At 67.0% G+C, this 47,696-nt stretch carries 44 protein-coding genes (1 of these 44 running past the window's edge); 24 read left to right on the top strand and 20 right to left on the bottom strand.

Annotated features, from left to right (window positions below; genetic code table 11):
• Positions 1 to 623: aldehyde dehydrogenase family protein (locus RTW82_RS14545; protein WP_316925498.1), on the bottom strand; the 623-nt coding region annotated here is incomplete at its 3' end.
• Positions 624 to 940: 317 nt separating this feature from the next.
• Between RTW82_RS14545 and RTW82_RS14540 the strand changes: the two genes are divergently transcribed.
• Positions 941 to 2,842 carry a sigma-54-dependent Fis family transcriptional regulator gene (locus RTW82_RS14540; protein ID WP_316925497.1) on the top strand — a complete coding sequence of 634 codons (1,902 nt, stop codon included), beginning with the start codon at positions 941 to 943 and terminating at the stop codon, positions 2,840 to 2,842.
• A 266-nt stretch (positions 2,843 to 3,108) separates the two neighbouring features.
• Here the strand turns inward: RTW82_RS14540 and phnX are convergent, their stop codons facing one another.
• The 3 genes from phnX to RTW82_RS14525 all read right to left on the bottom strand — a co-directional run bounded on the left by phnX (position 3,109) and on the right by RTW82_RS14525 (position 6,698).
• Positions 3,109 to 3,936, bottom strand: a complete 828-nt coding sequence (phnX, locus tag RTW82_RS14535; protein WP_316925496.1) for a phosphonoacetaldehyde hydrolase — start codon at positions 3,934 to 3,936, stop codon at positions 3,109 to 3,111.
• A 22-nt stretch (positions 3,937 to 3,958) separates the two neighbouring features.
• Entirely contained in the window at positions 3,959 to 5,305 is a 1,347-nt protein-coding gene (locus tag RTW82_RS14530; protein ID WP_316925495.1) for an MFS transporter, read from the bottom strand.
• 223 nt (positions 5,306 to 5,528) lie between these two features.
• On the bottom strand, positions 5,529 to 6,698 hold the full coding sequence (locus tag RTW82_RS14525) for a 2-aminoethylphosphonate--pyruvate transaminase (RefSeq protein ID WP_316925494.1): 1,170 nt from the start codon (positions 6,696 to 6,698) through the stop codon (positions 5,529 to 5,531).
• A 113-nt stretch (positions 6,699 to 6,811) separates the two neighbouring features.
• On the opposite strand from RTW82_RS14525, the gene RTW82_RS14520 reads away from it, so the two are divergent.
• From RTW82_RS14520 to RTW82_RS14495, 6 genes are all read left to right on the top strand, one after another.
• Positions 6,812 to 7,690: a LysR substrate-binding domain-containing protein gene (locus RTW82_RS14520; protein WP_316925493.1), complete on the top strand. Its 879-nt coding sequence runs from the start codon at positions 6,812 to 6,814 to the stop codon at positions 7,688 to 7,690.
• A 181-nt stretch (positions 7,691 to 7,871) separates the two neighbouring features.
• On the top strand, positions 7,872 to 9,089 hold the full coding sequence (locus RTW82_RS14515; RefSeq protein WP_316925492.1) for a glycosyltransferase family 4 protein: 1,218 nt from the start codon (positions 7,872 to 7,874) through the stop codon (positions 9,087 to 9,089).
• A gap of 108 nt (positions 9,090 to 9,197) precedes the next feature.
• Positions 9,198 to 14,792: a calcium-binding protein gene (locus RTW82_RS14510; RefSeq protein ID WP_316925491.1), complete on the top strand. Its 5,595-nt coding sequence runs from the start codon at positions 9,198 to 9,200 to the stop codon at positions 14,790 to 14,792.
• A gap of 181 nt (positions 14,793 to 14,973) precedes the next feature.
• Positions 14,974 to 16,326 carry a UDP-N-acetylmuramate:L-alanyl-gamma-D-glutamyl-meso-diaminopimelate ligase gene (mpl, locus tag RTW82_RS14505; RefSeq protein ID WP_316925490.1) on the top strand — a complete coding sequence of 451 codons (1,353 nt, stop codon included), beginning with the start codon at positions 14,974 to 14,976 and terminating at the stop codon, positions 16,324 to 16,326.
• Positions 16,327 to 16,336: 10 nt separating this feature from the next.
• Positions 16,337 to 16,969, top strand: a complete 633-nt coding sequence (gene ubiX / locus RTW82_RS14500) for a flavin prenyltransferase UbiX (RefSeq protein ID WP_043245935.1) — start codon at positions 16,337 to 16,339, stop codon at positions 16,967 to 16,969.
• Positions 16,962 to 17,264 carry a YceK/YidQ family lipoprotein gene (locus RTW82_RS14495; RefSeq protein ID WP_316925489.1) on the top strand — a complete coding sequence of 101 codons (303 nt, stop codon included), beginning with the start codon at positions 16,962 to 16,964 and terminating at the stop codon, positions 17,262 to 17,264. Before ubiX ends, RTW82_RS14495 begins: the two co-directional genes overlap by 8 nt.
• A 104-nt stretch (positions 17,265 to 17,368) precedes the next feature.
• On the opposite strand, the gene RTW82_RS14490 is transcribed toward RTW82_RS14495, so the two are convergent.
• The 7 genes from RTW82_RS14490 to RTW82_RS14460 form a co-directional block, all read right to left on the bottom strand.
• Positions 17,369 to 17,836 carry a YbaK/EbsC family protein gene (locus RTW82_RS14490; RefSeq protein WP_316925488.1) on the bottom strand — a complete coding sequence of 156 codons (468 nt, stop codon included), beginning with the start codon at positions 17,834 to 17,836 and terminating at the stop codon, positions 17,369 to 17,371.
• Positions 17,837 to 17,866: 30 nt separating this feature from the next.
• Positions 17,867 to 18,733 carry an MBL fold metallo-hydrolase gene (locus RTW82_RS14485; RefSeq protein WP_316925487.1) on the bottom strand — a complete coding sequence of 289 codons (867 nt, stop codon included), beginning with the start codon at positions 18,731 to 18,733 and terminating at the stop codon, positions 17,867 to 17,869.
• 59 nt (positions 18,734 to 18,792) lie between these two features.
• Positions 18,793 to 19,404 (bottom strand): class I SAM-dependent methyltransferase, encoded by a 612-nt coding sequence (locus tag RTW82_RS14480; RefSeq protein ID WP_316925486.1) that lies wholly within the window; start codon positions 19,402 to 19,404, stop codon positions 18,793 to 18,795.
• Between the two features lie 102 nt (positions 19,405 to 19,506).
• The gene (locus tag RTW82_RS14475) at positions 19,507 to 20,148 is read right to left on the bottom strand and encodes an oxidoreductase (protein WP_021221504.1); all 642 of its coding nucleotides are present in this window, start codon (positions 20,146 to 20,148) and stop codon (positions 19,507 to 19,509) included.
• Positions 20,149 to 20,176: 28 nt separating this feature from the next.
• Positions 20,177 to 21,904 carry a C13 family peptidase gene (locus RTW82_RS14470; protein WP_316925485.1) on the bottom strand — a complete coding sequence of 576 codons (1,728 nt, stop codon included), beginning with the start codon at positions 21,902 to 21,904 and terminating at the stop codon, positions 20,177 to 20,179.
• A gap of 90 nt (positions 21,905 to 21,994) precedes the next feature.
• Positions 21,995 to 22,207 carry a TM2 domain-containing protein gene (locus RTW82_RS14465; RefSeq protein ID WP_021221502.1) on the bottom strand — a complete coding sequence of 71 codons (213 nt, stop codon included), beginning with the start codon at positions 22,205 to 22,207 and terminating at the stop codon, positions 21,995 to 21,997.
• Between the two features lie 117 nt (positions 22,208 to 22,324).
• Positions 22,325 to 22,780 (bottom strand): MaoC family dehydratase, encoded by a 456-nt coding sequence (locus tag RTW82_RS14460; protein ID WP_021221501.1) that lies wholly within the window; start codon positions 22,778 to 22,780, stop codon positions 22,325 to 22,327.
• Between the two features lie 245 nt (positions 22,781 to 23,025).
• On the opposite strand from RTW82_RS14460, the gene RTW82_RS14455 reads away from it, so the two are divergent.
• The 3 genes from RTW82_RS14455 to RTW82_RS14445 are packed head-to-tail and all read left to right on the top strand — an operon-like array spanning position 23,026 to position 24,702.
• Complete coding sequence (locus RTW82_RS14455; RefSeq protein WP_021221500.1) at positions 23,026 to 23,388, top strand: CidA/LrgA family protein; 363 nt, start codon at positions 23,026 to 23,028, stop codon at positions 23,386 to 23,388.
• 2 nt (positions 23,389 to 23,390) lie between these two features.
• On the top strand, positions 23,391 to 24,101 hold the full coding sequence (locus tag RTW82_RS14450; protein WP_271661261.1) for an LrgB family protein: 711 nt from the start codon (positions 23,391 to 23,393) through the stop codon (positions 24,099 to 24,101).
• Positions 24,102 to 24,111: 10 nt separating this feature from the next.
• Positions 24,112 to 24,702, top strand: coding sequence for an LON peptidase substrate-binding domain-containing protein (locus RTW82_RS14445; protein ID WP_316925484.1), 591 nt, complete (start codon positions 24,112 to 24,114; stop codon positions 24,700 to 24,702).
• Between the two features lie 50 nt (positions 24,703 to 24,752).
• Here RTW82_RS14445 and RTW82_RS14440 read toward each other — a convergent pair whose 3' ends face one another.
• Both RTW82_RS14440 and RTW82_RS14435 read right to left on the bottom strand, forming a co-directional pair.
• Entirely contained in the window at positions 24,753 to 26,072 is a 1,320-nt protein-coding gene (locus tag RTW82_RS14440; RefSeq protein WP_316925483.1) for a bifunctional DedA family/phosphatase PAP2 family protein, read from the bottom strand.
• Positions 26,069 to 26,779: a DNA-3-methyladenine glycosylase gene (locus RTW82_RS14435; protein ID WP_316925482.1), complete on the bottom strand. Its 711-nt coding sequence runs from the start codon at positions 26,777 to 26,779 to the stop codon at positions 26,069 to 26,071. Before RTW82_RS14435 ends, RTW82_RS14440 begins: the two co-directional genes overlap by 4 nt.
• 114 nt (positions 26,780 to 26,893) lie before the next feature.
• Between RTW82_RS14435 and RTW82_RS14430 the strand changes: the two genes are divergently transcribed.
• Entirely contained in the window at positions 26,894 to 27,745 is an 852-nt protein-coding gene (locus RTW82_RS14430; RefSeq protein ID WP_043245940.1) for a class I SAM-dependent methyltransferase, read from the top strand.
• 224 nt (positions 27,746 to 27,969) lie between these two features.
• Here the strand turns inward: RTW82_RS14430 and RTW82_RS14425 are convergent, their stop codons facing one another.
• The gene (locus RTW82_RS14425) at positions 27,970 to 29,196 is read right to left on the bottom strand and encodes an alpha/beta hydrolase (protein WP_316925481.1); all 1,227 of its coding nucleotides are present in this window, start codon (positions 29,194 to 29,196) and stop codon (positions 27,970 to 27,972) included.
• A 298-nt stretch (positions 29,197 to 29,494) separates the two neighbouring features.
• On the opposite strand from RTW82_RS14425, the gene RTW82_RS14420 reads away from it, so the two are divergent.
• The 11 genes from RTW82_RS14420 to lipB all read left to right on the top strand — a co-directional run bounded on the left by RTW82_RS14420 (position 29,495) and on the right by lipB (position 39,558).
• The gene (locus RTW82_RS14420) at positions 29,495 to 30,760 is read left to right on the top strand and encodes a glutamate-5-semialdehyde dehydrogenase (RefSeq protein ID WP_263404274.1); all 1,266 of its coding nucleotides are present in this window, start codon (positions 29,495 to 29,497) and stop codon (positions 30,758 to 30,760) included.
• A complete protein-coding gene (gene nadD / locus RTW82_RS14415) occupies positions 30,760 to 31,404 on the top strand; it encodes a nicotinate-nucleotide adenylyltransferase (protein WP_184489631.1) in 645 nt (214 codons plus the stop codon). Before RTW82_RS14420 ends, nadD begins: the two co-directional genes overlap by 1 nt.
• Positions 31,405 to 31,425: 21 nt before the next feature.
• Positions 31,426 to 31,779 (top strand): ribosome silencing factor, encoded by a 354-nt coding sequence (rsfS, locus tag RTW82_RS14410; RefSeq protein ID WP_031288488.1) that lies wholly within the window; start codon positions 31,426 to 31,428, stop codon positions 31,777 to 31,779.
• Positions 31,780 to 31,791: 12 nt separating this feature from the next.
• Positions 31,792 to 32,259, top strand: a complete 468-nt coding sequence (gene rlmH / locus RTW82_RS14405; protein WP_021221490.1) for a 23S rRNA (pseudouridine(1915)-N(3))-methyltransferase RlmH — start codon at positions 31,792 to 31,794, stop codon at positions 32,257 to 32,259.
• Positions 32,260 to 32,268: 9 nt separating this feature from the next.
• A complete protein-coding gene (gene mrdA / locus RTW82_RS14400) occupies positions 32,269 to 34,170 on the top strand; it encodes a penicillin-binding protein 2 (RefSeq protein WP_021221489.1) in 1,902 nt (633 codons plus the stop codon).
• A 38-nt stretch (positions 34,171 to 34,208) separates the two neighbouring features.
• A complete protein-coding gene (rodA, locus tag RTW82_RS14395; protein ID WP_169708471.1) occupies positions 34,209 to 35,312 on the top strand; it encodes a rod shape-determining protein RodA in 1,104 nt (367 codons plus the stop codon).
• 14 nt (positions 35,313 to 35,326) lie between these two features.
• Positions 35,327 to 36,337, top strand: coding sequence for a lytic murein transglycosylase B (gene mltB, locus RTW82_RS14390; protein WP_031288487.1), 1,011 nt, complete (start codon positions 35,327 to 35,329; stop codon positions 36,335 to 36,337).
• Between the two features lie 3 nt (positions 36,338 to 36,340).
• Positions 36,341 to 37,345: a septal ring lytic transglycosylase RlpA family protein gene (locus RTW82_RS14385; RefSeq protein ID WP_184489633.1), complete on the top strand. Its 1,005-nt coding sequence runs from the start codon at positions 36,341 to 36,343 to the stop codon at positions 37,343 to 37,345.
• 58 nt (positions 37,346 to 37,403) lie between these two features.
• Entirely contained in the window at positions 37,404 to 38,567 is a 1,164-nt protein-coding gene (locus RTW82_RS14380; RefSeq protein WP_021221485.1) for a D-alanyl-D-alanine carboxypeptidase family protein, read from the top strand.
• Between the two features lie 89 nt (positions 38,568 to 38,656).
• Positions 38,657 to 38,938: a DUF493 domain-containing protein gene (locus RTW82_RS14375; RefSeq protein WP_111261509.1), complete on the top strand. Its 282-nt coding sequence runs from the start codon at positions 38,657 to 38,659 to the stop codon at positions 38,936 to 38,938.
• Positions 38,938 to 39,558: a lipoyl(octanoyl) transferase LipB gene (gene lipB, locus RTW82_RS14370; RefSeq protein WP_021221483.1), complete on the top strand. Its 621-nt coding sequence runs from the start codon at positions 38,938 to 38,940 to the stop codon at positions 39,556 to 39,558. The genes RTW82_RS14375 and lipB overlap by 1 nt, the downstream gene beginning before the upstream one ends.
• Positions 39,559 to 39,660: 102 nt before the next feature.
• On the opposite strand, the gene lipA is transcribed toward lipB, so the two are convergent.
• From lipA to leuS, 6 genes are all read right to left on the bottom strand, one after another.
• Positions 39,661 to 40,713, bottom strand: coding sequence for a lipoyl synthase (gene lipA, locus RTW82_RS14365; RefSeq protein ID WP_316925480.1), 1,053 nt, complete (start codon positions 40,711 to 40,713; stop codon positions 39,661 to 39,663).
• Between the two features lie 176 nt (positions 40,714 to 40,889).
• Entirely contained in the window at positions 40,890 to 42,194 is a 1,305-nt protein-coding gene (locus tag RTW82_RS14360) for a lytic murein transglycosylase (protein WP_316925479.1), read from the bottom strand.
• A gap of 56 nt (positions 42,195 to 42,250) precedes the next feature.
• Positions 42,251 to 42,403 (bottom strand): alternative ribosome rescue factor ArfA, encoded by a 153-nt coding sequence (gene arfA / locus RTW82_RS14355; protein ID WP_021221480.1) that lies wholly within the window; start codon positions 42,401 to 42,403, stop codon positions 42,251 to 42,253.
• A gap of 75 nt (positions 42,404 to 42,478) precedes the next feature.
• The gene (holA, locus tag RTW82_RS14350) at positions 42,479 to 43,516 is read right to left on the bottom strand and encodes a DNA polymerase III subunit delta (RefSeq protein ID WP_021221479.1); all 1,038 of its coding nucleotides are present in this window, start codon (positions 43,514 to 43,516) and stop codon (positions 42,479 to 42,481) included.
• Between the two features lie 42 nt (positions 43,517 to 43,558).
• On the bottom strand, positions 43,559 to 44,164 hold the full coding sequence (gene lptE / locus RTW82_RS14345) for an LPS assembly lipoprotein LptE (RefSeq protein WP_021221478.1): 606 nt from the start codon (positions 44,162 to 44,164) through the stop codon (positions 43,559 to 43,561).
• Positions 44,165 to 44,224: 60 nt separating this feature from the next.
• Positions 44,225 to 46,846, bottom strand: coding sequence for a leucine--tRNA ligase (leuS, locus tag RTW82_RS14340; protein ID WP_271659964.1), 2,622 nt, complete (start codon positions 46,844 to 46,846; stop codon positions 44,225 to 44,227).
• A 241-nt stretch (positions 46,847 to 47,087) separates the two neighbouring features.
• On the opposite strand from leuS, the gene RTW82_RS14335 reads away from it, so the two are divergent.
• Both RTW82_RS14335 and RTW82_RS14330 read left to right on the top strand, forming a co-directional pair.
• Entirely contained in the window at positions 47,088 to 47,531 is a 444-nt protein-coding gene (locus RTW82_RS14335) for a hypothetical protein (RefSeq protein ID WP_021222015.1), read from the top strand.
• A gap of 26 nt (positions 47,532 to 47,557) precedes the next feature.
• Positions 47,558 to 47,696, top strand: partial view of a YdcF family protein gene (locus tag RTW82_RS14330; protein ID WP_316925478.1) — the beginning only. It continues 623 nt past the right edge of the window; the window shows 139 of its 762 coding nt (coding positions 1-139); its start codon is at positions 47,558 to 47,560; the stop codon falls past the right edge of the window.

The raw sequence follows: 47,696 nt of genomic DNA, 5'->3' as shown, positions 1-47,696 counted from the left end.
AGCTTCCAGGCGGCCATCAGCAGCGGGAAGTTCCACGGGATGATCTGCCCGACCACGCCCAGGGGTTCGTGGATGTGGTAGGCGACGGTGTTCTCGTTGATCTCGGCGGCGCCGCCTTCCTGGGCGCGGATGCAACCGGCGAAGTAGCGGAAGTGGTCGGCGGCCAGGGGGATGTCGGCGTTGAGGGTTTCGCGCACGGCCTCGGCGGCGCCGCCTTCCTGGGCGCGGATGCAACCGGCGAAGTAGCGGAAGTGGTCGGCGGCCAGGGGGATGTCGGCGTTGAGGGTTTCGCGCACGGCCTTGCCGTTGTCCCAGGTTTCGGTGACGGCGAGCACTTCCAGGTTGGCTTCGATGCGGTCGGCGATCTTCAGCAGCACCAGGGAGCGGTCCTGCACCGAGGTCTTGCCCCAGGCGTCGGCGGCGGCATGGGCGGCGTCGAGGGCCTTGTCGATGTCGGCGGCGTCGGAGCGGGGGAATTCGGCGATGGGCTGGCCGTTCACCGGCGAGGTGTTGGTGAAGTACTGGCCATTGACCGGCGGGACGAACTCGCCACCGATGTAGTTGCCGTAGCGGGCCTTGAAGGAAACGATGGCGCCGGGGGTTCCGGGTTGGGCGTAACGCATGGTCTATCTCCTGGCTCTTGTGCTTATTGGGGAGTTGGCGCCGAAGCGCTTTGATCAGCATAGAGCAAGGGCCGGGCCAGACCGGTGGAAGCCGCGTGGGACAAGGCTCCAGGCGTTGTGGGGAACGGCCGGCGGGCGAGGGCTGTCGCATGCCTGGTACGTCCCGGGTGACAGACTGTCACGCATCCGGCACAGCGCTCGACCGGTGGGTCACCCGGCGATTGCAAAGCCGCTTGTGCTGGTGGATGCTGCGGCGATGCGGGTGCCCATCGGGGCACGGGCTGCCTCCCGCAAGCCCGCAATGGAGAACGACAAGAATGCACGACCACCTGAGCCGCCACGCTCGGCAAGTGCTGACCGTGGCGCAAGGCAAGGCCCAGTCCAGCGGGCCCGCCGCCGACCCTTCCATCGCCCGCTCCTGGCTGCGCTGCCTGGAGGATTACCACCTCGACCCGGCCCTGCCCATGGCGCCGACCGTGCTCGAACATGCGCGCATGCTCGAGTGCCGCGAAGGCATGCAGCAGGTGCTGGAGATTGCCAGCGGCGAGATGAGCAGCCTTTATCACCAGCTTTCCGGTGCCGGCCATGCGGTGCTGCTCACCGATGCCCGGGGGGTGATCCTCAATTGCGTGACCGCCGGAGCCGAGCGCCAGGCTTTCGAGCGTGCCGGCCTGTGGCTGGGCGCCGACTGGAGCGAGGCCCGCGAGGGCACCAACGGCATCGGCACCTGCGTGATCGAGCGCCAGGCACTGACCATCCACCAGGACGAGCACTTCCGCAGCCGCCACACCGGCCTCACCTGCTCCGCCAGTCCGGTGTTCGACCCCCAGGGCGACCTGCTGGCGGTGCTCGATGTGTCTTCCGCGCGCCACGACCTGTCGCGCCAGAGCCAGTTCCACACCATGGCGCTGGTCAACCTCTCGGCGAAGATGATCGAGAGCTGCTACTTCCTGCGCCGCTTCGAGGGCGAGTGGCTGCTGCGCTTTCACCTGCAGGCCGAGTACGTCGGCCTGTTCAGCGAGGGGCTGATGGCCTTCGACGGCGAAGGGCGCATCCGCGCGGTGAACCAGAGCGCTATCAACCTGCTGGACAGCGCCCGCGAGCGCCTGCTGGGGCAGAGCGTGGAAGCCTTCTTCGACTGCCGGCTGGACGACCTGCTCGGCCGCGCCCAACCACAACCCAATGCCAGCTGGCCGCTGCGTGCGCGCAATGGCCGTGCCCTCTATGCCGTGTTGCGAGGCCAGCCGCGTGCCGTCGCCCGTGCGTTACCGGTGGCACCGAAATCCGCCGTGCCCGGGCTGTGCCTGGGCGACCCGGCGCTGGCCGCCGACTTCCGCCGTGCGCTCAAGGTGTACGAGCGCGACGTGCCCGTGCTGGTCAATGGCGAAACCGGCTCCGGCAAGGAGGCCTTCGCCAAGGCCGTGCACCTGGCCAGTTCCCGCGCTGCGCGGCCCTTCGTGGCGCTCAACTGTGCGGCCATCCCTGAATCCCTGATCGAGAGCGAGCTGTTCGGCTATCGCGGCGGCAGTTTCACCGGTGCGCGCAAGGAAGGCATGCGCGGCAAGCTGCAACAGGCCGATGGCGGCACCTTGTTCCTCGACGAGATCGGCGACATGCCCCTGGCCCTGCAGACCCGTCTGCTGCGGGTGCTGGAGGAACGCCAGGTGGTGCCCATCGGCGGCGAGGCCCAGGCGGTGGACGTGCGCATCATCAGCGCCACCCACCGTGAGCTGGGCGAGCGGGTGAGCAATGGCAGCTTCCGCGAAGACCTTTACTACCGCCTCAATGGCCTGGTGATCGACCTGCCGCCTCTGCGCGAGCGTAGCGACCGCCCCGAGCTGCTCGACCACCTGCTGCACGAAGAAGCCCGTGGCCAGGCCATCCGCCTGGAGCAGGACGCCCGCCAGGCGCTGCTCGACTACGCCTGGCCCGGCAACGTGCGCCAGTTGCGCAACGTGCTGCGCACCCTGGCGGCGCTGTGCGAGGACGGCCGCATCCGCTACGCCGACCTGCCGGCGGACCTGCGCCGTGCACCTGCCCAGGCCCCCATCAACGACTGCGTGGTGCACCCGTTGGAAGACGCCGAACGCAGCGCCCTGCTCGCCGCCCTGGAAAGCCAGCGCTGGCACATGACCCGCACCGCCGAGCAGCTCGGCATCAGCCGCAACACCCTGTACCGCAAGCTGCGCAAGCATTCGATCGAGACGCGCAGTTTGTAGCCAGGCTCGGATGTAGCCCGGGCTTCAGCCCGGGAGTCTCCGTCGGGCTCAGGCCTGTTGATGATGGGTTTCGCTGCGCTCTACGCCATCCTACGGTTCGTGCCTTGCGCTTGGCGCAGGCACCGAGATGACCGGAGTGTAGGGTGGATGGCGCTCTTTCCATCCACCAGGCGATGCTGTATGTGGCACCGAGTCGGGGCAGCGCTGCGGTCTGCTTGGCGACTGAAGTCGCCCCTACAGCCCTACAGGGTGCCCCTCGGGTTTCGTCATGCGCCCTGCGGCATTTCTCCGCGTTTGAGGCGCGCGTTGATGGCGTCGATCACCTGCGGCAGGTCGGCGATGGTGTCGATCAGGTAGTGCGGACGGGCGCCTTCGAATTGCTGGGCGATGCGTGCGCGTTCCTGCTCCAGCTTGTCGGCGGGCAGGGCCTTGAACTGCTCCCAGGTCAGGCCCAGGGCGTTGCCGGAGCAGGTGAGGGCGACCGTCCACATGCCGGCGCTGCGGCCTTCGAGGATGCCTGGCCAGGTGTCGTCCACCTTCACGCAGGCGGCCACGTCGCTGATGCCCAGGGCGATGACGTTGGCCAGTGCCTGGGCCGGGTGCGGGCGACCGTTGGGGACTTCGTCCGTGGCGACCACATGGTCGGCGACGTAGCCGTTCTTCTCCGCCAGTTCCACCACCTTGGCCATCACCGCTGCCGGGTAGCCGGAGCAAGAGCCGATCTTCAGCCCTTTGCCGCGCAGGCTGGCGATGGCCTCCAGGGCGCCGGGGATCAGCGCCGAGTGCAGGGCGATCTTCTCGATCTGCAGGGGCATGAAGCGTTCATAGATCGCAGTGACGTCGTCGTCCGTGGGCAGGCGGCCGAAGGCGGTGCGGTAGCGCTCGGCGATGGCGGGGATGTCGCACAGGGTGCGGATGTGATCCCACTTGCCCATGCCCATCGGGCCGCGCGCTTCCTCCAGGCTCACGGCGACGCCGAACTCGGCGAAGGCCTCGACGAAGATCTGCGTCGGCGCGAAGGAGCCGAAGTCGACCACGGTGCCGGCCCAGTCGAGGACAGCGGCTTGCAGCTGGGTGGGTTGCTGGTAGTTCATGGGTGTCTCCTTGGGAGTGAAGTCAGGAACGGGCGCCGAGGGGTTGGCCGTCGTTGCCGGGTGGGGGGATGAGTCCGTCGAGGACCTTCAGGGTCTTGGGCCGGCTGTTCCAGAACGGCACCAGCATCAGGCTGGCGAGCAGGGCCGCGACGGTGAAACCGATGAATACGGTGGTGGTGTCGAAGTAGCCGGGCAGCAGGCCGCCGAGGATGGCGCCGACCGAGCCGCAGCCGTTGACGAAGCCGGCGGCGGTGCCGGCCGCTTCGGTGGTGCCGAAGTCGATGGCGGCGGAGCTGCTGATCATCGAGTCGGGGCCGTAGAGGGTCAGGCCCAGCATGAACAGCAGGCCGACCACCAGGTACAGGCTGCCGCTCTGCATGGCCGGCACGAACAGGCCCAGGCACAGGGTCAGCGCCACCAGGCTGATGACGCAGGCGGGCATGCGCCGCGCGCCGAACCAGCGGTCGGAGGCGATGCCGATGAGGATCGGCCCCACCAGCCCGGCCACTTCGAAGGCGGTGGGCACGATGGCCGAGGCGACCTTGCCCACGGCGGGCATGCGCTCGTAGACCATCATCGGGCCCCACAGCAGGATCGCGTAGCGCGCCGGCTTGAGCAGGAAGTAGGCGAGGCCGAGGACCAGCACCGTGCGGTTGCCCATGATCTTGCGCAGCGAGACCCAGTGGCTGTCGCGCTCGATCTTCAGCTCGCGGGAGGTCTTCACTTCCACCTCGACCGGCTCCAGCCCTACGTCCTCGGGGCGGTTGCGCTGCAGCAGCCAGAACAGCACCGCCACCACCAGCACCACCGCCGCGCTGGAGACGAAGGCCGCGCGCCAGTCGCCGAACACCTGGTACGCCCACCAGCCGGCGAAAGGCGTGGAGACCAGGCCGCCGAAGGCGTAGCAGGTGCTCCAGTAGCCCAGCACCCGGCCGCGCTCACGGGTGGCGAAGAAGCAGCCGATGTTCTTGCACAGCCCGCTCCAGCCGGTGGACTGCGCCAGGCCCTGGACCACCATGCAGGTGGCGAAGATCGGCAGGGTGGCGAAGGTGCCCATGGCCAGCGCGGCGAGCGCCGAGACCAGCAGCCCGCCGAAGACGATCACCCGCGGGCCGAAGCGGTCGGCGAAGATGCCCCAGGTGAACTGGCCGATGGCATAGGCGGCGAGGTACAGGGCGTCGAGGTTGGCCATGACCGACTTGTCGAGCTCGAAATCCGCGTCCTCGGCGATGCCGAGCTTGGCCACCGAGAAGGCCTTGCGGGTGAAGTAGAAGGCGGCGTAGGCCAGCCAGGTGATGAGGAAGATCTGTACACGCCAGCGCTGGATGGATTGCCATCCGCGCCCTTGGACACCGAGTTGGTTGTTCATGGTTCTGACCCCTATGGGTTTGCCGACAGTGCGAGAGGGAGGCTGTTGTTGTTCTTGGGTACTTCCTGGCTGTCTAAACGCCGGGCCTGGTCAGAAGGGCAGAGGCCGTGCGTCAGGCATGGTGCTGATCGTCTCGGGTGGGCGGGCTCCTCGCCGGCGCGGTCGCCGGCCGATGGGAAAAGGGGCCGCCCGTATCGGGGCACGGGCGGCCAAGGGGCGGATATCAGGCCGCCGTTTTCTCGAGGGTCACGCCCATCGCCTGCAGGGATTCGGCGATGGCGCGCAGCAGCTGGCGGACGATGGGCTCGTCGATCTGGCCGATGCAGCCGATGCGGAAGCTCTCGGCCTGGGTCAGCTTGCCGGGGTAGATGACGAACTGACGGGCCTTGAGCTCGTCGTAGAAGCGCTTGAACTCGAAGGCCGGGTGCTCAGGGCTGAAGAAGGTGGTGATGATCGGCGACAGCCAGCGGTCCTCCAGCAGCGTCTCGAACCCCAGCTCGCGCATGCCGGCCACCAGCACGTCGCGGTTGCGCGTGTAGCGCGCCAGGCGGCCCGGCACGCCACCTTCAGCGGCGTGCTGTTCCAGCGCCGCGTGGAAGGCCACCACGCTGTGGGTGGGCGGGGTGAAGCGCCACTGGCCGGTGCGCTCCATGTAGCGCCACTGCTCCAGCAGGTCGAGGCTCAGGGAGTGGGCGCGGCCGGCGGATTTCTCCAGCAGGTCCCGGCGGATGATCACGAAGCCGAAGCCGGGGATGCCCTCGATGCACTTGTTGGCCGAGGACACCAGGACATCGAAGGGCACCTCGTCCACCGTCAGCGGCACCGCGCCGAAGGAGCTCATGGCGTCGACGATCAGGCGCTTGCCATGGGCCTTCACCACGGCCGCCAGCTCGCGCAGGGGGTTGAGGATGCCGGAGCTGGTCTCGCAGTGGACCAGGAACACCGTGGTCACCTCGGGGTGGGCGCGGAGCAGGGCGTCCACTTCGTCCGGCTGCGGCGGCAGGTAGTCACCCTTGTCCAGCGCGATATGGGCGCGGCCCAGGTAATCGAGGGTCTTGGCGGCGCGCTGGCCGTAGGCGCCGTTCATCAGGATCAGCGCCTTGCCGTCGCGGGGGATGGCGGTGGCCAGGGCGGCTTCCACCGAGAAGGTGCCGCTGCCTTGCAAGGGCACGCAGGCGTAGCTGTCGTCGGTCACCCCGGCCATGGCCAGTAGCTGCTGGCGGATCTCGGCGGTGACGCGGTTGAAGTCGGCATCCCACGAGCCCCAGTCACGCAGCATGGCTTCCTTGGTGGCACGCGAGGTGGTCAGCGGGCCGGGGGTCAGCAGGTAAGGCTCGCCCTGGACCGGCGCGGCGAGGGGCGTATGGGATGCGGGGAATTCGGCGTGGCTCATGATCGTCTCCAGCGGTGGTGGGGGCTGGCGCTGATCAAAGCAATTGGCTAGAAATAAATGAAATCGATTTATGGTATTTCACAAACAAGCTGAGCTTATTAATAGGGGCGGTGATGTCGGTTTCCCAGGCGCAACTCAAGGCCTTCCACGCCGTGGCGGTGCACGGCAACTTCACCCGCGCGGCGGAGCAGCTGTGCCTCAGCCAGCCGGCAGTTTCCGACCAGGTGCGCAAGCTGGAGGAGCGCTTCGGCGTGCTGCTGTTCAACCGCAACAAGCGCTCGGTGCAGCTCACCGAACTGGGTGAACGCCTGCTGGCCATCACCCAGCGCCTGTTCGCCGCCGAAAACGAGGCCGAGGAACTGCTCACCCGCTCCCGCGCCCTGCAGAGCGGCAGCCTGACACTGGCGGTGGACGCGCCCATGCACCTGCTGCCCTACATCGCGCGCTTCTGCGAGCGCTATCCCGGCATCCGCGTGCGTCTGGTGACCGGCAACAGTGATGAATCCCTGCGCCGGCTGTTCGACTACCAGGCCGACTTCGCCGTGCTCGGCCGCCCGGTGGACGACGACCGCCTGATCGCCCATGTGCTCAGCAGCGGCCCGCTGGTGGCCTTCGTCGCCGAAGGCCATGCCTGGGCACGGCGCGACGCCATTCACCTCGCCGACCTGCATCGCACCCCGCTGGTGCTGCGCGAACAGGGCTCCATGACCCGGCAGATGCTGGAAGACGAAATGCGCCGCCTCGACCTCGACACCCACCCCGCCATCGAAGTGGAAGGTCGCGAAGCGGTGTTCGAGATGGTCGTCGCCGGCCTCGGCGTCGGCATCGTCTCCGCCGCCGAACTCGGCTCCAGCCGCGGCGTGCACGTACTGCCCATCCTCGACTTCGAACCGCGCATGACCGAGACGCTGGTGTGCCTGAAGGAGCAGGGGGCGAGGCGGGTGATCGGGGCGTTTTTGGAGGTGATTGGAATCCAGGACGCCAGGTCCTGATTCCTTGCTCAGGCTATTGATCCCCCATTCGTGAGCCGCATCACGCGGCCCGCTTTCCTTGCTCCCCCGTCCCGGTTCATCCTTCGCCTGTGGCGTAGTGCCATGATTTTCTGCCGCTTCTCGCCTGGGCAAACCCGAGGGGTGGCAGCCATGGAAGACCTGCAAAAGGAGTTGCGGCGGGATGCGTGTGCTGTTCATTCACCAGAATTTCCCTGGCCAGTTCCGTCATCTCGCCGCCCATCTGGCGAAGCGGGACGATGTCGAGGTCCTGGCCATCGGTCGCGAGCAGGCGCCTGGGCTGCCGGGTGTGCGGTTGTTGCGCTACAAGCCCCATCGCAAGGCGAGCGCGCAGACGCACCCTTATGTACGCACCTTCGAGGATGGCGTGCTCCATGGGCAGCAGGTGCTGCGCCTGCTGCTGGACCTGAAGGGCAAGGGTTACCGGCCGGATGTGGTGGTCGCCCATCCGGGCTGGGGTGAAAGCCTGTATGTGAAGGAGGCCTTCCCCTCGGCGCGGTTGATCCACTTCTGCGAGTACTACTACCAGGCCCGTGGCGCCGATGCCGGTTTCGACCCGGAATTCCCGCTTGATACCAACGGCGCTGCGAGCATCCGCAGCCGCAATGCGCTGCACCTGCTCAACCTGGAGAACTGCGACCTCGCCATCACACCGACCCAGTGGCAGCGCAGCGTGCACCCCGCGGCCTATCGCGACGCCATGCAGGTGATCCATGAAGGCATCGATATCGCCGGCCTGGGCCCTGATCCCGAGGCCAGCCTGGAGTTGCCCGATGGCCGGGTGCTGAAGGCCGGGCAGCCGATCCTCACCTACGTGGCACGTAACCTGGAGCCCTACCGGGGCTTCCACAGCTTCATGCGGGCCTTGCCGCGCATCCTTGAGGCGCACCCGACCTGCCAGGTGCTGGTGGTCGGTGGCGATGAGGTGAGTTATGGCAGCCGCCCCAAGGGCGCTGCCAACTGGCGCAGCAAGCTGCTGGCGGAGAACCCCATCGACCTGCAGCGCGTGCACTTCCTCGGCAAGGTGCCCTATGCCACCTACAAGCGGGTGCTGCAGGTTTCCGCCGCGCATATCTACCTCACCTATCCCTTCGTCCTGTCCTGGTCCCTGCTGGAGGCCATGGCCAGCGGTTGCCTGATCATCGGTTCGGATACCGCGCCGGTGCGCGAGGTGATCGAGGATGGCCGCAACGGGCTGCTGGTGGATTTCTTCGATGGCGAGCGGATCGCCGAGAAGGCCTTGCAGGCGCTGGCCGAGCCCGAGCGCTTCCAGGCCCTGAGGCGGCAGGCGGTGGTTACCGCACAGAGCTATTCGACGGACAGCGGCATCGCCCGCTACCTCCAGGTGCTGGGCCTCGACTCGGTGATGCAGCCCGCCTGATTGCGACAGCCCCCCGTTCATTTATCCACACCTGCGGATACCTCTTCGGACTACCGAAGGGGCGCGGGTGGTGGCGGTTCGATCGTGTGATCCATCAAAGGAGAGGGTATGGATTTTCAAGGCACAAACGGCAACGACACCCTGGTTGGCGGCGATACGGACGACCAGTTCTATGGCGCTGAGGGGGATGACCTGCTGGTCGGTGGCGCTGGCGTGGATACGCTAGCCGGCGGCCTGGGCAACGACACCCTGCGGGGCGGCTCGGGGGCCGACATCTACCGCTTCGGCCGAGGTAGCGGTCGCGATGTGATCGAGGACGGCGGTGGCGATGGCTTCGTCAATCGCCTCGAGTTCGAGGTGGGCATCCTGCCGGAGGATGTCAGCTGCCGGCGTATCGGCGTGGACCTGGTGCTGAGCCTCGTCGACTCGAATGATCAGGTCATCCTGCGCAACTACTTCTCCAGCGTCGGCCTGCCGGAGATCGCGGAAATCTTCTTTGCCAATGGTGCCCGCTGGTCGCCTTATGACGTGAGGACGCGTGTGGAGAACGCCCCCCAGGGCCAGTTCCTGCAGGGAACGCCGGGCGCTGATTTCCTCCAGGGGACTGGCCAGGCCGACACCCTGGAAGGCGGCGCCGGCAACGACATGCTGAACGGCCTTGGCGGTGATGACCTGCTGCTGGGTGGCGAGGGCGATGACACGCTGGTGGGCGGGCAGGGGTTCGACACCCTGATCGGCGGCCAGGGTAACGACACCTATCGCCTGGCGGGCAGTTGGGGCCAGGTGCTGATCAATGAGCAGGCCATGGAGAGCGGTGTCGATGTGATCGAGATCCTCGACGTGTCATCGCAAGACGTGCGGCTCAGCCGAGTTGGCAATGACCTGATCCTGCTCCGCCAGGGAAGCAGCGACAGGATCACCATCAGCAACTATTTCAATGCCGATGCCCTTGCACCCTACGCCATCGATGAGATCCGTTTCTCCGACCAGATGTGGCGGCCGTTGCAGGTCCTGCAGATGCTCAACGCCGGCACGCCCGGCAACGACACCCTGACGGGAACGGCCGTCCCCGACACCCTTTCCGGTGGCTTGGGCGATGACCAGTTGTTCGGCCTGGGTGACAATGACCAGCTGGACGGTGGCGCGGGCGACGACAGCCTCTTCGGCGGTGCGGGTGACGATCTGTTGCTTGGCGGTGATGGCGACGACTGGCTGGACGGCGGGGAGGGCTACAACCAGCTTATTGGCGGCATGGGCAATGACACCTATGTGGTGGACAGCCCAGGCTACGCCGCTATCACCGAGAACATCGGTGGCGGGATCGACACCGTGCGCAGCAGCAGCATGACCCATACGCTGGGTTACGGCCTGGAAAACCTGGTCCTGACCGGCAGCGCCCGCATCGACGGCTATGGCAACCAGCTGGACAACGACATCACCGGTAACGCCGGCGATAACCGCCTCAAGGGCGAAGCCGGAAACGACCGGCTGTATGGCCTGGATGGCAAGGACACCCTGGAGGGCGGTGCCGGCAACGACAGCCTCTACGGCGGGGCGGGCGACGATACCCTGCTCGGCGACGACGGCGATGATTGGCTGGATGCCGGAAGCGGGGCCGATCTGCTCATCGGCGGTGCGGGCAACGACACCTACGTCATCAGCCAGATCGAGCAACGGATCAGCGAGATGGCCGGGGGTGGCGTGGATACGGTGCGCAGCAGCATCAACTACGGCCTTGTCGGTGCACTCGAGAACCTGGTTCTGACCGGCACGGCGGACCTGAACGGCTTCGGCAACGAGCTGAACAACGAACTGACCGGCAATGCGGGCAACAACATCCTCGAAGGCCGAGCGGGTGATGACCGCCTTGACGGGGGCGCTGGCGACGATCAGCTCAGCGGCGGTTATGGCAACGACACTTACCTGTTCTCGCGTGGCTGGGGTCGGGACACCATTTTCGACAATGGTGACGGCCGCGATGTGATCCTGTTCGGCGCGGATGTCCTGCCGAGCGATATCCAGGCGGTGCATCTGGGCGACGACCTGATGCTCACCCTGAAGGGGGCGTCGGACTCCATCCTGGTCAAGGGCTACTTCCTCAATAACGGGGCGAGCGTCAACTCGATCGAAGAAATCCGCTTCGCCAACGGCGTGGTCTGGACCTTCGGGCAGGTGCGCAGCCTGGTACTCCAGGGGGGCGATGGCGATGACCTGCTCAATGGCTTCAGTACCGCCGATACGTTGAACGGCGGAGCGGGTAACGACACGCTCTTCGGCGCGGAGGGCAACGACCTGCTGATCGGCGGTGCCGGCAACGATGTGCTGAATGGCGGCACCAGCTCCGACACCCTGCGTGGCGGGCTGGGCGACGACACCTATGTGATCGACTCCCTCGGCGATGTGATCCAGGAGAGCCCCAACGAGGGCATCGACACCCTGGAATCCAGCGTCAGCATTAGCTCGACGCTGAGTGCCAATATCGAGAACCTGCGCCTGACCGGCAGCGGCAACCTGACCGGCTTCGGCAACGGCGCGAACAACCTGATCACCGGCAACCAGGGCGCCAACTACCTGATGGGCAACGCCGGCAACGACACCCTGAGCGGGGAGGGCGGCAACGACACCCTCGAAGGGGGCGTCGGCAACGATGTGTACCGTTTCGCCAGGGGCTGGGGTTCGGACACGGTGCAGAACTTCGAGTCCGGCTCCAATGGCCTGGACGTCATCGAGTTCGCTGCCGATATCCTGCCGAGCGATATCCAGGTGTCCCGCAGCGGGGCCAACCTGGTGCTGAGCCTGGGTGGCAGCGGCGATCGCATCAATGTCATCAACTATTTCCTGAGCGATGGCACCACCTCCAATGCGGTGGATGAAATCCGCTTCGCCAATGGCACCCGCTGGACCCTGACGACCATCAAGGCCCTGGCGCTGCAGGGCACCAGCGGCAATGACACGCTGACGGGCTACGCCACTGCCGACAGCATCAGTGGCGGTGCCGGCAATGACAGCATCCTCGGTGGCGATGGCAACGACACCCTGGACGGCGGCAGCGGCGATGATGTGCTCGAAGGGGGCACCGGCAACGATCGGCTGGTCGGGGGCGCGGGCAACGACACCCTGAACGGCGGTGCTGGCAACGACGTCTTCGTGGTCGATTCCGCAGGCGATGTGGTGATCGACAGCAGCGGCACCGACACGGTGGAGGCCAGTGTTTCCTTCACCCTGGGTGCGGGCATCGAGAAGCTGACGCTCACCGGCAGCGCCAACCTCCAGGGCATCGGCAACAGCCTGGACAACACCCTGACTGGCAACACCGGCAACAACCTGTTGCAGGGCGGCGCCGGCAACGATTCGCTGAATGGCGGCGCGGGCAACGACCAGTTGCAGGGTGGTGAGGGCGACGACCTCTACAGCTTCGCCCGTGGCTGGGGCCAGGACGTGATCAACGATACCGAGGGTGCCCTCGACGCTATCGAGTTCGCGGCAGGCATCGCGCCCGGCGATATCACCGTCGGCCACGATGGCGACGACCTGTTGCTGAACCTGTGGGGCAGCACCGACAGCATCCGTGTGGTGGGCTACTTCGGTGCGACTGGAGCCGTGGAGCAGATCCGCTTCGCCGACGGCACCCAGTGGCTGCCGGACCAGCTCCGCTCGCGGGTGCTGCAGGGGAACACCATCGACGACCGCCTGGTCGGTTTCGCCAGCAACGACGTCCTCGACGGCAAGGGGGGCAACGACAGCCTCTTCGGGCTGGCCGGTGACGACACCCTGTATGGCGGGGCCGGCAACGACCTGCTCGACGGTGGCGATGGCAATGACCTGCTCGATGGCTACACCGGCGTCGATACCCTGATCGGTGGCGCGGGTGATGACCGCTACTGGGTGGATGCGGGCGACAGCGTGATCGAAGGCGTGGACGGCGGCATCGACACGGTCGAGTCGCGGGTTTCCTGGACCCTGGGCGACAACGTCGAGAACCTGGTCCTCAGTGGCCCGGCGATCGAAGGCATCGGCAATGCGCTGAACAACGATATCCGTGGCGGCGACGGCAACAACCTGCTGCGCGGGGAGGCGGGCGACGACCGCCTGAACGGCGGGCAGGGCAAGGACACCCTGATCGGCGGGACGGGCAACGACACCTATGTGTTCAACAACTACTGGGGGCAGGACGTCATCCACAACCAGGACGACGGCATCGGCAAGCACGACGTCATCGAGTTCGCCGACTTCAACCCCGAGCACATCCGCTTCCGTCGTGTCGACGACGACCTGGTGTTCGAGCGCAACAACACCCTGGACAGCCTGACCGTCATCGGCTTCTTCGCTGGTGATGGCAAGGGGCCGGCCTCCATCGAGGAGGTTCGTTTCGGCAATGGCGATATCTGGACCGGCGACTTCATCCGCAACAGCCTGCTGCACGGTTCCTATGGCAACGACACGGTGCAGGGCTACTCCACGGACGACGCCCTCTTCGGCGATGACGGCCAGGACGAGCTGCGCGGCTTTGCCGGTAACGACACCCTCGATGGCGGAGCCGGCAACGACACGCTGTTCGGTGGCGCCGGTAATGACTTGCTGCTTGGCGGCCTGGGCGGCGACCGCATGGAAGGCGGTGCCGGCGACGACACCTACCAGGTGGACTCGCTGAGTGACCTGGTGATCGAGAGCGCGGGCGGGGGGATCGACACCGTTGAATCCAGCCTGACCCTGACCCTGGGCGCCAATGTCGAGAACCTCACCCTCACCGGCACCGCTGCCATCAACGGCACCGGCAACGATCTGGACAACCTCATCATCGGCAACGATGCGAACAACGCGCTGTACGGTGGCATCGGCAACAACAGCCTGTTCGGCAGGGGCGGTGATGACCTGCTGGTGACGGGCTCCGGGCAGGACTACCTCGATGGCGGTGACGGCAACGACACCCTGAACGGCAACCTCGGCAACGACACGCTGTTCGGCGGGGCCGGCAATGACGTCCTCAATGGCGGCGATGGCGATGACCGCCTTTATGGTGGCGAGGGCAACGACAGCCTCTATGGCGGCCGTGGCAACGACACCTTCGTGATCGACTCGCCGGGTGACAGCGTCTTCGAGTACCTCAACGAGGGCATCGATACGGTCGAGGCCTCCATCAGCCACAGCCTGGCCTTCGGTGTGGAGAACCTGACCCTGACCGGTGAGGCCGCTATCGACGGGACCGGCAACACCCTGGACAACCAGCTGCGGGGCAACGCGGCGGCCAACCGGCTGTCCGGCGGCGCGGGCAATGACACGCTGATGGGGGGGGCCGGCAACGACACCCTGTCCGGTGGTGCCGGCTCGGATACCTATGTCTTCGGCCTGGGCGACGGCCAGGATGTCATCCAGAACAACGACAGCGTGGCGGGCAGCCTGGACCTGTTGCAGTTCGGCAGCGGCATCTCGGTCGAGCAACTCTGGTTCCGCCAGAACGGCAACGACCTGGATGTCAGCCTGGTGGGCGGCACCGAGCGGGTGAGCATCGAGAACTGGTACGGCGGCAGCGCCTACCACCTCGATCAGTTCAGTTCGGCCGACGGCAAGACCCTGCTGGACAGCCAGGTGCAAGGGCTGGTGGATGCGATGGCCGCCTTCGGCGTGCCGGCGGGGGCCGAGGGCAACCTCACCGCCGCCCAGCGCGACGAGCTGAACCTGGTGATCGCCGCCAACTGGCAGTGACCGCCTGAACGCGTGACGAGGAGCCCCGCCAATCGGCGGGGCTTTTTCGTTGCGGGACGGCGAATGAAATCACCTTCCAACGCTCTACATATGCCGCAGGGCCAGGCTCCGGGCGGGGCCGCTGTGCTAACCTGCGGCATGTTTTTTTCGGGCTCCGGCAGCCCGTTTCCAGAGGTATTCCATGCATATCCATATCCTCGGCATCTGCGGCACCTTCATGGGTTCGCTGGCGGTGCTGGCCAAGGAACTCGGCCACCGCGTCACCGGCTCCGACGCCAATGTCTACCCGCCCATGAGCACCCAGCTGGAGGCCCAGGGCATCGAGCTGATGCAGGGCTACGACCCCGCGCACCTGGACCCGGCGCCGGACCTGGTGGTGGTGGGCAATGCGCTGTCGCGGGGCAACCCGGCGGTGGAGCATGTGCTGAACAAGGGGCTGCCCTATGTTTCCGGCCCGCAGTGGCTGGCGGACCATGTGCTGCAGGGCCGCTGGGTGATGGCGGTGGCCGGTACCCACGGCAAGACCACCACCACCAGCATGCTGGCCTGGGTGCTGGAGCATGCGGGTATGAGCCCGGGCTTCCTCATCGGTGGCGTGCCGCAGAACTTCGGTATCTCGGCGCGCCTGGGCGGCACGCCGTTCTTCGTGGTGGAGGCGGACGAGTACGACAGCGCCTTCTTCGACAAGCGCTCGAAGTTCGTCCACTACCGCCCGCGCACGGCGATCCTCAATAACCTGGAGTTCGACCACGCCGACATCTTCCCGGACCTGCCCGCCATCGAGCGGCAGTTCCACCACCTGGTGCGCACCATCCCCGGCGAGGGCCTGATCATCCACCCCACCACCGAGCCGGCCTTGGTGCGTGTGCTGGAGATGGGTTGCTGGACGCCGGTGCAGACCACCGGTGAAGGCGGCCAGTGGCAGGTGCGCCTGCTCAGCGAGGACGGCTCGCGCTTCGAGGTGCAGTTCGACGGCAAGGTGCAGGGCACCGTGGAATGGACCCTGACCGGCCAGCACAACGTGGCCAACGCCCTGGCCACCCTCGCCGCCGCGCGCCATGTGGGCGTGGTGCCGGAGCTGGGCATCGCCGCCCTGAGCGCCTTCCGCAACGTCAAGCGGCGCATGGAGAAGGTCGCCGAGGTGAAGGGCGTGACCATCTACGACGACTTCGCCCACCACCCTACCGCCATCGCCACCACCCTCGACGGCCTGCGCAAGCGTGTGGGCGAGGCGCCGGTGATCGCCATCATCGAGCCGCGTTCCAACTCCATGAAGCTGGGCGCCCACCGCGACGGCCTGCCCGAAAGCGTGGCCCAGGCCGACCAGGTGATCTGGTACGCACCGCCGAACCTGGGCTGGGACCTGGCCGCAACGGCCGCTGCCTGCCCGGTGCCGGCGGTGGTCTGCGATTCGCTGGAGGCGATCATCGAGCGGGTGAAGGGCCAGGCGCGCCCGGGCACCGAGGTGGTGATCATGAGTAACGGCGGTTTTGGCGGCCTGCACGGCAAGCTGGCCAAGGCGCTGGAAGGCTGAGGACGACGACATGAGCGGACCCGAACGCGTCACCCTGGCGATGACCGGCGCTTCCGGCGCCCAGTACGGCCTGCGCCTGCTGGACTGCCTGGTGCAGGAAGACCGCGAGGTGCACTTCCTCATCTCCAAGGCCGCGCAGCTGGTTATGGCCACCGAGACCGAAGTCACCCTGCCGCCCAAGCCGCAGTCGATGCAGGCCTTCCTCAGCGAATACACCGGCGCCGCGCCGGGGCAGATCCGCGTCTACGGCAAGGAAGACTGGATGGCCCCGGCGGCCTCCGGCTCCGGTGCGCCGGGCGCGATGGTGGTGGTGCCCTGTTCCACCGGCACGCTGTCGGCCATCGCCACCGGTGCCTGCAACAATCTGATCGAGCGCGCCGCGGACGTGGCGTTGAAGGAGCGGCGCAAGCTGATCCTGGTGCCCCGCGAGGCGCCGTACTCCAGCATCCACCTGGAGAACATGCTCAAGCTCTCCAACCTCGGCGCGATCATCCTGCCGGCCTCGCCGGGCTTCTATCACCAGCCGCAGACCATCGATGACCTGGTGGACTTCGTGGTGGCGCGCATCCTCAACCTGCTGGAAATCCCCCAGGACATGCTGCCGCGCTGGGGCGAGCACCACCTGCAGAGCAGCGATGACTGAACCGCGCCGCGCCTGCCTGGGCTTGCTCATCGGCCTGGTGCTGGTGTTCCAGGGCTGCGCCGCCGTGCGCACCCTGGACGCGGCCAAGCCCGGCGCGCCGATTATCTACTCCGGCACTCGGCTGGATTGGTATTCCCTCAATGGCGGTTGCTGCCCCAAGGACCGCTTCGGCGCCGAAGCGCCAGGCTGGGCGGCGCTCGACCTGCCGTTCAGTGCCGTGCTGGAGACGCTGTTGCTGCCCTTCGCGGTGGCGGCGGAGCTGGGCGTTGGGCTGGGTGTGACCGGGGGGAATTGACGCGCCCCTACAGGTGAGCACGCAGAGGCGGACTTCAGGGGTGATGGGTTTCGCTTCGCTCTACCCATCCTACGGAGGTGGATGAGCCCCTCAGCGGCTCGGCCTCAGGTCGGGTCCTGGCAGACATCCACCCATTGCGCGGCGACCAGTTCGGCCATGTGTTGCGGGGCGATGCGTACGGCGCTGTGGATGGCGCCGGCGGCGGGGACCACTTCGTCGAAGGCTTGCAGCGACAGGTCGCAATAGACCGGCAGCGGGGTGGCCAGGCCGAAGGGGCATACGCCGCCGACGGGGTGGCTGGTCAGCGCCTGCACGGTTTCGGCGTCGAGCATCTTGGCCTTGGCGCCGAAGGCTTCCTTGAACTTGCGGTTGTCGATGCGCGCATCGCCGCGCGCCACCACCAGCAGGTGCTGCTCGCCGACGCGGAAGGCCAGGGTCTTGGCGATACGGCCCGGCTCGACGCGGTGGGCTTCGGCGGCCAGGGCGACGGTGGCGGTGCTGGTTTCCAGTTCGATGATGGCGAGTTCGGGGGCCTTCTCGGCGAGGAAGGCGCGTACGGATTCGAGGCTCATTCGGGGCTCCTTGATTTCTGTCCGGCTGGCTCAGGCGGCCAGCTGGTGCACGGCGGTGAGGCTGTCGTCGAGGCCGTAGCGGCCCTTGCCGTCGCGGGTGACGCGGCCCATGGCGACGCTCGGGTCGTGGGTGAAGAGCAGGCGGCCATTGCGCTCCAGCAGGCTGGCGAGCAGGGCTTCCTTCTCCTCGATCAGGCCTTCGGGGAAGCGGTCGTAGCCCATGGTGATGGGCAGGTGCACCCAGGGCGCGCCGGGGATCAGGTCGCCGCTGAACACCACCGGGCCGTCGGGCATGGCGATCTCCGGCAGCAGTTGCCCCGGGGTGTGGCCGTCGCTCCAGTGCAGGCGCCAGTCGGGGCCGAGGATCTCGGCGCTGGGCTGCTCGTCGATCAGCACCAGGCGGCCGCTGGCTTCCAGCAGTTCGAGCATTTCCGGGATGTAGGAGGCGCGGTCGCGCGGATGCGGGTTGCAGGCGCGCTGCCACTGACGGCGGCCGGTGACGAAGCGGGCGTTGGGGAACAGCAGGCGCATGGGCTGGTTCTGCTCCCAGGCGGCGAGCAGGCCGCCGGCATGGTCGAAGTGCAGGTGGGTGAGCAGCACGATATCGATGTCGGCATCGGACAGGCCCGCCTCGGCGAGGCTGTCGAGCAGCACGTGGTGCGCCTCCTGCACGCCGAAGCGGTGTTTGAGCTCGGGCGGGAAGAAGGCGCCGATGCCGGTTTCGATGAGGATGTTGCGCTCGTCTTCCTGCACCAGCAGGGCGCGGCAGCCGAGGTCGATGCGGTTCTGCGCGTCCGGCTGCATCCAGCGCTCCCAGAGGGCGCGCGGGGCGTTGCCGAACATGGCGCCGCCGTCGAGTTTCTGGCTGTTGCCGGTGAGCGAGGTGAGGGTACGCATGGGGCGGTTCCGGGCTGGCTTTCAAGCGCCCAAGGCTAACCCGGTTGCGGGGGCGCCGGTCAATCCGCCCAGCCGCGATAGACGAAGGTCATGGGGCGCGGGCCCTGCAGGTAGCCGGTGTGCAGCTCGCGGATGGCGAAGCCGCCGGCCTCGATCAGGCGCGGGATGTCACGGTTGAGGTGGCAGCCGCCGGCGAAGGGTTTCCACAACGGCGTGAGGCGATGCTGCCAGCGCACCACCGGGGCGTCCGGTGCCAGGCCGTGTTCGGCGAACAGCAGGCGCCCGCCGGGCTTGAGCACGCGGCGCATTTCCTTCAGCGCCGCCGGTGCATCGGGGATGGTGCAGAGGGTGAAGGTGCAGACGACGCTGTCGAAGCTGGCGTCGCTGGCCTGGATCTCGCCCAGTTCCAGGGCGATGGTTTCCACCGGGATGGTGATGGCGTCGGCACGCTGGCGAGCCAGGGCCTGCATCTGCGCGGCGGGGTCGACGCCGATCACCACCTGCACCTTGGCCGGGTCATAGAAACCGAGGTTGAGGCCGGTGCCGATGCCGATCTCCAGCACCCGGCCTTCGGCCTGGGGCACGATCTTCGAGCGGGTCTTCATCACTTCGCCCATGCCGCAGGCGTAGTCGATCAGGCGGGGCAGGACGTGGCGATCGTAGAAACCCATGGCAGGCGGTCCACTGCGGTTGACGAGGCGTTCACGTTAGCAGGGCGCATCCCCGCGCGGCGCGGGGATTTCGGCCAATGGCGGGAGGATTCCCGCCCGGGTTCAGCGGCCCAGGCGGCGCAGTTCGTCCGACTCGACGATGCGCGTGCCCTGGTCGGTTTCCAGGGCCAGGCGCCACAGCGCCCGGGCCAGGGTGCAGGCGCCGATGCCACGGTACTTGCCCGGCAGCCAGCGCATGAGCGGGGCGGCCAGGCGTTCGCCGAGGCGGAATTCGCTGCGCGGGCCGAGCAGCAGGGACGGGCGCACCAGGGTCAGCTGTGGCCAGTCCTGGGCCTTGAGCGCTGCCTCCATCTCGCCCTTGGTGCGGTTGTAGAACACCGAGGAACTGGCGTCTGCGCCCAGGGCGCTGATCACCAGGTAGTGGCGGGCGCCGAGTTCGCGGGCGCGGGCGCCGACGGCGAGCACCAGGTCGAGGTCGATGGCGCGGAAGGCTTCCTGGGAGCCGGCCTGGCGGATGGTGCTGCCGAGGCAGCAGAAGGCGGTGTCCACCGGCCCCTGGAGGTGCGGCAGCAGGTCGGCGATCTCGCCCACTGGGTTGTCCAGGCGCTTGTGCTCGGCGAGGGGGCGACGGGTCGGCGCGAGCACCCGCTCCACCGTGGGTTCGTTGAGCAGTCGGTCGAGCAGGTGTTCACCGGTCAGGCCCGTGGCGCCGGCGAGCAGGATGTGCTGGGGCGTCAGATGCATGCTGTTTCTCCGCTGTTACAGCTTCAGCTTAGTGGCTGGCGGCGGTTTTGCCGTCGGCCGTTGCAGGTTGCGCGGCGAGGGCCTCCTGGGCCTGGGCGGCGCGCAACGTTCGCCAATGGGCGAGCACCGGTTTGGGTGCCCAGATCTGCGGTTCGGAGGGTTCGAAACCGTCGGCCTTCTCCCATTCGGCAACCTCGGTGCGGGCGAGTTCGAAAGCACGTTCCAGGTCGTCGGTCTGGTTCAGGGCGTCGGCCAGCAGGGCGCGGCCGAAGTAGGTGAACTCGTTGTCGTCGGAGCAACCGAAGGACACCCGGTCGGCGCGGGCGGCTGTCATCACCAGGGTCTTGTCGTCCTTGAGCGCGGGGATGAAACCGCCGGAATAGCAGGCGGAGATCACCACCACCTTGTGGCGCTCCTTCAGCGGCGCCAGCACCGTGGCCAGCTCGCTGGCGGGCAGGTCGCCGAGCTGCAGGCCGGGCTGCTCGAGGGCCAGCTGATGGTCGGCGGAGCCGTGGCTGGTGAGGTAGATGAACACCAGGTCTTCCGGCCCGCTGCGCTGGGCGATGCCCTGGATGGCGCGGGCCAGGCTCTCGCGGGTGGCCAGGGGGCGGTCGGCCATGTGGTCGCGGTGGTTGATCAGGGTGATGTGGCCGTGGGCGCCGAAGCGCTGGTCGAGCAGCGTGGCGACGTAGTCGGCCTCGCGCAGGAATACGCTCTGGCGGCCGTCGCCCCCCAGGCTCAGGGAGTACAGCTCCACCGCCGGGGTGGAGGCGGGCAGGGCGTCGATGGCGGCGTCGAGCAGGCGGCCTTGTTCCAGCAGGCCGACCTCCAGGGGGTTGGGCAGCGCCTTGCCGGTTTCATCGCTGATGCGCCGGCCACCGCGCCAGGTGCCTTTCTCCTGGCCGCCGTCGGCCAGGGTCAGGGTGCCCTTGCCGGCATAGCGCCCAGCGGCGAAACCGCCTTCGTAGCGGCTGCCATCGGCGAGGCTGAGGCTGCCTTCGCCCTGGTAGCGCCAGTTGCGGAAGGCGCCGGTGTACAGCTCGCCGTCCGCGCCCTTGTATTCGCCCTTGCCGGTGAGGCTGCCGCCCTTGAACTGGCCGCTCCAGACCGAGCCTTCGGCGTTCTGGTAGCGGCCCTTGCCGTCGAACAGACCGCCTTTGAATCCACCGCTGTAGAAGCCGCCGTCGGCGCCCTGGTAGTCGCCTTCGCCATCGAGCTGGCCGGCCTTGAACGGGCCGGAATAGCGCGAGCCATCGGCGTCGGTGCGCACGCCCCGGCCGGTCTGTTCGCCGCGCTTGAACTGGCCCTGGTAGCTGCTGCCATCGGGCAGGGCGAGCTTGCCCTGGCCGTGGTAGCGGTCGTCGCGGAAGGTGCCGCTGTAGACCATGCCTTCGCGGCTGAGCGTGCCTTCGCCGTTGAATTGGTTGGCCTTGAAGCCGCCCTCGTAGAGCGTGCCGTCGCCGTAGGTCATGCGGCCGTTGCCGTCGAACAGGCCGTTGCTGAAATCGCCCTGGTACTCGACGCCGTTGGGGCCGTGCCAGGTGCCGCGCCCGTTGGGCTGGCCATCCTTGAAGGTGCCTTCGAACCAGGTGCCGTTGCTGTAGTCCAGGCGCCCCGGGCCCTGCAGCAGGCCATCGACCACCGCGCCACGGTAGCGGGAGCCGTCGGGCAGGCGGGCGTCCGGCGGGGTGAGGGGTTCTCCGTCTCCGCAGGCCGCGAGGAGCAGGGCGAGCGCGAGGGGCAGCAGCGGTTTCATCGACAGTCCCTTGAAGGTGGATACGGCTGGTGCAAGTGTGGCGTAAAAAAGCCCGCTATTGCGGGCTTTTCTTTTCAGTCAGGCAGGGGCTCAGGTCCACTGGGTGATCTTGTTGCCCTGTTTGTCGGTGAAGGCGCCGACGATGATCATGATGAAGTCGATCAGGGTCCAGATGCCCAGGCCGCCGAGGGTGAGGATCTGCAGGATGGCGGTGCCGATCTTGCCGGCGTAGAAGCGGTGCGCGCCGAAGGTGCCGAGGAAGAAGCACAGCAGGAAGGCGGGGAGAATGCGTTTTTCGGTCATGGAACTGTCCTTGTTGAGAAGGCGGGTGCCGATTGGCGGCGGCATTCTAGCGAACGCGACGGCCTGACGGCGAGTAGCGGGGGGGGGGATGCCGGCGGAGGGCCGCCGGCAGGGGCTTCAGACGAAGCAAAGGCTGAGGGATTCGGCGATGTAGGCAGGCTTGGCCTGGCCTTCGATCTCCAGGGTGGCGCGGGCCTTGATCAGCCACTGGCCGGGGTTCTTCTCGGTGACGTCCATGATGGTGAGCGCCAGGCGGACGCGGGAGTCCACCTTCACCGGCTGGATGAAGCGCACGCTGTCCAGGCCGTAGTTGATGCCCATCTTCATGCCTTCGGGCAGTACCAGCAGCCCTTCGGTGAGAACCGGGATCAGCGACAGGGTGAGGAAACCGTGGGCGATGGTGGTGCCGAAGGGGGTGTGCTTGGCCTTCTCCGGGTCAACATGGATGAACTGGTGGTCGCCGGTGCACTCGGCGAACTGGTCGATGCGACCCTGGTCGATGGTCAGCCACTCGGAGTGGCCCAGGTCCTTGCCTATGTAGTTCTTCAGTTCGGATACAGGTACGAACGGCATGCTTCATCCTCCGTGGACGTGGTTTGTTGTTCTTCTTGCTGGGTCTTTGGCCGACCCTGGATTCATCGCCGTCTAGATCAGCATGGCCGGATGCCAGGGGTCAAGCTGGCATGCCCCCTGCGAATGGCGGGTTATAGCGAGGGGGGCGAGCGGGCCTATAATGGCGCGATCCTGGCAACGGCCCCTCTGCAGCGGGCCTTGCGCGCGGTTCGCCGTTTGCTTCCTCGACCTATCCGGAGATTTTCATGCTTTTGCGCGGCCTGACCTGGCTGGTGCTGTTCCAGTTGCTCGGCACCGGGATCAACGCCCTTTTCCTGCACATGCTGCCCGGCCCCATCATCGGCCTGGTGCTGCTGTTCCTGTTCCTCGTCGCCCGGGGCGAAGTGGGTGAGCCGCTGTCGGTGGCCTCCAGCAGCCTGCTGCGCTACCTGCCGTTGCTGCTGGTGCCGCCGGCGGTGGGGGTGATGGTCTATGCCCAGGCGATCTGGGCGGACTTCTGGGCGGTGGTCGGCGCGCTGGCGCTGTCGGTGTTCTTCTCGATGCTGTTCGTGGGCTGGCTGATGCAGCGCCTGATCGACCGCAAGGCCCGCCAGGAGGGTCGCCCATGAGCATCGATTGGCACGGCGCCTGGCAGGCCATCGCCCACCATCCGCTGTTCGGCGTCGGCCTGACGCTGGCGGCCTACCAGCTGTCGATCTTCCTCTACGAGAAGACCCGGCTGATGTTCCTGCAGCCGGTGCTGGTGTCCATGGCCGTGGTGATCGCGGTGCTGGTGCCCCTGGGCATCGGCTACGAGGAGTACCGCCAGAGCACCACGCTGCTGACCTTGCTGCTGGGCCCGGCCACCGTGGCCCTGGCGGTGCCGCTGTTCCTCAACCTCAAGCGCATCCGCCAGTTGTTCTGGCCGACGCTGATCACCCTTTTCATCGGCGGCCTGGTTGCTACGGTTATGGGCGTGGGCCTGGCCTGGGCCTTCGGTGCCGAGCACATGATGCTGATGACCATGGCGCCGAAGTCGGTGACCTCGCCCATCGCCATGCTGGTGGCCGAGCAGATCGGCGGCGTGGCGGCGCTGGCCGCGGTGTTCGTGCTGATCACCGGCGTCATCGGCGCCACCCTCGGCCCGGAGCTGCTGCGCCGCATCGGCGTGCGTCACCCGGCGGCCCAGGGCATGGCGCTGGGCATCACCGCCCACGCCGTGGGCACCGCCCGGGCGTTGCAGGAAGGCGAGGAGTGTGGCGCCTTCGCGGCGCTGGCGATGAGTTTGATGGGTGTGGCCACCGCGGTGCTGTTGCCGCTGGCCGTTGCGATGGTCGTTTGAGGTCGTGTCGATGAATCTGCCGCTGTTTCCGCTCAATACCGTGCTCTTTCCCGGCTGCTCGCTCGACCTGCAGCTGTTCGAGGCGCGCTACCTGGACATGATCGGTCGTTGCATGAAGCAGGGCACCGGCTTCGGCGTGGTCTGCATCCTCGAGGGCGAAGAGGTGGGCGACGCGGCCAGTCGTTTCTCCGGCATGGGTTGCGAGGCGGTGATCCGCGACTTCAAGCAGTTGCCCAACAGCCTGCTGGGGATCCGCGTGGAAGGCGTGCGGCGCTTCAAGGTGACCCGCGCCGAGGTGCTGCCCGACCAATTGACGGTCGCCGATATCGAGTGGCTGGACGAGGCCGAGGAACGCCCGCTGCAACCCGAGCACGCCGACCTCGCCGCGCTGCTCAACGCCCTGGCCGAGCACCCGCTGGTGCAGGGGCTGGGCATGGGCGGCCTGGCAAATGGGCAGCAGGAGCTGGCCAACCAGCTGGCCTACCTGCTGCCGTTCTCGCTCAAGGAAAAGCTCGAACTGCTGGCACTGGGCGATCCCGAGCAGCGCCTGGATCACCTGCAGGGGCTGCTCAACAAGCTGCAGGGCGACATGATCGCCTGAGCCGCTTGCTCCTCCCTTCCCGGGCTGAAGCCCGGGCTACCAGCTTCTGATCACTTGTAGCGGTACATGGCGAAGGCCTCGGGCAGCGCCCAGGTGGCCACGCCGCCGAGCAGCGCGATACAGGCCGGGAGCACCAGCCACCAGACCCGTGCGCTCATCGCCGGCATCGGCTCGTCACGCTGCAGGATGGCCAGCCAGGCCGCGCAGATGCAGCCGGCCAGCAGGGCGCCGGCAAGGATGTCGGTAGGCCAGTGCACCCCCAGGTAGACCCGTGACAGGGCGATGGCCAGCGCCGGCAGGCAGGCCAGCAGCAGCCAGGTCAGGCGCATGCGCGCGGGCTGCGAGCGGCCGGCCAGCACGCCCAGCACCAGGAAGAAGGCGAAGGCCGCCGAGCTGTGGCCACTGGGGAAGCTGAAGGTGTTCAGGGGCTCGGCCAGCACCTCCGGCCGGGCGCGGGCGAACAGCTGCTTCAGGCCGCCATTGGCCAGCGCCGTGCACACCAGGGTGGCGCCGGCGAACACTGCGTGGCGCCATTGCCGGGCGACCAGCAGCAGCGAGGTGAGCAGGGCGCCGGCGAACAGCTGGGTGCGGAAGTCGCCGAGGCGGGTGACCAGCACCATGAAGCTGTCGAGGGTGTCGTTGCGCTGCTCCTGCACCAGCGCCATCAGGCCCTGGTCGAAGTCGTGCAGGTAGGACCAGCCGAAGAACAGCCCCGCCAGCAGCGCCAGGCTGAGGCCGGCGGCCAGGGGCGTCGCCCAGCGCTTCTCGCGCAGGCTGCCCTGGAGGATCAGCGCCAGCATCGCTAGCACGGCGACCACCACCACACCGGCTTCCTTCCAGAACCCCTCCGGCAAGGGCAGGCGGAAGGCCGCGCCCGTGGCCCAGCCGGGCAGCAGGTAGGCCACCGACCAGCCGGCCGCAGCGAGCATGCTCACGGCAATGAAGCGCGGCAGCGGCATGTCGAGCATGCCGGCGACCATGGGCAGCATCGGCCGCAGCGGGCCGATGTAGCGACCCACCAGCAGGCTGGCGACGCCGTAGCGGTTGAAGTAGTTCTCCGCCCCGGCCAGCCATTCCGGGTGGTGGCGCAGGCCCGGCAAGCGGCGGATGTTCTGGTGGAAGCGTCGGCCCAGCCCATAGGAGATGGCATCCCCCAGCAGGCCGCCGAAGTAGCCCAGCAGCAGGGTTTCCCAGAGCCCCAGCGCGCCGCTGCCGGCCATCACGGCGACGGCGAACAGCAGCACGGTGCCGGGCACGATGATGCCGGCGATGGCCAGGCATTCGACGCAGGCGATGATGAAGATGGCCAGGCCCAGCCACTGCGGGTGGGCGCCGAGCCAGGTGGTGAGGGCGTCGAGCCATTCGCTCATGGGGTCGTTCCTTCGATCAGGTGATAGTGCTGCCCTTCGACCTGCCCACGGCGCAAAGGGTTGCGTGTGCAGTGCCGTGCATAGCCGGCGTCGACGAAGCGGTAGAACAGGTGCTCGTCGCGGCCGTGGGGAATGCCCAGGCGGGTGGTCTGGATGATCTGTGTCGGCCGCTCGCCAACGTCTTCGACGAACAGCCGGGCGGGGTCGAAACGCTGCGCATCCCATTCCTTCACCCGCAGGCCCATGGCCTTGCACAGCAGGGTCTGGCCGGCGCAGAGGCGCTCGGGTGGGCGCGGGATGCCGTTGGCGTCGGGGTTGTTGAGCTGCATGGCGATCAGTGCCTCGGGGCCGCAGATCGCGTCCTGCCAGGGGTGGCCGGACTTGATCAGCACGGCGTTGCCGGGCCCCTGGGCGCTGAAATTGAGCGAGTCGCCGCCGCGCGCGTAGTACATATAGATGTGGCCGCCATCGAGGAACAGCGCCCGGCGCTTCTCGGTGTAGCCGAGGGAGGCGTGGCTGCCCTTCTCGGCGCAGTAATAGGCCTCGGTCTCGATGATGCGCGCCGACAGCCAGTGCTCGCCGACCCGGTGGCGGATGACCTTGCCAAGCAGTTCACGGGCCAGCAGTTGTGCGTCGCGGTCGAAGAAGGCATCGCCCAGGGCGCGGTCTTGCGGCCAGGGCAAACTTAGGGTGGGAACGGTGGGCATGGGCTGTCTTGGCTATCCGCAGCGGCTTAGGCTGGCGATTATACGTAAGCCTCGACGGCCGGCAGCTGAACGGCTGGATGGGAAACACCGAGAAAAACAATAAAGAGTCCTGCCATGTCCAGAACCGCCCGGGCCGACAGCGCCCACATCACGCCCAGCGCGCACTACACCGGTTATGTCTGGTACCGCCATCACCTGGCCGACCCGGCGTTCGCCACCTCCCTCGGGCGCTGGGTGCACGGCCTGCTCAGCCCCATCACCTGGGGCGCGCGGGTGGGCTTCGGCCTGGATATCGAGAACTTCCTGCTGCAACGCCACCTGCTGATCGACGCCCGGCTCGACGCCGCCATCGCCAGTGGCACGACCCAGGTGGTGGAGATCGCCTGCGGGCTGTCGCCCCGGGGCCGGCGCTTCTGCGAACGCTACCCGGAGCTGCGCTACCTGGAGGCCGACCTGCCGCCCATGGCCGCGCGCAAGCGCCTGCTGCTGCACGGCGAGGGCTGGCTCAACAGCCGCCACCAGGTGCGCGCCGTGGACATTCTCGCAGGCGAGGGCGGGCAGGGGCTGGATGCACTGTTCGCCGGGCTGGACCGCCACCGGCCGGTGGTGGTGATCACCGAGGGGTTGGTCAACTACTTCGAGCTGCCGGTGATCGAGGGCTTCTGGCAGCGCCTGGCCGATCAGTTGCGCGCCTTCCCCTCGGCCACCTACCTCACCGACCTCTACCCGGACCTGCGCGAGCACCCGCGCTACCGCCAGGTGCGCTGGGGCGTCGACCTGGTCGGCCGCTTCACCCGCGGCAACTACCCGCTGCACTACCGCGACGGGGCGGCCATCGTCGACGGTTTCAATCGCTGTGGTTTCCCTCGGGTGCAGGTGCTGGACCCGCAGGTGGATGGTGCCGACCTGGGCTTGAGCATGGGGCGATGGCCCACCCTGGTCCGCGTCGTCGAGGCTTCCATCTGAAACTACCTGCGTTGCCATCGCGGCGTTAAAAACAGGCTCAAGGTGCTCATTTACAGCACGTAAACTCCGCCCTTTCGCCTGTTTTTGCCTTGCGCTGGCTGCCTCGCCTACGTTTCAGGGTTTGAGCAGCAAGCGGCAAGCCATAAGTTACAAGCCAGAAGCGAGAAGCCAAAAGCTTCAAGAAAACTCTTGGCTTCCAGCTTCCAGCTTCCAGCTTCCAGCTTTCAGGCCGCTGCCGCCGCCATTTGCCAGGGTCCGACCTGGGCGGCGAGGGCGGTGCTGGCCTGGGCATCGACATGGGTGAACACCAGCGACAGCGTGTCGCCCTGGCGGCGCAGGGGCAGCAGCTCCAGCGCTGGCAGGTCGCCGGCGCGTAGGCTCCAGCCCCGGATGGGGAGGGTGGCCGGCAGGTCGCTGTGCAGCAGGCCGCCGAAGAAGCCCAGCTCGCTCACTTCCACGCGTAGCTCTCCCAGTTCCGGGTGGAACAGGTGGCCGTTGCGGTCGAGCGGGGCGAGTCGGGGTTCCTGGCGCTTTTCCAGGTTGCCGAGCATGCCCCGCGCCAGGCGCGTGGCGCCGGGGGCCTGCTGCGGCAGTGGGTTGCCCTTGAAGAAGGGCACGTAGAGGCGCGAACAGGCGTCGCGGCGTTCGAACTGGGCCAGGTGATCGCCGTTCTCGATCAGCGCGCAGTCGGCATCGTCGCAGGCGGCGGCGAACAGCGCGTGTTCCCAGGGCTGGGTGAAGTGGTCGTATTCGCCGGCCAGCACCAGGGTCGGGCAGCGCGGGTGCTGGGCGAAGCCGCCGAAATCCAGCAGGCGCCGGCTGTTCTGCCGATAGCGCTCCTGCTCCACCGGCGACAGGCGCTGCAGCTGGCGCAGCATGGCCTTGCGGAAGCCCGGGGTGATGCCGGTGGCGTCCAGGCGCAGCGGGTTGATCAGGCCGATCAGCACGCCCTGGGCGAAGGCCGCGAGGTTGCCTTCGGCAAGCATCAGTAGGCCTTCCTCCAGCAACGCGCGGGCGCCGTCGCGACCGAAGGCGGTGATGCCGGCCAGCAGCAGGCGCTCGCAGCGTTGCGGGTGGCGGCTGGCGAACAGCGCCGCCAGGGCCGAACCGTAGGAGAGCCCGATGGGCATCAGCGGGGGCAGCGCCAGTTCCTCGGCGAAGTCGGCGATCAGGTCGGCCAGTTGCTCCAGCCCCAGTTCGGGGGCCAGTTGCAGGTTGCCGCCCTGGCCGGGGAGGTCGAGGAGGATGACCGGGTGCTCGCCGAGCAGCTCCTCCACCTCGGCGGCGAAGGAGCGGAAGCTCTGGAAGGCGCCGCCGAGCATGAGCACCGGCGTTCGTGGGTCGTCTGCGTGGTGGGACCAGGCCTGGTAATGCAGGCACCAGGGGCCGATGTGGAGCCTCTCGGGGGGCGAGGCGAGCAGGTCTGCGCTGTATCCGGTGCGATAGAGCATGGCGATTCTCCGGCGCTCGGGCGCCTTGTTGTTGTTCTCGCCGCGAGTCGGGGCGCGGGGCACGACCTCAAGGTAAACATCGGTGACGATTTTGTTTACCCAACCTTCGGGCGGCAAAAAGCCAGTATTTTTCCGCGGGTGTCACCGTATCCCCTGCAACCGCGGGGGCTGGCGCTTGCGAGTGGGAGCCGGGGAGGGCGCGGAACGGGCTGTTTACCATCCGCCCGGCGCCGCTGGGCGTGACGGGGCGCGCGGGCTATAATCGCCCACTTTTCCCAACTGCCAGACCGCCGAGACCATGACCGAGTCCGTTCTCGATTACATGACCCGCCTGGGCCGCGCCGCGCGCGCCGCCTCGCGCGTGGCTGCCCGTGCCAGCACCGCGCAGAAGAACCGCGCCCTGCTTGCCGCCGCCGATGCCCTGGACGCCGCCCGTGGCGAGCTGTCCGCCGCCAATGAGCAGGACCTGGCCAACGGCCGGGCCAATGGTCTGGAGCCAGCCATGCTGGATCGCCTGGCGCTGACGCCGGCACGTATCGACGACATGATCGAGGGCCTGCGCCAGGTGGCCACCCTGCCGGACCCCATCGGCGAGATCCGCGACATGCGCTACCTGCCTTCGGGCATCCAGGTGGGCAAGATGCGCGTGCCCCTGGGCGTGATCGGCATCATCTACGAGTCGCGCCCGAACGTGACCATCGATGCGGCCAGCCTGTGCCTGAAGTCCGGCAACGCCACCATCCTGCGTGGCGGCTCCGAAGCCATCCATTCCAACCAGGCCATCGCCCTGTGCATCCAGAAGGGCCTGGCCGACGCCGGCCTGCCGGCCGAGCTGGTGCAGGTGGTCGAGACCACCGACCGCGCTGCCGTGGGCGCGCTGATCAGCATGCCGGAGTTCGTCGACGTCATCGTGCCGCGCGGCGGCAAGGGCCTGATCGAGCGCGTCAGCCGTGATGCCAAGGTGCCGGTGATCAAGCACCTGGACGGCATCTGCCACGTCTATATCGACATCGCCGCGGACCTGGACAAGGCGATTCGCGTCGCCGACAACGCCAAGACCCAGCGCTACGCGCCGTGCAACACCATGGAAACGCTGCTGGTGCATGCCGGCATCGCCGAGCGCGTGCTGCCGCCGCTGGCCGCCATCTACCGCGACAAGCAGGTGGAGCTGCGTGGCGACGCCGCCACCCGCGCGCTGCTGGGCAGCGATGTGCTGGAGGCGACCGAGGAAGACTGGCGCACCGAGTACAACGCGCCGATCCTGTCGATCCGCATCGTCGCCGGGCTGGATGAGGCCATCGAGCACATCAACGCCTATGGCTCGCAGCACACCGACGCGATCATCACCGAGAACTTCAGCGATGCCCGTCGTTTCCTCACCGAAGTGGATTCCGCCTCGGTGATGGTCAATGCCTCGACGCGCTTCGCCGATGGGTTCGAGTACGGCCTGGGCGCGGAGATCGGTATTTCCACCGACAAGCTGCACGCCCGTGGCCCGGTCGGCCTGGAAGGCCTGACCAGCGAGAAGTACGTGGTCTTCGGTGACGGTCACGTGCGCACCTGATGGGCAAACGCATCGGTCTGTTCGGCGGTACCTTCGATCCTGTGCACATCGGCCACTTGCGTGGTGCGCTGGAGGTCGCCGAACTGATGGGGTTCGACGAGTTGCGTCTGATCCCCAGCGCCAGGCCGCCGCACCGCGAGACGCCGCAGGTTTCTGCGACCGATCGCCTGGAAATGGTCCAGCGTGCGGTGGCCGACCTGCCGCCGTTGCGGGTGGATGACCGCGAACTGAAGCGCGACCGGCCGTCCTGGACCATCGACACCCTGGAGTCCGTGCAGGCCGAGCTGGGCACGGACGATTCGCTTTACCTGCTGCTGGGCTGGGACGCCTTCTGCGGCCTGCCGAGCTGGCACCGCTGGGAGGAGCTGCTGGAGCACTGCCACATCCTGGTGTTGCAGCGCCCGGATGCCGACAGCGAACCACCGGAAGCACTGCGCGACCTGCTGGCGGCGCGCAGTGTCGCCGACCCCCTGGCCCTGGCCGGGCGCGGTGGGCAGATTTCCTTTGTATGGCAGGCACCGCTGGCGGTGTCCGCCACGCAGATCCGCCAATTGCTGGCCACCGGGCGTTCGGTACGATTCCTCGTCCCCGATGCGGTGCTGGCCTATATCCATGAGCACGGCCTGTACCGTGCGACGAGCTGAATGATCGAGGTAGTTGAACCGATGCAAAACGAAGAACTGGTCAAGGTCGCTCTTGCGGCCCTGGAAGACATGAAGGCCCAGGACATCACCACCATCGATGTACGCGGCAAGACCAGCGTCACCGATTTCATGGTGATCGCCAGCGGTACCTCCAGCCGCCACGTCAAGTCGATCGCCGACAACGTGCTGGAGAAGGTCAAGGAACAAGGCGTGCGCCCCCTGGGCAGCGAAGGCCTAGACAGCGGCGAATGGGCCCTGCTGGACCTGGGCGATGTGGTCGTCCACGTGATGCAGGTCGCCACCCGCCAGTTCTATGACCTCGAGCGCCTGTGGCAGGGTGCCGAGCAGAGCCGCGCCCAGCATCCCCAGGAATAACGGAGCGTCGCCTTGCGTCTGCGTCTGATCGCCGTTGGCTCGCGCATGCCCCGCTGGGTGGAGGAGGGTTGGCACGAGTACGCCAAGCGCCTGCCGTCCGAACTCGCCCTCGAACTGGTGGAGATCCCCCTGACCACGCGCGGCAAGAACGCCGACGTTGCGCGGATGATCCGCCAGGAAGGCGAGGCGATGCTGGCCAAGGTGCAACCCGGGGAACGCATCGTCACCCTGGAAGTCGAAGGCCGCGCCTGGAGCACCGAGCAACTGGCGGTGGAGCTGGACCGCTGGCGTCTCGACTCACGCACCGTGAACCTCATGGTCGGTGGCCCGGAAGGGCTGGCCCCCGAGGTTTGCGCGCGCAGTGAGCAACGCTGGTCGTTGTCGCCGCTGACCCTGCCGCACCCGTTGGTGCGGATTCTGGTCGGCGAGCAGATCTACCGTGCCTGGACCGTGCTGTCCGGCCACCCCTATCACAAGTAAGCCGTACCGATGCCGCAGCCGATCCGCCTGAAAGACCACGAGAAGGATGCCCGCCTGGTGCGGCGTCGCGTCGTCGTCGGCGCTGTGGTGGTGCTGCTGCTGACCTGCGTGCTGATCGCCCGCCTTTATTACCTGCAGGTGATCCAGTACGAGTACCACTCGACGCTTTCCGAGAACAACCGCGTCCACGTGCAGCCGATCCCGCCGACCCGTGGCCTGATCTACGACCGCAACGGCCTGATCATCGCCGACAACCGGCCGAGCTTCAGCCTCACGGTGACCCGCGAGCGCGCCGGCGACTGGGAGCAGACCCTGGACGTGATAGTCGAAGCGCTGCAGCTGAGCGCCGATGATCGGGCGCTGTTCGAGAGGCGCATGAAGCAGGGGCGTCGCCCCTTCGAGCCGGTGCCCATCCTCTTCGAACTCTCGGAAGAGCAGATCGCACGCGTGGCGGTGAACCAGTTCCGCCTGCCGGGCGTGGAAGTGGTGGCGCAATTGGTGCGGCACTACCCCCAGGGCGCGCACTTCGCCCATTCGGTGGGCTATGTCGGGCGCATCAACGAAAAAGAGCTCAAGGAGCTCGACCCGATCAACTACAGCGGCACCCACCATATCGGCAAGACCGGTATCGAGCGCTTCTACGAAGACACGCTGCACGGCGAGGTGGGTTACGAGGAAGTCGAGACCAACGCCCGTGGCCGCGTGCTGCGGGTGCTCAAGCGTACCGACCCGAAACCGGGCAAGGACCTGGTGCTGACCATCGACACGCGCCTGCAGGAGGCGGCCGAGGCGGCCCTCGCCGGGCGTCGCGGCGCCATCGTGGCGATCGAGCCCTCCAGCGGCGACGTATTGGCGATGGTCAGCCAGCCGAGCTTCGATCCCAACCCCTTCGTCACCGGCATCAGCTTCAAGCAGTACGCCGAGCTGCGCGACTCCATCGACCGGCCGCTGTACAACCGCGTGCTGCGCGGCCTCTATCCGCCGGGCTCGACGGTCAAGCCGATGGTGGCCGTTTCGGGCCTGGACGCTGGCGTGGTGACCCCGGATTCCCGGGTGTTCGACCCCGGCTTCTACCAGCTGCCCAACTACGACCACAAGTACCGCAACTGGAACCGCAGCGGCGACGGCTGGGTGAACCTGGAGACCGCGATCATGCGCTCCAATGACACCTACTTCTACGACCTCGCCCATAAGATGGGCATCGACCGCCTGCACACCTATATGAGCCGCTTCGGCTTCGGCCAGAAGGTCGCCCTGGACATGTTCGAGGAAACCACCGGGCTGATGCCGTCCCGCGACTGGAAGCGCGCCCGCTACCGCCAGGCCTGGTACCCGGGCGAGACGCTGATCCTCGGTATCGGCCAGGGCTACATGCAGGCCACGCCCCTGCAGCTGGCCCAGGCCACCTCGCTGATGGCCAGCCGCGGCAAGTGGATCCGCCCGCACCTGGCCAAGACCATCGAAGGCAAGCCGCCGGAAGACCCGAACCCGATGCCGGACATCGCGCTGCGCGATCCCAAGTTCTGGGACTATGGCCGCATCGGCATGGAGCAGGTGGTGCACGGCGCCCGTGGCACCGCGCGCAAGGTCGGCGACGCCTCGGTCTATCGCATCGCCGGCAAGTCCGGTACCGCGCAGGTGGTGGCGATCAAGCAGGGCGAGAAGTACGACCGCTCGAAGGTCCAGGAACGCCATCGCGACCACGCGCTGTTCATCGGCTTCGCTCCCGCCGACAACCCGAAGATCGCCGTGGCGGTGATGGTGGAGAACGGCGAGTCCGGCTCCGGTGTCGCCGCGCCCGTGGTGAAGCAGGTGATGGATGCCTGGCTGCTGGGCCCCGATGGGCAGCTCAAGCCCGAGTTCCAGTCGCCGCAGGCGCCCCTCACCGCCGAGAAGAGCCCGAGCCGATGAACAGCAACTTCGACCGCACCCTGTCCAACGAGGACGTGATGCGCCGCCGCGCGAGCCTGCTGCAGCGTCTGCACATCGATGGCCAGTTGCTCCTGCTTCTGTTGCTGCTGGCCGCCGGCAGCCTGTTCGTCCTTTATTCGGCCAGCGGCAAGCACTGGGACCTGCTGATGAAGCAGGCGTCTTCCTTCGGCCTCGGCCTGGTGGCGATGGTGGTGATCGCCCAGTTCGAACCCCGCTTCCTCGCCCGCTGGGTGCCCCTTGGCTATGTCGGTGGCGTGGCGCTGCTGATAGTGGTGGACATCATGGGCCACAACGCCATGGGCGCGACGCGCTGGATCAACATCCCCGGGGTGATCCGCTTCCAGCCCGCCGAGTTCATGAAGATCCTGATGCCGGCGACCATCGCCTGGTACCTGTCCAAACGCACTTTGCCACCCAAGCTCAAGCACGTTGTGGTGAGCCTGGCGCTGATCGTGGTGCCCTTCATCCTGGTGGTGCGCCAGCCGGACCTCGGCACCGCGCTGCTGATCCTCGCCTCGGGCGCCTTCGTGCTGTTCATGGCCGGGCTGCAGTGGCGCTGGATACTCGGCGCGGTCACGGCGGTGGTGCCGATCGCGGTGGGGATGTGGTTCTTCGTCATGCACGACTACCAGAAACAGCGCGTGCTGACCTTTCTCGACCCGGAGAGCGACCCGCTCGGCACCGGCTGGAACATCATCCAGTCGAAGGCGGCGATCGGTTCGGGTGGGGTGTTCGGCAAGGGCTGGCTGCTGGGCACCCAGTCGCACCTGGATTTTTTGCCCGAAAGCCACACGGACTTTATCATTGCCGTCCTCGGCGAAGAGTTCGGCCTGGTCGGCGTGTGCATCCTGCTGCTGGTCTACATGCTGCTGATCGGTCGCGGCCTGGTCATCACCGCCCAGGCGCAGACCCTGTTCGGCAAGCTGCTGGCGGGCAGCCTGACCATGACCTTCTTCGTTTATGTGTTCGTCAACATCGGCATGGTCAGCGGCCTGCTGCCGGTGGTTGGAGTGCCTCTTCCCTTCATCAGCTATGGCGGAACTTCGCTGGTTACGCTGCTGTCAGGGTTTGGGGTTTTGATGGCCATCCATACCCATCGCAAGTGGATCGCCCAGGTTTGATACGAGTGAATAATTTGAAAATACTGCGCAACTGGATGATGCGAGGGGCTCTGGGAGTGGGCTTCTGCGGCGTGCTGGGTGCAGCCGCCCCCGCATTGGCGGGCGACTATGAAGGAAGCCCCCAGGTCGCCGAGTTCGTTGCGGAGATGACCCGCGACTATGGTTTCGCCGGGGAGCAACTGGTCAGCCTGTTCCGCGAGGTCGAGCGCAAGCAGGCGATCCTCGATGCCATCTCGCGGCCGGCCGAACGGGTCAAGCCGTGGAAGGAATACCGGCCGATCTTCATCACCGATGCCCGCATCCAGAAAGGCGTGGATTTCTGGAACAAGCACGCCGACGCCTTGGCCCGTGCCGAGAAAGAGTACGGCGTGCCCGCCCAGGTGATAGTCGCCATCATCGGCGTCGAGACCTTCTATGGCGGCAACACCGGCAGCTACCGGGTGATCGATGCGCTGTCCACTCTGGGCTTCGACTATCCGCCGCGTGCCGACTTCTTCCGCAAGCAGCTCAAGGAGTTCCTCCTGCTGGCGCGCGAAGAGCAGGTCGACCCGCTCACCCTCAAAGGCTCCTACGCCGGCGCCATGGGCCTGCCGCAGTTCATGCCGGGCAGCTTCCGCGCCTACGCGGTGGACTTCGACGGTGATGGCCACATCGATATCTGGAACAACCCGGTGGATGCCATCGGCAGCGTGGCCAGCTACTTCAAGCGCCATGGCTGGGTAGCCGGCGAGCCGGTAGTGAGCCGCGCCCAGGTGCGTGGCGAGAATGCCGAACAGGGCCTCACCGAAGGCCTGGACCCGGTGAAGAATGTCGGCGAACTGCGTGCCCTGGGCTGGGCAAGCGGTGACGCCTTGCGCGATGATCTCCCCGTCACGGCCTTCCGACTGGATGGCGTCGACGGCATGGAGTATTGGATGGGCCTGCCCAACTTCTACGTGATCACCCGCTACAATCGCAGCGTGATGTATTCCATGGCGGTGCATCAGCTTTCAGAATCCTTGGTCAATGCACGGGGCGGGCGTTAACAGATGCAGCCAATGCCTATGAGAATCGCTGCTTACGGTGTCCTGGCGCTGATGCTCGCCAGTTGCTCCAGCAGCCGTACCCCGCAGCCGGTACAGCAGGGCGGAAATATTTCCGGCCCCGGCGACTATTCGCGCCCTCACCGTGACGGCGCTCCCTGGTGGGACGTTGATGTCTCGCGGATTCCCGATGCCGTGCCCATGCCGCACTACGGCTCGTACAAGGCCAACCCCTATACGGTGCTCGGCAAGACCTACTACCCGATGAGCGATGCGCGCCGCTACCAGGCCACCGGCACCGCCTCCTGGTACGGCACCAAGTTCCACGGCCAGGCCACTGCCAATGGCGAGGCCTACGACCTCTACGGCATGACCGCCGCGCACAAGACCCTGCCGCTGCCGAGCTACGTCAAGGTGACCAACCTGGACAACGGCCGCACCGTGATCCTGCGGGTCAACGACCGTGGCCCGTTCTACTCCGACCGCATCATCGACCTGTCCTTCGCTGCCGCGAAGAAGCTCGGCTATGCCGAGAGCGGCACCGCGCGGGTCAAGGTGGAAGGCATCGATCCCAACGAGTGGTGGGCTGCCCAGGGCCGCCCGGTGCCCATGGTGCTGGCACAGCCGCAGCAGGTGGCCAAGGCGCAGCCGGCGCCGAGCGTCGCGCAGGTTGCCTCCGCCCCCGTTGAGCAGTACACCCCGCCGCCCGCGCAGCACGCCGCCGCCGTGCTGCCCGTGCAGATCGACGCAAAAAAAAACGGTTCACTCGGAGCATCTGGCCTGTATCTCCAGGTGGGCGCCTTCGCCAATCCGGACGCTGCGGAGCTCCTCAAGGACAAGCTGAGCGGGATGGTGAGTGCCCCGGTATTCATCAGCTCGGTCGTGCGCAATCAGCAGATCCTGCACCGGGTACGCCTGGGGCCGATCGACACGCAGGGTGAAGCACAGCAATTGCAGGACAGCGTACGCCTGGCCAACCTCGGCCAGCCGACCCTGGTGAAGCCGGACTGACGGCTTCGTTCTTTGCCCGCAAGGGCCTGTTAGACCATTAGCAACTTCAGAGAGACGGATGAACATCATCAGCTTTGCGAAACGCCTTCTACTGCCAGCAGCCCTGCTCATCGCCGCGCCGGTCGCCCTGGCCGCCGAGCAGATCGTCCCATCGCCGCCGCAACTGGCTGCCAAGGCCTATGTGCTGATGGATGCCGCCAGTGGCCAGGTCCTGGTCGAGAACGCCGGTGACGAGCGCCTGCCGCCCGCCAGCCTGACCAAGCTGATGACCGCGTACATCGCCACCCTGGAAATCCGCAAGGGCCAGATCGGCGAGAACGACCCGGTGACCATCAGCGAGCACGCCTGGCGCACCGGCGGTTCGCGCATGTTCGTGCAGGTGAACACCCAGGTGTCCCTGAGCGACCTGCTGCACGGCATCATTATCCAGTCCGGCAACGACGCCAGCGTCGCGGTGGCCGAGCACATCGCCGGCAGCGAAGACGCTTTCGCCGACATGATGAACACCACCGCCGAGAAGCTCGGCATGGTCGGCAGCCACTTCATGAACGCCACCGGCCTGCCCAACCCGGAGCACTACTCCACCGCGCACGACATGGCTCGCCTGGCCCGCGCGATCATCTACGAGGACCCGGCGCACTACGCCATCTACTCGCAGAAGGAGTTCTTCTGGAACAACATCAAGCAGCCCAACCGCAACCTGCTGCTGTGGCGCGACAAGACCGTCGACGGCCTGAAGACCGGCCACACCGAGGAAGCCGGCTTCTGCCTGGTGGCCTCCGCCGTGCGTGACAACCAGCGTCTGATCGCCGTGGTGTTCGGCACCAACAGCGAGCAGGCTCGTGCCGCCGAGACCCAGAAGCTGCTGACCTACGGTTTCCGCTTCTTCGAGACCAAGACCTTCTATCAGAAGGGTGCCGAGCTGGCGAAAGCCCAGGTATGGAAGGGCGCTTCCCGCGAAGTGAAGGCCGGCCTGGCCAGCGACCTGACCATGACCCTGCCGAAAGGCCAGCTGCAGAAACTGCAGGCTGCCATGACCCTGTCCCCGCAGCTGGTCGCGCCCATCAAGCAGGGCGACGTGATCGGCAAGGTCGAGGTCAAGCTGGACGACAAGGTGGTGCACAGCGCCGACCTGGTCGCCCTGGAGGCCGTCGAGGAAGGTGGCTTCTTCCGCCGCGTGTGGGATAGCATCCGCCTGTTCTTCTACGGCCTGTTCAACTAAGCCGCACCCACCGACCTACTGAGCCGACGCCTCGCCCCCCACCCGGGTGGCGGGGCGTCCGCATCGCGGGCCACGAGTCCGCCGCCGCCATGACCGACGAAACCGACGTACAAGCCCCGAAAATCGAATTCCCCTGCGAGCGCTACCCGATCAAGGTGATCGGCGATGCCGGCGAGGGCTTCTCCGACCTGGTCGTCGAGATCATCCAGCGCCACGCGCCGGACCTCGACGTCACCACCCTGGTGGCACGCGACAGCCGCAATGGCCGCTTCCTCTCCGTGCAGGTGCTGATCACCGCCACCAGCGTCGACCAGTTGCAGGCGATTCACGTCGACCTGCGCGCTACCGGTCGCGTCCACATGGTGCTCTAGTGGCGCCTGAGCTCATCGTGCGTCACCTGGGGTTGGCGGATTACCTGCCGACCCTGGAGGCGATGCGTCGCCTGACCGCCGAGCGCGACGGCAGCACCCCCGATGAAATCTGGCTGCTGCAGCACCCGCGCGTCTTCACCCAGGGGCAGGCCGGCAAGGCCGAGCACCTGCTGGCGCCAGGGGATATCCCGGTGGTCCAGGTGGATCGCGGTGGCCAGGTCACCTACCACGGCCCCGGCCAACTGGTGGGCTACCTGATGCTCGACCTGCGCCGTCTGGGCCTGGGTGTGCGCGAGCTGGTCACGGCCATGGAGCAGAGCCTGGTCGATGTGCTGGCCGGCTACGGTATCGAGGCCGCGCCCAAGGCGGATGCCCCCGGCGTCTATGTCGCGGGCGACAAGATCGCCTCGCTGGGGCTGCGGGTCAGCCGTGGCTGCTCCTTCCATGGCCTGGCACTGAATGTGGACATGGACATGTCGCCCTTCCAGCGCATCAATCCCTGTGGCTACGCCGGGCTGAAGATGGTACAGCTCCGTGAGCTGCTCGATTCGCCGCCGTCGTTCGACGAGGTGGCGCAGCGGCTGGAGCGCGTCCTGCGCGACCGGCTCTACCCGCGCTAGGCAGATACGAAAAAGGCGCCCAGTGGGCGCCTTTTTTCGAAGTCCTGATTTCCCTTCATCGCACTCCACCCCGGTTTCCCGGGGCGGTCTTGCCGTGCCCGCTCAACCCAGGTTGAGGGTGGGGATGAGGTTGGTATCCAGGGGCTGGCCCGGTACCGGAACCGGTGCGGCGAGGCCCAGGTTGTTCTTCTCGAACACCCGGTCGGCGCGGTAGCTGGAGCGCACCAGCGGGCCGGCGGCGACTTCCATGAAGCCCTTCTCCAGGCCGATGTCGCGGAAGCGGTTGAACTCTTCCGGGCTGACCCAGCGCTGCACCTTCAGGTGGTTGCGGGTGGGTTGCAGGTACTGGCCGAGGGTGAGGATGTCGACGCCGATGGCGCGCATGTCATCCATGGCTTCGAGCACTTCCTCGTCGGTCTCGCCCAGGCCCAGCATCAGGCTGGTCTTGGTCAGCAGGCTGGGGCGATGGCGCTTGGCATGCTCCAGCACGCGCAGGGTCTTCTCGTAGCCGGCGCGGGGGTCGCGTACTTCATAGGTCAGGCGTTTCACCGTTTCGACGTTCTGCGCGAACACTTCGAGGCCGGAGTCCGCCACACGCTCGATGGCTTGCAGGTCACCGTTGAAGTCGGGGGTGAGGGCTTCCACCACTACGTTCGGGGTGCGCTCCTTGATGGCGCGCACGCAGGCTGCGTAGTGGGCCGCGCCGCCGTCGTCGAGGTCGTCGCGGTCGACGGAGGTCAGCACGATGTAGCGCAGCGCCATCAGCTCCACCGACTTGGCGGTGTTCTGCGGCTCTTCCTTGTCCAGCCAGCCATTGGGGTTGCCGGTGTCCACGGCGCAGAAGCGGCAGGCGCGGGTGCACACCGAGCCCATCAGCATGATGGTGGCGGTGCCGTTGGACCAGCACTCGCCCATGTTCGGGCAGTGGGATTCCTGGCACACGGTGCTCAGGCGGTGTTCGCCGACATTGCGCTTGACCGCGTCGAAGCGGCTGCCACCGGGCGCCTTGACCCGCAGCCACTTGGGCTTGGGCTCGAACACCTGTGGCTCGGCCGAAGAACGGCGCTTCTGGCCATCCTTGATCGCGGTGATGCCCTCGGCATTACGGAATTTTTCGCCACTGGCGACGGGTTTTGGCGAGGCTGTATCGGACATCTGAACTGGCTCCGCTAGAGGCTCAGCTGGCTGCCACGGGGGCAAAAAAGGGGGTGGCGCAGTTTATCACAAAGGTGGATACAGACTGGCAGCCACCTGGAGACAAATGACCAGACGGTCAGCCCCTGCCGCCGGCCTTCCCGCAGGAGGGGCCGGTGGCCGGGCGAAGGCGGGGCTCAGCGTACCTTGCGCAGTTCGCCGAGCAGTTCCTGGTTGGGGTAGCCATCGGCTGGCCAACCCAAGCGCTGCTGGTAGCCGCGGATCGCCTTGCGGGTGTTGGCGCCGATGATGCCGTCGGCGGTGCCCGGGCTGTAGCCGTTGCTGGCCAGGGCTTCCTGCAGCTCGATGCGCTCGGTGCGGCTCAGCGGCTTGTCACCCTTGGGCCAGGTTCCGGCGATCAGTCCCTGGCCGTCGAAGCGCTGGGACAGCAGGCCGATGGCCAGGGCGTAGGACGAGGAGTTGTTGTACTTGAGGATGGCGCGGAAGTTGTCCAGCACCAGGAAGGCCGGGCCGCGATAACCGGCCGGCAGCAGCAGGTAGCCCCGCTCCTGCGCCAGCGAAGCGGGCAGGGGAGACTTGACCCCGAGGGCCTGCCACTCGGCCACCGTCTTGCGGATCTCGGTGTCGGCCTGGGCGTAGTCGAAGCCGGCGGGCAGCCGCACTTCAGCGCCCCAGGGCTTGCCCTTCTGCCAGCCGGAGGCCTGCAGGTAGTGGGCGGTGGAGGCCAGGGCGTCGGCGGTGGAGTTCCAGATATCGCGGCGACCGTCGCCGTCGAAGTCCACGGCGTGGGTGTTGTAGGTGGTGGGGATGAACTGGGTCTGGCCCATGGCGCCGGCCCAGGAGCCGCGCATGCCGCCTGGCTTGATGTCGCCGTGCTGGATGATCTGCAGGGCGGCGATCAGTTGGGCGTGGGCGAAGGCCGGGCGGCGGCCTTCGTAGGCCAGGGTGGCGAGGGAGCGGATCACCGATTTGTCGCCCATGAACTGGCCGAAGCTGCTTTCCATGCCCCAGACGGCGACCAGGGTCTGGCGGTCGACGGCGTAGCGTTGCTCGATGGCGTCCAGTATCCGGGCGTGTTCCGCCAGCAGGGCCTGGCCCTTGCGGACGCGGTAGGGCGACATGGCGCCTTCCAGGTATTCCCAGACCGGGCGGGTGAACTCGGGCTGGCTCTGGTCGGCCTTGACCACGGCGGGGTCCGGTTCGATGCCCTGGAAGGCCTGGTCGAAAATTGTGGCGCGGATGCCGGCCGCCAGTGCTTCCTGGCGGAAACGGTCACGCCATTGTTCGAAGGTCTCGTCGGGCAGGACGTCGGGCGCGAGCTGCTGCACGGTGGTTTGTGCGGAGGTGGAGGCGGGCTGGACGGGCGCGCTGGCCAGGGGGGCGGCGTTGTTCGGGGTGTCGGCGCAGGCGCTGAGGACTGCGAGGGTGGTAGCCACTGCCAGGCTGCGGAGGATCAGGCCGGGTACGGGGGCGAGGAGCATGGGGCGGTCTCGACAGCTGTAAAAACAAGCCGCGACCTTAACACGGATGGCCCTTTTCAGGCGGCCAGAAGCGAAGAAGCCTCCCAGTTACGGGAGGCTTCGCGGCGGTAGCTGCCTTTGCCTTTTGCCGGCTGTTCCTGGCGGCTGCGGAACAGGGGCTGGGCGATGATGCTTTTCGCCTTGTTGGGTTTCTTGCGCTGCTTGGCCATGGCCGACTCTCCACTGGACGCCTGCGGGGCTGCAGGCGCGCGCATCTTGCACCCGAGTGCGGGCGATGTCCAGTGTCAGGCGGCGGGGATGGGCAGGCGCTGGCCGGCAAGGCTGAGCGCGAGGTGCGCGAGGCCGATCCAGGGGTCGCCTGCGGCCTGGCCCTTGATCTGCGCATCGATGCGCTGGGCATCGCTGAGCAGCTGGTTCCAGCGCGAGGCAGGGTGGCGTTGCAGGGCACGACTGACCAGCGGACGGCGTTTGTCCCAGACCGGCGGGCGGGCGGAGGCGAAGGCCTTTTCCAGTGGTACGCCCTGGCTGTACTGCTGGGCGATACCGGCCAGCTGGCGCAGCTCGCGGGCCAGGGCCCAGAGGATCACCGGGGTTTCCACGCCCTCGCCACGCAGGCCTTCGAGGGTGCGCAGGGTGTGGGCGGCTTCGCCATTGAGTGCGGCATCGATCAGCCCGAAGACGTCGAAGCGGGCGCTGTCGGCAACGGCGGCCTGCACGGTGGCGGCGTCGATCTGACCGCCTTCGGCGAGCAGCTTGAGCTTTTCGATTTCCTGGGCGGCGGCCAGCAGGTTGCCTTCCACGCGGGCGGCGATCAGGTCCACCGCTTCCTGGTTGGCGGCGAGGCCGGCCTGGGCCAGGCGCTGGCGTATCCATTGCGGCAGCTGGTGGGCGTCCACCGGCCAGATCTGCAGGAACTGGGCATTGGGGCCGTCGATCAGCGCTTTGGCCCATTTGGTCTTCTGGGTGCTGCCGTCCAGCTTGGGCAGGCTCACCAGCAGCAGGGTGTCTTCCGGCGGGCGCGAGAGGTATTCGAGCAGGGCGGCGGCGCCCTTGTCCCCGGGCTTGCCGTTGGGGATGCGCAGTTCCAGCAGGCGCCTGTCGGCGAACAGCGAGAGGCTGGCACCGGCCTCATGCAATTGACCCCAGTCGAAGCTGGTCTCGACGTTGAAGACCTGGCGCTCGTTGAAGTCGCGCTCGCGGCAGGCCATGCGGATGGCGTCGCAGGCTTCCTGGCACAGCAGCGGCTCGTCGCCACTGACGACGTAGACAGGGGCGAGGGTGCCTTGCAGGTGCTTGCTGAGTTGGGCGGCGTTGAGCTTCATGGGCGGGAAATGACCGGGGCCGCAGTAGCGGCCCCGTGCACCTTACTGGATGGGCAGTTGCAGCGGAGACTGCTGCGGCTTGGCCTCGTCGGCGCGGCGCTCGGCCTCCAGGGCTTCGGCTTCCGCCTTGGCCTTGGCTTCGGCTTCTGCCTGCAGCTGGTCCAGACGCTCGGGGGTGATCAGCTGCAGGCGCATGGCCAGTTGCTGCACCACTTCGCGGCGCATTTCCTCACGCAGCTGGGTGGACTCCTGGGAGGAGCCGATCAGGTTGTTGCTGTCGTGGGTGTAGTAGCGCTGCACGTCCATGCGGTCGCTGAGCAGCAGCAGGTCGTTGTTGCCACGGATCTCGTAGTCGACGGTGTAGCTCATCTCGTACTCGGCGCTGCGCGCGGAGCCGGTGTAGGTGGCGGTGCGCTGGTCTTCCTTCTCGCGGGAAAGGACCAGGGTGTAGGGCGCGCCGGCGTGGACGTTGACGTTGCTGTTCTCCAGCAGCTCGCGTACCTGCTTCACGGTCTCGCCGTAGGTGTTGCGGCCGGTGACGTCGATTTCCTTCAGGGCGAACCGGGTGTCGCCGGTGCCGCGCAGCTGAAAGCCGCAGGCACTGAGCATCACGGCCAGACCCACGACCAGCAGATTCCGTTTCTTCATCTTTGTTTTCCCCTTGGCGAACGTACCGGGGCCGCGCTCCACACGCGGCCCCGGGCTCAATCAGTTGGCGACTATGTTGACCAGCTTGCCCGGCACCACGATGACCTTGCGGATCGTCAGGCCCTCGGTGAAGCGCAGCACGTTCTCGTTTTCCCGCGCGGTGGCCTCGACGGCCTCGCGGCTGGCGTCGGCCGGTACTTCGATCTGGCCGCGCAGCTTGCCGTTGACCTGAACCACCAGTTGCAGGGTGTCCTGCACCAGGGCGCTTTCGTCGACCTTCGGCCAGGTGGCATCGATGATCGCGTCGGCGTGGCCCAGTTCGCGCCACAGCTCATGGCTGATGTGCGGGGTGATGGGGGCCAGCAGCAGGGCGACGGTTTCCAGGCCTTCCTGCAGCAGGGCGCGGTCCTGGGCGGTTTCCTGGGCGGCTTTCTCGAGCACGTTCATCAGGGTCATCACGGCAGCGATGGCGGTGTTGAACTTGTGGTGCTGGCCGACATCCTGGCTGGCCTGCTTGATGGCCAGGTGGATGGCACGGCGTACTTCTTTCTGCGTGTCGCTCAGGGCGGCGGCGTCGAGGCTGCCCGGCAGGCCGGCGTTGACGTGGGCCTGGCCCAGGCGCCAGACGCGGCGCAGGAAGCGGCTCGCACCTTCGACACCGGAGTCGGACCATTCCAGGCTCATGTCCGGCGGCGAGGCGAACATCATGAACAGGCGGCAGGTGTCGGCACCGTAGGCGTCGATCATGGCTTGCGGGTCCACGCCGTTGTTCTTCGACTTGGACATCTTCTCGGTGCCGCCGATTTCCACCGGCAGGCCGTCGGTCTTCAGGCGGGCGCCGATGACCTTGGCCTTGGCGTCACGCTCGACTTCGACGTCGGCCGGGTTGAACCAGTCCTTGCCGCCGTTCTCGGTGGTGCGGTAGTAGGTGTCGGCGATCACCATGCCCTGGGTGAGCAGGTTCTTGAACGGTTCGTTGGAGCTGACCAGGCCTTCGTCACGCATCAGCTTGTGGAAGAAGCGCGCGTAGAGCAGGTGCAGGATGGCGTGTTCGATACCGCCGATGTACTGGTCCACCGGCAGCCAGTGGTTGGCTGCAGCCGGGTCGACCATGCCCTTGTCGTAGTGGGGCGAGGCGTAGCGGGCGAAGTACCAGGAGCTTTCCACGAAGGTGTCCATGGTGTCGGTTTCGCGCTTGGCCGCGGTGCCGCATTTCGGGCAGCTGCACTCATAGAACTCGGGCATCTTGGCCAGCGGCGAACCGGCGCCGTCCGGCACTACGTCCTCGGGCAGGACGACGGGCAGCTGGTCCTCGGGGACCGGCACGTCGCCGCAGCTCGGGCAATGTATGATCGGGATCGGGCAGCCCCAGTAGCGCTGGCGGCTGATACCCCAGTCGCGCAGGCGGAACTGGGTGCGCGCCTGGCCGAGGGATTTCTTCTGCAGGGCCACTTCGATGGCGTCGAAGGCACCGGGGAAGTCCAGGCCGTCGAACTCGCCGGAGTTGATCAGCTGGCCATGCTCGCCATAGGCGGGCTGCCACGGGGCCGGGGTTTCGTCGCCCGCGCTGGTGCGCACCACGGCTTTCACCGGCAGGGCGTACTTGGCGGCGAACTCGAAGTCGCGCTCGTCGTGGGCGGGCACGGCCATCACCGCGCCTTCGCCGTAGTTCATCAGGACGTAGTTGGCGACCCATACCGGCAGCTTCTCGCCGGTCAGCGGGTGCTCGACGAACAGGCCGGTCGGCAGGCCTTTCTTTTCCTGGGTGGCGATGTCGGCTTCGGCAACGCCGCCACGCTTGCATTCATCGATGAAGGCCTGCAGTTCGGCAGCCTTGTCGGCCGGCAGCTTCTGCAGGGCGATGGCGGCCAGCGGGTGCTCGGCGGCCACGGCCACGTAGGTGGCCCCCATCAGGGTGTCCGGGCGGGTGGTGAAGACCTTCATTACCCCGGCCTGGCCGATGCTGGCCGCGTCGTAGGGGAAGCTCACTTCCATACCGCGGGACTTGCCGATCCAGTTGCGCTGCATGGTCTTGACCTGCTCGGGCCAGCCATCCAGGTCGTCCAGGCTGCTCAGCAGCTCATCGGCGTAAGCGGTGATCTTGAAGTAGTACATCGGGATTTCGCGCTTCTCGATCAGCGCGCCCGAACGCCAGCCACGGCCGTCGATGACCTGCTCGTTGGCCAGTACGGTCTGGTCCACCGGGTCCCAGTTGACGGTGCCGTTCTTGCGGTAGATGACGCCTTTCTCGAACAGGCGGGTGAACAGCCACTGTTCCCAGCGGTAGTAATCCGGCTTGCAGGTGGTGACTTCGCGGGACCAGTCGATCGCCAGGCCCAGGCTTTTCAGCTGGGTCTTCATGTAGTCGATGTTTTCGTAGGTCCACTTGGCGGGGGCGACGTTGTTCTTCATCGCGGCGTTTTCCGCCGGCATGCCGAAGGCGTCCCAACCCATGGGCTGCAGAACGTTCTTGCCCTGCATGCGCTGGTAGCGGGCGATCACGTCGCCGATGGTGTAGTTGCGCACGTGCCCCATGTGTAGCTTGCCGCTCGGGTAGGGGAACATCGACAGGCAATAGAAGGTGTCCTTGCCGGGCTGTTCGCTGACTACAAAGGATTTCTGCGAATCCCAGTGGGATTGCGCGGCGGCTTCGATTTCGCGGGGCTGGTAGTTTTCGTGCATGGCTACTTGCGCTGAGAAAAGGGCATTCAGATCCGCTGCTGTCCCGGATTCGGTAGGCCTGATCTGAAAAGGAAATTCGAGCGCCGTAGCATACATGACCCCCCTCGGCTGAGGGAAACCCTGATTGTCCGCCTCCCGGGCGCGGCCCACCGTTTGTCGCGGCAGCCTGCCGGTTCGGCACCTGGCGCTAAGCTATTCATTAGCTTTGTAAAAGTCGGATGCGGTAACGAGGTGGTGGTAGATGGGCGATTTGCGGCGGGCGGAATCGGCGGGTGGGCTCTATGAGCGATTGCTGCATCGCCTGGCGCTCGCCCTGGATGAAGCCGACACCGCCGTCCGCCTGCGTGACGAACACCCCCGCGAGCTGGAGCTCAAGGGACTGACCCCCGCCGAGCTCGAACTGATCCGCGCCTACCTCGACAACGACCTGCACTGGCTGCGTGGATGGCACGCGGCCGCCGAAGAGCTGGCGTTGATCGAGCAGCAGCCGGCCAAATCCAAGGTCACTCGCACCGCCGCCAAGGCGCCCACGCCCTCGCCACGTGTCGCCAAACCCCTGTTCAAGCGGCGCCAGCAACTGGTTTGCGCACTTTGTGGTGCGGCTGCCAGCTGGCAGCGTGGTCAGGGTGTGCAGGCCTGCCCCACCTGCGGTTCGCAGCTTTTCCGTACCGGTAATCCCCGTTAGGCTTCGCGCACCTTTGGAGGTGCCCGATGCCCATTCGCTATTTCTTCAAACAATTGCTGTTGCCGCCCGGTGGCCTGTTGCTGCTTCTGCTGGCCGGCTGGTGGCTGCGTCGGCGCAGCCCGCGCCTGGCGCTGTGCTGCTTCGTGCTGGGCTTCGGCGGCTTGT

The sequence above is a fragment of the Pseudomonas sp. zfem005 genome (assembly GCF_032621735.1).
Lineage (GTDB): Bacteria > Pseudomonadota > Gammaproteobacteria > Pseudomonadales > Pseudomonadaceae > Metapseudomonas > Metapseudomonas solani.
Note: the sequence above shows the minus strand (reverse complement) of the source record. Positions and strands in the feature narration are given on the sequence as shown.

What these genes read in the sequence shown, in the direction of transcription:
- RTW82_RS14485 (WP_316925487.1), bottom strand. Translation starts at nt 18,733, where the DNA reads ATGCGTACCCTCACCTCGCTCACCGGCAACAGCCAGAAACTCGACGGC.
- RTW82_RS14335 (WP_021222015.1), top strand. Translation starts at nt 47,088, where the DNA reads ATGGGCGATTTGCGGCGGGCGGAATCGGCGGGTGGGCTCTATGAGCGA.
- RTW82_RS14385 (WP_184489633.1), top strand. Translation starts at nt 36,341, where the DNA reads ATGCAGCCAATGCCTATGAGAATCGCTGCTTACGGTGTCCTGGCGCTG.
- mrdA (WP_021221489.1), top strand. Translation starts at nt 32,269, where the DNA reads ATGCCGCAGCCGATCCGCCTGAAAGACCACGAGAAGGATGCCCGCCTG.
- RTW82_RS14490 (WP_316925488.1), bottom strand. Translation starts at nt 17,836, where the DNA reads ATGAGCCTCGAATCCGTACGCGCCTTCCTCGCCGAGAAGGCCCCCGAA.
- RTW82_RS14465 (WP_021221502.1), bottom strand. Translation starts at nt 22,207, where the DNA reads ATGACCGAAAAACGCATTCTCCCCGCCTTCCTGCTGTGCTTCTTCCTC.
- nadD (WP_184489631.1), top strand. Translation starts at nt 30,760, where the DNA reads ATGGGCAAACGCATCGGTCTGTTCGGCGGTACCTTCGATCCTGTGCAC.
- RTW82_RS14375 (WP_111261509.1), top strand. Translation starts at nt 38,657, where the DNA reads ATGACCGACGAAACCGACGTACAAGCCCCGAAAATCGAATTCCCCTGC.
- RTW82_RS14425 (WP_316925481.1), bottom strand. Translation starts at nt 29,196, where the DNA reads ATGCTCTATCGCACCGGATACAGCGCAGACCTGCTCGCCTCGCCCCCC.
- RTW82_RS14430 (WP_043245940.1), top strand. Translation starts at nt 26,894, where the DNA reads ATGTCCAGAACCGCCCGGGCCGACAGCGCCCACATCACGCCCAGCGCG.
- ubiX (WP_043245935.1), top strand. Translation starts at nt 16,337, where the DNA reads ATGAGCGGACCCGAACGCGTCACCCTGGCGATGACCGGCGCTTCCGGC.
- holA (WP_021221479.1), bottom strand. Translation starts at nt 43,516, where the DNA reads ATGAAGCTCAACGCCGCCCAACTCAGCAAGCACCTGCAAGGCACCCTC.
- RTW82_RS14495 (WP_316925489.1), top strand. Translation starts at nt 16,962, where the DNA reads ATGACTGAACCGCGCCGCGCCTGCCTGGGCTTGCTCATCGGCCTGGTG.
- RTW82_RS14470 (WP_316925485.1), bottom strand. Translation starts at nt 21,904, where the DNA reads ATGAAACCGCTGCTGCCCCTCGCGCTCGCCCTGCTCCTCGCGGCCTGC.
- RTW82_RS14435 (WP_316925482.1), bottom strand. Translation starts at nt 26,779, where the DNA reads ATGCCCACCGTTCCCACCCTAAGTTTGCCCTGGCCGCAAGACCGCGCC.
- RTW82_RS14460 (WP_021221501.1), bottom strand. Translation starts at nt 22,780, where the DNA reads ATGCCGTTCGTACCTGTATCCGAACTGAAGAACTACATAGGCAAGGAC.
- RTW82_RS14420 (WP_263404274.1), top strand. Translation starts at nt 29,495, where the DNA reads ATGACCGAGTCCGTTCTCGATTACATGACCCGCCTGGGCCGCGCCGCG.
- RTW82_RS14380 (WP_021221485.1), top strand. Translation starts at nt 37,404, where the DNA reads ATGAACATCATCAGCTTTGCGAAACGCCTTCTACTGCCAGCAGCCCTG.
- leuS (WP_271659964.1), bottom strand. Translation starts at nt 46,846, where the DNA reads ATGCACGAAAACTACCAGCCCCGCGAAATCGAAGCCGCCGCGCAATCC.
- arfA (WP_021221480.1), bottom strand. Translation starts at nt 42,403, where the DNA reads ATGGCCAAGCAGCGCAAGAAACCCAACAAGGCGAAAAGCATCATCGCC.
- RTW82_RS14455 (WP_021221500.1), top strand. Translation starts at nt 23,026, where the DNA reads ATGCTTTTGCGCGGCCTGACCTGGCTGGTGCTGTTCCAGTTGCTCGGC.
- RTW82_RS14475 (WP_021221504.1), bottom strand. Translation starts at nt 20,148, where the DNA reads ATGCATCTGACGCCCCAGCACATCCTGCTCGCCGGCGCCACGGGCCTG.
- RTW82_RS14520 (WP_316925493.1), top strand. Translation starts at nt 6,812, where the DNA reads ATGTCGGTTTCCCAGGCGCAACTCAAGGCCTTCCACGCCGTGGCGGTG.
- RTW82_RS14515 (WP_316925492.1), top strand. Translation starts at nt 7,872, where the DNA reads ATGCGTGTGCTGTTCATTCACCAGAATTTCCCTGGCCAGTTCCGTCAT.
- RTW82_RS14440 (WP_316925483.1), bottom strand. Translation starts at nt 26,072, where the DNA reads ATGAGCGAATGGCTCGACGCCCTCACCACCTGGCTCGGCGCCCACCCG.
- lptE (WP_021221478.1), bottom strand. Translation starts at nt 44,164, where the DNA reads ATGAAGAAACGGAATCTGCTGGTCGTGGGTCTGGCCGTGATGCTCAGT.
- phnX (WP_316925496.1), bottom strand. Translation starts at nt 3,936, where the DNA reads ATGAACTACCAGCAACCCACCCAGCTGCAAGCCGCTGTCCTCGACTGG.
- RTW82_RS14360 (WP_316925479.1), bottom strand. Translation starts at nt 42,194, where the DNA reads ATGCTCCTCGCCCCCGTACCCGGCCTGATCCTCCGCAGCCTGGCAGTG.
- rodA (WP_169708471.1), top strand. Translation starts at nt 34,209, where the DNA reads ATGCGCCGCCGCGCGAGCCTGCTGCAGCGTCTGCACATCGATGGCCAG.
- lipA (WP_316925480.1), bottom strand. Translation starts at nt 40,713, where the DNA reads ATGTCCGATACAGCCTCGCCAAAACCCGTCGCCAGTGGCGAAAAATTC.
- RTW82_RS14510 (WP_316925491.1), top strand. Translation starts at nt 9,198, where the DNA reads ATGGATTTTCAAGGCACAAACGGCAACGACACCCTGGTTGGCGGCGAT.
- RTW82_RS14540 (WP_316925497.1), top strand. Translation starts at nt 941, where the DNA reads ATGCACGACCACCTGAGCCGCCACGCTCGGCAAGTGCTGACCGTGGCG.
- RTW82_RS14525 (WP_316925494.1), bottom strand. Translation starts at nt 6,698, where the DNA reads ATGAGCCACGCCGAATTCCCCGCATCCCATACGCCCCTCGCCGCGCCG.
- mpl (WP_316925490.1), top strand. Translation starts at nt 14,974, where the DNA reads ATGCATATCCATATCCTCGGCATCTGCGGCACCTTCATGGGTTCGCTG.
- RTW82_RS14530 (WP_316925495.1), bottom strand. Translation starts at nt 5,305, where the DNA reads ATGAACAACCAACTCGGTGTCCAAGGGCGCGGATGGCAATCCATCCAG.
- RTW82_RS14445 (WP_316925484.1), top strand. Translation starts at nt 24,112, where the DNA reads ATGAATCTGCCGCTGTTTCCGCTCAATACCGTGCTCTTTCCCGGCTGC.
- RTW82_RS14480 (WP_316925486.1), bottom strand. Translation starts at nt 19,404, where the DNA reads ATGGGTTTCTACGATCGCCACGTCCTGCCCCGCCTGATCGACTACGCC.
- rsfS (WP_031288488.1), top strand. Translation starts at nt 31,426, where the DNA reads ATGCAAAACGAAGAACTGGTCAAGGTCGCTCTTGCGGCCCTGGAAGAC.